57 protein-coding genes and 1 pseudogene (2 of these 58 cut by a window edge) are annotated in these 54696 nt (G+C 70.4%); 32 read left to right on the top strand and 26 right to left on the bottom strand.

All coding sequences use genetic code 11. The features are described from left to right. Window positions 1–201: the 5' portion of a hypothetical protein gene (locus ACIBVQ_RS28340; protein ID WP_352014970.1), read on the bottom strand. 723 nt of this gene lie to the left of the window's left edge; only the first 201 of its 924 coding nucleotides appear in the window; its start codon is at window positions 199–201; the stop codon falls past the left edge of the window. Next, the gene (locus ACIBVQ_RS28335) at window positions 198–1370 is read right to left on the bottom strand and encodes a hypothetical protein (protein WP_352014971.1); all 1173 of its coding nucleotides are present in this window, start codon (window positions 1368–1370) and stop codon (window positions 198–200) included. Before ACIBVQ_RS28335 ends, ACIBVQ_RS28340 begins: the two co-directional genes overlap by 4 nt. A gap of 887 nt (window positions 1371–2257) precedes the next feature. Between ACIBVQ_RS28335 and ACIBVQ_RS28330 the strand changes: the two genes are divergently transcribed. Next, entirely contained in the window at window positions 2258–2587 is a 330-nt protein-coding gene (locus ACIBVQ_RS28330; RefSeq protein ID WP_352014972.1) for a hypothetical protein, read from the top strand. 600 nt (window positions 2588–3187) lie between these two features. Here ACIBVQ_RS28330 and ACIBVQ_RS28325 read toward each other — a convergent pair. The 13 genes from ACIBVQ_RS28325 to ACIBVQ_RS28265 form a co-directional block, all read right to left on the bottom strand. Then, window positions 3188–3910 carry a 2OG-Fe(II) oxygenase gene (locus tag ACIBVQ_RS28325; RefSeq protein WP_352014973.1) on the bottom strand — a complete coding sequence of 241 codons (723 nt, stop codon included), beginning with the start codon at window positions 3908–3910 and terminating at the stop codon, window positions 3188–3190. Continuing rightward, window positions 3907–4506: a methylated-DNA--[protein]-cysteine S-methyltransferase gene (locus ACIBVQ_RS28320; protein ID WP_399181101.1), complete on the bottom strand. Its 600-nt coding sequence runs from the start codon at window positions 4504–4506 to the stop codon at window positions 3907–3909. Before ACIBVQ_RS28320 ends, ACIBVQ_RS28325 begins: the two co-directional genes overlap by 4 nt. Next, entirely contained in the window at window positions 4503–4994 is a 492-nt protein-coding gene (locus ACIBVQ_RS28315; RefSeq protein ID WP_352014975.1) for a sigma-70 family RNA polymerase sigma factor, read from the bottom strand. The genes ACIBVQ_RS28320 and ACIBVQ_RS28315 overlap by 4 nt, the downstream gene beginning before the upstream one ends. 10 nt (window positions 4995–5004) lie before the next feature. Beyond that, window positions 5005–5511, bottom strand: coding sequence for a methylated-DNA--[protein]-cysteine S-methyltransferase (locus ACIBVQ_RS28310; RefSeq protein WP_352014976.1), 507 nt, complete (start codon window positions 5509–5511; stop codon window positions 5005–5007). 62 nt (window positions 5512–5573) lie between these two features. Next, entirely contained in the window at window positions 5574–6779 is a 1206-nt protein-coding gene (locus tag ACIBVQ_RS28305; protein ID WP_399181098.1) for a cytochrome P450, read from the bottom strand. A gap of 347 nt (window positions 6780–7126) precedes the next feature. Further along, the gene (locus ACIBVQ_RS28300) at window positions 7127–7888 is read right to left on the bottom strand and encodes an ABC transporter permease (protein ID WP_399181096.1); all 762 of its coding nucleotides are present in this window, start codon (window positions 7886–7888) and stop codon (window positions 7127–7129) included. Between the two features lie 9 nt (window positions 7889–7897). Then, window positions 7898–8662 carry an ABC transporter ATP-binding protein gene (locus ACIBVQ_RS28295; protein WP_352014979.1) on the bottom strand — a complete coding sequence of 255 codons (765 nt, stop codon included), beginning with the start codon at window positions 8660–8662 and terminating at the stop codon, window positions 7898–7900. After that, entirely contained in the window at window positions 8662–9063 is a 402-nt protein-coding gene (locus tag ACIBVQ_RS28290; RefSeq protein WP_352014980.1) for a DUF1048 domain-containing protein, read from the bottom strand. Before ACIBVQ_RS28290 ends, ACIBVQ_RS28295 begins: the two co-directional genes overlap by 1 nt. A gap of 2 nt (window positions 9064–9065) precedes the next feature. Continuing rightward, window positions 9066–9395: a PadR family transcriptional regulator gene (locus tag ACIBVQ_RS28285; RefSeq protein WP_352014981.1), complete on the bottom strand. Its 330-nt coding sequence runs from the start codon at window positions 9393–9395 to the stop codon at window positions 9066–9068. A 96-nt stretch (window positions 9396–9491) separates the two neighbouring features. After that, window positions 9492–10670, bottom strand: a complete 1179-nt coding sequence (locus ACIBVQ_RS28280) for an FAD-dependent oxidoreductase (protein ID WP_399181093.1) — start codon at window positions 10668–10670, stop codon at window positions 9492–9494. Beyond that, window positions 10667–11245, bottom strand: coding sequence for a TetR/AcrR family transcriptional regulator (locus tag ACIBVQ_RS28275; RefSeq protein ID WP_399181091.1), 579 nt, complete (start codon window positions 11243–11245; stop codon window positions 10667–10669). The genes ACIBVQ_RS28280 and ACIBVQ_RS28275 overlap by 4 nt, the downstream gene beginning before the upstream one ends. Window positions 11246–11687: 442 nt before the next feature. After that, the gene (locus tag ACIBVQ_RS28270; RefSeq protein ID WP_399181089.1) at window positions 11688–12251 is read right to left on the bottom strand and encodes an RICIN domain-containing protein; all 564 of its coding nucleotides are present in this window, start codon (window positions 12249–12251) and stop codon (window positions 11688–11690) included. 138 nt (window positions 12252–12389) lie between these two features. Further along, the gene (locus tag ACIBVQ_RS28265; RefSeq protein WP_362915580.1) at window positions 12390–12848 is read right to left on the bottom strand and encodes a MarR family transcriptional regulator; all 459 of its coding nucleotides are present in this window, start codon (window positions 12846–12848) and stop codon (window positions 12390–12392) included. 67 nt (window positions 12849–12915) lie between these two features. On the opposite strand from ACIBVQ_RS28265, the gene ACIBVQ_RS28260 reads away from it, so the two are divergent. The 8 genes from ACIBVQ_RS28260 (at window position 12916) to ACIBVQ_RS28225 (ending at window position 21378) form a co-directional block, all read left to right on the top strand. Continuing rightward, window positions 12916–13443, top strand: a complete 528-nt coding sequence (locus ACIBVQ_RS28260) for an SgcJ/EcaC family oxidoreductase (protein ID WP_399181086.1) — start codon at window positions 12916–12918, stop codon at window positions 13441–13443. Between the two features lie 558 nt (window positions 13444–14001). Next, window positions 14002–15252 (top strand): 6-phospho-beta-glucosidase, encoded by a 1251-nt coding sequence (locus ACIBVQ_RS28255; RefSeq protein ID WP_386194827.1) that lies wholly within the window; start codon window positions 14002–14004, stop codon window positions 15250–15252. Continuing rightward, complete coding sequence (locus ACIBVQ_RS28250; RefSeq protein ID WP_399181084.1) at window positions 15246–16196, top strand: N-acetylglucosamine kinase; 951 nt, start codon at window positions 15246–15248, stop codon at window positions 16194–16196. The genes ACIBVQ_RS28255 and ACIBVQ_RS28250 overlap by 7 nt, the downstream gene beginning before the upstream one ends. Before the next feature lie 85 nt (window positions 16197–16281). Continuing rightward, window positions 16282–17691 (top strand): N-acetylglucosamine/diacetylchitobiose ABC transporter substrate-binding protein, encoded by a 1410-nt coding sequence (gene ngcE / locus ACIBVQ_RS28245; protein ID WP_362779654.1) that lies wholly within the window; start codon window positions 16282–16284, stop codon window positions 17689–17691. Between the two features lie 3 nt (window positions 17692–17694). Beyond that, a complete protein-coding gene (locus ACIBVQ_RS28240) occupies window positions 17695–18600 on the top strand; it encodes a sugar ABC transporter permease (RefSeq protein WP_362779651.1) in 906 nt (301 codons plus the stop codon). A 1-nt stretch (window position 18601) separates the two neighbouring features. Continuing rightward, window positions 18602–19432, top strand: coding sequence for a carbohydrate ABC transporter permease (locus ACIBVQ_RS28235; protein ID WP_352014991.1), 831 nt, complete (start codon window positions 18602–18604; stop codon window positions 19430–19432). Beyond that, entirely contained in the window at window positions 19432–20619 is a 1188-nt protein-coding gene (locus ACIBVQ_RS28230; RefSeq protein WP_362915589.1) for an ROK family transcriptional regulator, read from the top strand. The genes ACIBVQ_RS28235 and ACIBVQ_RS28230 overlap by 1 nt, the downstream gene beginning before the upstream one ends. A 3-nt stretch (window positions 20620–20622) precedes the next feature. Further along, window positions 20623–21378, top strand: coding sequence for a PIG-L family deacetylase (locus ACIBVQ_RS28225; protein WP_362915591.1), 756 nt, complete (start codon window positions 20623–20625; stop codon window positions 21376–21378). 4 nt (window positions 21379–21382) lie between these two features. Here ACIBVQ_RS28225 and ACIBVQ_RS28220 read toward each other — a convergent pair whose 3' ends face one another. Then, window positions 21383–22282, bottom strand: coding sequence for a LysR family transcriptional regulator (locus ACIBVQ_RS28220; protein ID WP_399181081.1), 900 nt, complete (start codon window positions 22280–22282; stop codon window positions 21383–21385). Between the two features lie 131 nt (window positions 22283–22413). Between ACIBVQ_RS28220 and ACIBVQ_RS28215 the strand changes: the two genes are divergently transcribed. Beyond that, window positions 22414–22896 carry a cupin domain-containing protein gene (locus ACIBVQ_RS28215; protein WP_362779642.1) on the top strand — a complete coding sequence of 161 codons (483 nt, stop codon included), beginning with the start codon at window positions 22414–22416 and terminating at the stop codon, window positions 22894–22896. A gap of 293 nt (window positions 22897–23189) precedes the next feature. Then, window positions 23190–24029 carry an SAM-dependent methyltransferase gene (locus tag ACIBVQ_RS28210; protein WP_362915595.1) on the top strand — a complete coding sequence of 280 codons (840 nt, stop codon included), beginning with the start codon at window positions 23190–23192 and terminating at the stop codon, window positions 24027–24029. Between the two features lie 159 nt (window positions 24030–24188). Here ACIBVQ_RS28210 and ACIBVQ_RS28205 read toward each other — a convergent pair whose 3' ends face one another. Next, window positions 24189–24578 (bottom strand): nuclear transport factor 2 family protein, encoded by a 390-nt coding sequence (locus tag ACIBVQ_RS28205; RefSeq protein ID WP_399181079.1) that lies wholly within the window; start codon window positions 24576–24578, stop codon window positions 24189–24191. 89 nt (window positions 24579–24667) lie between these two features. On the opposite strand from ACIBVQ_RS28205, the gene ACIBVQ_RS28200 reads away from it, so the two are divergent. Beyond that, window positions 24668–25435: a helix-turn-helix domain-containing protein gene (locus tag ACIBVQ_RS28200; RefSeq protein ID WP_399181077.1), complete on the top strand. Its 768-nt coding sequence runs from the start codon at window positions 24668–24670 to the stop codon at window positions 25433–25435. Between the two features lie 6 nt (window positions 25436–25441). Here ACIBVQ_RS28200 and ACIBVQ_RS28195 read toward each other — a convergent pair whose 3' ends face one another. Then, complete coding sequence (locus tag ACIBVQ_RS28195; protein WP_352014999.1) at window positions 25442–25831, bottom strand: RidA family protein; 390 nt, start codon at window positions 25829–25831, stop codon at window positions 25442–25444. 62 nt (window positions 25832–25893) lie between these two features. Between ACIBVQ_RS28195 and ACIBVQ_RS28190 the strand changes: the two genes are divergently transcribed. Next, a complete protein-coding gene (locus ACIBVQ_RS28190) occupies window positions 25894–26490 on the top strand; it encodes a CGNR zinc finger domain-containing protein (RefSeq protein ID WP_399181075.1) in 597 nt (198 codons plus the stop codon). Window positions 26491–26576: 86 nt separating this feature from the next. Here the strand turns inward: ACIBVQ_RS28190 and ACIBVQ_RS28185 are convergent, their stop codons facing one another. Together ACIBVQ_RS28185 and ACIBVQ_RS28180 are read right to left on the bottom strand one after the other, a co-directional pair. Beyond that, on the bottom strand, window positions 26577–26783 hold the full coding sequence (locus tag ACIBVQ_RS28185; RefSeq protein ID WP_352015001.1) for a cold-shock protein: 207 nt from the start codon (window positions 26781–26783) through the stop codon (window positions 26577–26579). A gap of 381 nt (window positions 26784–27164) precedes the next feature. Further along, complete coding sequence (locus ACIBVQ_RS28180) at window positions 27165–28460, bottom strand: amidohydrolase family protein (RefSeq protein WP_399181072.1); 1296 nt, start codon at window positions 28458–28460, stop codon at window positions 27165–27167. Between ACIBVQ_RS28180 and ACIBVQ_RS28175 the strand changes: the two are divergent. Further along, window positions 28363–29286 (top strand): annotated as a pseudogene (locus tag ACIBVQ_RS28175) (MFS transporter); the annotation flags it as partial. The gene ACIBVQ_RS28180 and the pseudogene ACIBVQ_RS28175 sit on opposite strands and share 98 nt — an antisense overlap. Window positions 29287–29333: 47 nt before the next feature. Here ACIBVQ_RS28175 and ACIBVQ_RS28170 read toward each other — a convergent pair. Beyond that, the gene (locus tag ACIBVQ_RS28170; RefSeq protein WP_399181260.1) at window positions 29334–29858 is read right to left on the bottom strand and encodes a helix-turn-helix domain-containing protein; all 525 of its coding nucleotides are present in this window, start codon (window positions 29856–29858) and stop codon (window positions 29334–29336) included. A gap of 168 nt (window positions 29859–30026) precedes the next feature. Here ACIBVQ_RS28170 and ACIBVQ_RS28165 point away from each other — a divergent pair, with 168 nt between their 5' ends. From ACIBVQ_RS28165 to ACIBVQ_RS28155, 3 genes are all read left to right on the top strand, one after another. Further along, complete coding sequence (locus ACIBVQ_RS28165) at window positions 30027–30980, top strand: LLM class F420-dependent oxidoreductase (protein ID WP_352015003.1); 954 nt, start codon at window positions 30027–30029, stop codon at window positions 30978–30980. Next, window positions 30977–31429 (top strand): DUF6789 family protein, encoded by a 453-nt coding sequence (locus tag ACIBVQ_RS28160; RefSeq protein WP_352015004.1) that lies wholly within the window; start codon window positions 30977–30979, stop codon window positions 31427–31429. The genes ACIBVQ_RS28165 and ACIBVQ_RS28160 overlap by 4 nt, the downstream gene beginning before the upstream one ends. Before the next feature lie 157 nt (window positions 31430–31586). After that, entirely contained in the window at window positions 31587–31745 is a 159-nt protein-coding gene (locus tag ACIBVQ_RS28155; protein WP_352015005.1) for a hypothetical protein, read from the top strand. A gap of 5 nt (window positions 31746–31750) precedes the next feature. Here ACIBVQ_RS28155 and ACIBVQ_RS28150 read toward each other — a convergent pair whose 3' ends face one another. Next, a complete protein-coding gene (locus ACIBVQ_RS28150) occupies window positions 31751–32425 on the bottom strand; it encodes a DUF6766 family protein (protein WP_362915605.1) in 675 nt (224 codons plus the stop codon). A 93-nt stretch (window positions 32426–32518) separates the two neighbouring features. Continuing rightward, window positions 32519–32908 (bottom strand): hypothetical protein, encoded by a 390-nt coding sequence (locus ACIBVQ_RS28145; protein WP_352015007.1) that lies wholly within the window; start codon window positions 32906–32908, stop codon window positions 32519–32521. 252 nt (window positions 32909–33160) lie between these two features. Here ACIBVQ_RS28145 and ACIBVQ_RS28140 point away from each other — a divergent pair, with 252 nt between their 5' ends. The 14 genes from ACIBVQ_RS28140 to ACIBVQ_RS28075 all read left to right on the top strand — a co-directional run bounded on the left by ACIBVQ_RS28140 (window position 33161) and on the right by ACIBVQ_RS28075 (window position 50694). Then, on the top strand, window positions 33161–34801 hold the full coding sequence (locus ACIBVQ_RS28140) for a carbamoyltransferase C-terminal domain-containing protein (RefSeq protein WP_352015008.1): 1641 nt from the start codon (window positions 33161–33163) through the stop codon (window positions 34799–34801). Continuing rightward, complete coding sequence (locus ACIBVQ_RS28135) at window positions 34798–35784, top strand: glycosyltransferase family 2 protein (RefSeq protein ID WP_399181069.1); 987 nt, start codon at window positions 34798–34800, stop codon at window positions 35782–35784. Before ACIBVQ_RS28140 ends, ACIBVQ_RS28135 begins: the two co-directional genes overlap by 4 nt. After that, window positions 35781–36917 carry a glycosyltransferase family 9 protein gene (locus ACIBVQ_RS28130; RefSeq protein ID WP_399181067.1) on the top strand — a complete coding sequence of 379 codons (1137 nt, stop codon included), beginning with the start codon at window positions 35781–35783 and terminating at the stop codon, window positions 36915–36917. Before ACIBVQ_RS28135 ends, ACIBVQ_RS28130 begins: the two co-directional genes overlap by 4 nt. Then, window positions 36914–38107: a glycosyltransferase gene (locus tag ACIBVQ_RS28125; protein WP_399181065.1), complete on the top strand. Its 1194-nt coding sequence runs from the start codon at window positions 36914–36916 to the stop codon at window positions 38105–38107. The genes ACIBVQ_RS28130 and ACIBVQ_RS28125 overlap by 4 nt, the downstream gene beginning before the upstream one ends. A 6-nt stretch (window positions 38108–38113) precedes the next feature. Next, window positions 38114–38665, top strand: a complete 552-nt coding sequence (locus ACIBVQ_RS28120) for an SIS domain-containing protein (protein ID WP_352015012.1) — start codon at window positions 38114–38116, stop codon at window positions 38663–38665. Continuing rightward, window positions 38662–40044, top strand: coding sequence for a D-glycero-beta-D-manno-heptose 1-phosphate adenylyltransferase (rfaE2, locus tag ACIBVQ_RS28115; protein ID WP_399181063.1), 1383 nt, complete (start codon window positions 38662–38664; stop codon window positions 40042–40044). The genes ACIBVQ_RS28120 and rfaE2 overlap by 4 nt, the downstream gene beginning before the upstream one ends. A gap of 18 nt (window positions 40045–40062) precedes the next feature. Then, window positions 40063–40743: an SDR family oxidoreductase gene (locus tag ACIBVQ_RS28110; RefSeq protein WP_352015014.1), complete on the top strand. Its 681-nt coding sequence runs from the start codon at window positions 40063–40065 to the stop codon at window positions 40741–40743. A 146-nt stretch (window positions 40744–40889) separates the two neighbouring features. Continuing rightward, a complete protein-coding gene (locus ACIBVQ_RS28105) occupies window positions 40890–41912 on the top strand; it encodes a glycosyltransferase family 9 protein (RefSeq protein WP_399181060.1) in 1023 nt (340 codons plus the stop codon). Continuing rightward, window positions 41909–42865 (top strand): UDP-glucuronic acid decarboxylase family protein, encoded by a 957-nt coding sequence (locus ACIBVQ_RS28100; protein ID WP_399181058.1) that lies wholly within the window; start codon window positions 41909–41911, stop codon window positions 42863–42865. The genes ACIBVQ_RS28105 and ACIBVQ_RS28100 overlap by 4 nt, the downstream gene beginning before the upstream one ends. A gap of 593 nt (window positions 42866–43458) precedes the next feature. Beyond that, on the top strand, window positions 43459–43677 hold the full coding sequence (locus tag ACIBVQ_RS28095; RefSeq protein ID WP_362915620.1) for a hypothetical protein: 219 nt from the start codon (window positions 43459–43461) through the stop codon (window positions 43675–43677). A gap of 474 nt (window positions 43678–44151) precedes the next feature. After that, complete coding sequence (locus ACIBVQ_RS28090) at window positions 44152–44916, top strand: SDR family oxidoreductase (RefSeq protein ID WP_399181056.1); 765 nt, start codon at window positions 44152–44154, stop codon at window positions 44914–44916. A 118-nt stretch (window positions 44917–45034) separates the two neighbouring features. After that, window positions 45035–48034, top strand: coding sequence for a BTAD domain-containing putative transcriptional regulator (locus ACIBVQ_RS28085; RefSeq protein ID WP_399181054.1), 3000 nt, complete (start codon window positions 45035–45037; stop codon window positions 48032–48034). A 181-nt stretch (window positions 48035–48215) separates the two neighbouring features. Further along, the gene (locus ACIBVQ_RS28080; RefSeq protein WP_386194864.1) at window positions 48216–49394 is read left to right on the top strand and encodes an FAD-dependent monooxygenase; all 1179 of its coding nucleotides are present in this window, start codon (window positions 48216–48218) and stop codon (window positions 49392–49394) included. A 196-nt stretch (window positions 49395–49590) separates the two neighbouring features. Further along, window positions 49591–50694 carry a hypothetical protein gene (locus ACIBVQ_RS28075; protein WP_399181052.1) on the top strand — a complete coding sequence of 368 codons (1104 nt, stop codon included), beginning with the start codon at window positions 49591–49593 and terminating at the stop codon, window positions 50692–50694. A 155-nt stretch (window positions 50695–50849) separates the two neighbouring features. On the opposite strand, the gene ACIBVQ_RS28070 is transcribed toward ACIBVQ_RS28075, so the two are convergent. Together ACIBVQ_RS28070 and ACIBVQ_RS28065 are read right to left on the bottom strand one after the other, a co-directional pair. Then, window positions 50850–52466, bottom strand: coding sequence for an RICIN domain-containing protein (locus ACIBVQ_RS28070; protein WP_352015023.1), 1617 nt, complete (start codon window positions 52464–52466; stop codon window positions 50850–50852). Window positions 52467–52884: 418 nt separating this feature from the next. After that, complete coding sequence (locus ACIBVQ_RS28065) at window positions 52885–53775, bottom strand: sigma-70 family RNA polymerase sigma factor (protein ID WP_352015024.1); 891 nt, start codon at window positions 53773–53775, stop codon at window positions 52885–52887. A gap of 77 nt (window positions 53776–53852) precedes the next feature. On the opposite strand from ACIBVQ_RS28065, the gene ACIBVQ_RS28060 reads away from it, so the two are divergent. Continuing rightward, complete coding sequence (locus ACIBVQ_RS28060) at window positions 53853–54533, top strand: NAD(P)H-dependent oxidoreductase (protein ID WP_362915634.1); 681 nt, start codon at window positions 53853–53855, stop codon at window positions 54531–54533. Between the two features lies 1 nt (window position 54534). On the opposite strand, the gene ACIBVQ_RS28055 is transcribed toward ACIBVQ_RS28060, so the two are convergent. Then, window positions 54535–54696 carry the 3' portion of a LysR family transcriptional regulator gene (locus ACIBVQ_RS28055; protein ID WP_399181050.1) on the bottom strand. 735 nt of this gene lie beyond the right edge of the window, so only the last 162 of its 897 coding nucleotides appear in the window; its start codon lies off the right edge, out of view; the stop codon is at window positions 54535–54537.

Raw genomic sequence — 54696 nt, 5'->3', positions numbered from 1 at the left:
CATGCTCTCGCTGTAGATGTACTCGTCCGCGGCGACGTGCTGGATCCGTCCGTCGAGGAAGAGGCCCCGGCCGTAGCTCTCGGTCTCAAGCACCTGGATGTGCTGGAAGGCGCTCCTGGTGGAGTGGACCTCCGCGACGATCCGGTGGCGGTGAGCCTCACCCGGGGCGATCTCCTCGAACGACCAGCGTCCGTCGGTCAACGGTCGCTCCCGGTCAGTTGCTCACGGGACCGGATGAGCGTGGGCTCGCCGCTCTTGTCGAGCAGCACCTCACACGGCTCGGTCTGGCCGAGGAACTGCGTGATCATCGAGTAGCAGTAGCTTCCCGCCTGGTCGAAGACCAGGACGTCCCCGGGCTCCAGCGCGGGCAGGTGGATGCCCTTGGCCAGGAAGTCGCGGGAGTACGTCGTCGATCCCACGACGTCGACCGGCTTCTCAAGCACGGCTCCGCTCTTGCCCAGGACGTCCACGTTGTGGAACTCGTTGTAGAACATCGACCGCGGAAGCAGGGTCGCGCTGGCGTCGCAGCAGACCAGGAAGCGGTCCGGCCTTTCCTTCACGTCGAGCACGGAGGTGCAGAAAACAGCGGTGTCCCCGAAGAGGGAGCGTCCGGGCTCAAGAATGAGCTTTATCGGACGGCCGCGCTCCTTCGAGTAGGCGTTGAAAACCTCGCTGATGCTCTTGTCGTACTCGGCGTAGTCGAAATCGATGGCGTCGTCGCCCCTGACCGGGAAGCCGCCGCCCAGATCCACGTATTCGAGGTCGGCGAAGTGGTTCGAGAGTTCGAGGGTGCGTTTGACCCCCTGCATCATGGTCGCCAGGGAGACAATGTTCGTACCAAGGTAGACGTGCGTTCCGACAATGGTGATGTCGTACTCCTTGGCCGTGGCCATGACCTTCTCGAATTCACTTTCGAGGACGCCGATACGGCTCTCGGCGCCGATAAAGACGTTGTCGAGGGAGTTCTCGTCGATGTTCAGCCGGATACCGCAGCGTCCGCCCGGGTTCACCTCGCCGAAAAGCCGCAGCTGGCCGATCGAGTCCAGGTTGACGGCCACCCCGTGCTCGACGATGAACGCCAGGTCCTCGCGCCGCACCCCCGTCGAGGTGTAGATGATCTCGCTGGGGCTGAAACCGCAGTTCAGAGCCAGCTTCATGTGCTTCAGGGAGTTGACGAAGATGCCCAGGCCCCGCTGCCTGACCAGTTCGAGGAGCCGGGGGTTGTTGTTGGCCATGGAGGCGAAGTGAACCGCCTTCTCCGGGTATGCCAGGCCGGTGAATCGGCTGACGTTCCTGTCGATCAGGTTCTCGTCGTACACATAGCACGGTGTGCCGAATTCGGAGACGACGGAGGTCAGGCGGTCACGCATGAGAATTCTCCCTCTTAGAACACGGATACCGGGATGACGAAGGGGAGTGCCGTTGCTTTCCGCCCGCAGCGGGGGCGGCGCGACCCGGCCGTGACTATTTGGCGGCTCGCGTAACTTGACCGTAACTATTACTAATCGAGCAAGAAGGGGGAGTCAAGGCCCCTCTTTCAGGTTCCGCATAACTCCGTATCGGCGCAGGTCACGCACCACCGGGCGGTGTTCCCCGGCACGACCAGGCATTCGGCGAAGTTCCCCTATCTCTCTCGTGAAGTTTTCACACCCAATGAGTGAAGTTCACACATTCCATATGGGGGCCGCACCCGCGAACACCCTCCCCGATCAACGGCCGGATAAATCCCTACTTGGAAACAAGAAAATGCTCGCCGCGTGCCCGTCGCCGGAATTCAAAAAGGACAGGGGATTTTATTTGTTTTCGGACACGACCCCTCCCGGCTCCCGGCTCCCGGCTCCCGGCTCCCGGCTCCCGGCTCCCGGCTCCCGGCTCCCGGCTCCCGGCTCCCGGCTCCCGGCTCCCGGGAGGCTACCCGTACCCACTCGTGGTGATCCGGTCGTCGAGGGCCGTCACGGGCGGAACCCTTGCGCGCGCCGGGCCCGGTCCGTTCGGCACCGCCCCCCGCACGCCCTGGAGAACCCCGGCCGCAAGGCCCGGCACTCGCGAGGACGCGTCCCGCGTCGACGACGGCCGGTAGGCCGGGCCGCCGTCGAAATGCCATGAGGCCTGCGGCTCAAGCCGTATCCGAGGCCCTGGAGTGGGACATAAACGGCCGCATCCCCAAGCCCGAAAGGTCGACGAGAGTGTACATCTCATCTTTTACATGGTTATGATCCCAGGGTTTGACAGAGTCTTTTACGAATGGAGAAGAATCATGTCAAGTCGCCTCATCGGTCTGGGGATCGCCGCGTTCATCGCCGCCTCGTCGCTGGCCACCCCCGCCTCCGCTTCCCCCGTTCACACAACCGCCATCAAAATGGTGAACGCCCCGCTCAACGCCGAGTGCACCCGGCAAACCGACGTGAGCACGTACGCCCAGGTGTCGTGCACCGGGACGAGCCTGTCCTATCGGGTCGAGGCCCAGTACTGCCGCCCCGGCTCATGCTCGTGGCACAACGGCGTCTGGGTGAGCGGTGGCGCCTGGTCGACGCTGTCAGGATTCTCCGGGGGAGCGTTCGACCCGATCCAGGTCAGGTTCGCCTGACAAATCCGTCCGGACGTGCAGCGAGGAGTGCGGCGACGAAGCCAGACGTCCAGGACCGCGACGGGTCCTGTGAACCTCGGCCGTAGCAGGTGAGACGGCGGCTTCGAACTGGTTCTGATCCCGTTGCCCGCACCCTCTGTGGAGTTTTGGCCCTGTAACGCCTCGGGGTCGAGGTCCGGGGCCCGGCGACCCGCCGAGCCCCGGAGCCCACCGGCCGGTCTCCCCGTTCACGGGCCAACGCCATGCCGGACCCGCGAGGAATAACCAGAATCCCGGCCGTCGGGACCTTCAATTGACCGTGTTTTTCCCACCGGTCAGAAGCGGTTTTCAGCAATCAGTCAAATCGAGTGCCCTTAATGTCAGTGGGTGTCAGACCCAATGATCCGGACACGAATCCAAGGGTAGGCCGGCGATTCGACACGCGTTCAGGCCGTGTTCTCCCGATGGTCACCCCGAATAAGGCCGTAGGGGCGTCCACCGGGACGGTTCCCTGAAAAACGCCTTCGGGAATTTCGTCGGGCGCGCCGTACATCGGCGTCGCGTCCCCGGTGGCCGGGAGGCTCTTCGCCCCGTGGACGTCCGGGCGCGGGCTCACGGCGCTCACGCGGCGTCGTGGAAGACGAGGGCCAGGGTGTGGCGCAGGCCGGAGCGGATGGCGGACACACCGTGACGGACCGGCGCCGCCGACCATCCCCGGCTCGACCGGACGGGACGGTCCCGGGTGGTGAAGAGGTAGCCGTGTCCGTGCGGCAGGAGTGTCGCCGTCCCCCGTGACTGCGCGCGGGGACGCTGTTCCATCAGCAGGAACTCGCCTCCCGTGTGGTCCACACCGGGCCGGTTGAGGTTGATCACGACCTGGAGGGGGAAGACGAGGTCGCCGTAGAGGTCGCGGTGCAGGGCGTTCCAGTCCTTCTCCTGGTATCGCAGCAGGATCGCCGTCGACTTGGTCTGCCCGGCCTCGTGACACATCGCGAGCCATTCGTCGAGCGTGTCGGGCCACGGCGCGGGGCGGCCGAGTTTGGCCCACCAGTCACGCGCGATGGGCAGCAGCCGCGGGTAGAGCGCCTGCTTCAGCCGCTCGATCGGTTCCGGGTACGGCGCCGCGAAGTACCGGTACCGCCCCTCGCCGAAGCGGTACCGGCCCATGTCGATCGTGCTGCGGAACAGTTCGTCCCGGTCGAACATCGCACAGAACCCGGCGGTCTCCTCCGGGGTGAGGAGTCGTGGCAGCAGGGCTCCGCCGTACTCGTCGATCTCGGCCGTGACGGCGGCCCAGTCGGCGGCGTCGACGCGCTCGCGCCACGGATCGACCCTCGTCGTCATGCCGCGGCCTCCAGGTTCAGCAGGGTGGCCTTGGCGTCGAGACCGCCGATGTAGCCGCCGAGGGAGCCGTCGGCGCGGAGCACCCGGTGGCAGGGAACGACGACGGGGAGGGGGTTGGTCGCGCAGGCGGTGCCGACGGCGCGGACGGCCTTGGGACTGCCGACGAGTTCGGCGACCTGCCGGTAGCTGAGGGTCCGCCCGTAGCCGATCTCCGGCAGGTGTTCCTGCACGAGCTGCCGGAACCCCCGCGACAACGACAGGTCCAGGGGCAGGTCGAACGTCCTCCTGCGGCGGCCGAAGTACTCCTCGATCTCCCGCGCGGCGGCCTCAAGCCGCCGGGGGGCGTGCAGGACGCGGGGGCTGAGCCTGCTCGCCAGCGTCTCCAGCACCCGGTCGTGGTCCTCGTTCTGGTAGGCCACCCGGACGAGACCCTTCGGGGTCGCCGCGAGCAGCAGCCTCCCGACCGGGGAGTCGACGACGGTGTAGGCGACGTCCACGAGTCCTTCGGCCTCCGCCTCACGCGCGAGCCGGGCGTGCAGCCGTGCCATCGTCTCGGGGTCGACGGGCGCCGACAGCACGCCGAGGATGTCGTTCATGAGGATGCTCCTTTCGCGTGAGCGCCCGGGTAGCTCTTCCTGAGGGTGTTCAGCCCGTCGGCCGCGGCTCTGCGCGCCGCCTCGGCGGTGCCGCCGAGAATCGCCGCGATCTCCGCGTGCGACATCCCGGCGAGGTACCGGTAGGTGATGGCCTGACGCTGCTTGTCCGGCAGCTTCACCACCGCGTCCCACAGGTCCATGTCGTCACCGCCGGGGACACCGAGACCGCTCGGCGTCTCGGGAAGGTCTTCGACGGCGACCGCGTTCCGCCTCGTGGCCCGGTGGACGTCGATCGCCTTGCGGCGCGCGATGGTGACGAGCCAGGCCTCCACGTTCGCCGTCTCCGGCAGGTCGGGATAGGCGCGCAGGGCCGACAGGAACGTCTCCGACCACGCGTCGTCGGCGTCGTGCACGCCCAGGAGGGCGCGGCAGACGCGCAGCACGGTCACCCCGTGCCGCGCGACCACCTTCTCGAACGGCTGCTTCATCTCGATCCCATCAGAACAGGCGTCCCGCTGTGACCTGGGCGGGCTCCTCCAGTTCCAGCAGGGCCCGCTTGCGTCCCAGTCCCCCGGCGTACCCGGTGAGGTTCCCGTTCGCGCCGAGCACGCGGTGGCAGGGCACGAGAACGCACAGCGGGTTCGCGCCGACCGCCTGGCCGACGCGGTACGCCAGGCCACGGTCGCCGAGTCGCTCCGCGACACGGCCGTAGGTCGTCGTCTCGCCGTACGGGATCTCGTTCAGGATGCTCCACACCGCCTGTTGGAAGGCGTCCCCGGCCGCCCGCAGCGGCAGGGCGAACGCCTGCCTGCGGCCGGCGAGGTAGTCCCTCACCTGCGTGGCGGCCTCGGTGAGCAGGGCGTCGCCGACGGCCACGGCGCCGAACGTCTCCTGCGCCGGACGGCGGGTGTGGTGCTGGAAGTACAGGCCGGTGACCGCGTCACCCTCGGCGACGATCGTGACCGGTCCCAGGGTGGTGTCCACCACGGTGTGTCGCGTGTTCATACCGGCTCCTTTCGCTCTCACCCTGCAGACGTACGGGACGCCCCGAACGTGAGACGGCGGTTTTACGACCAGGTGACCGGGAGGCTCTTCACCCCGTAGACGTCCGCGATCTCCGGGCGCAGGGCGACCTCCTCCGCCGGTACGGCCAGGCGCAGTGTGGGGAAGCGGTTGAGCAGGGCGGGGAAGGCGACACGCATCTCGACGCGGGCGAGCTGCTGTCCCAGGCACTGGTGGATGCCGTGGCTGAAGGCCAGGTGCCCGCCGTCCTGTCGCCGGAGGTCCAGCCTGTGGGGGTCGGGGAAACGCTCGGGGTCGCGGTTGGCGGTGTTGAGGCCCAGGATGACCATGGTGCCCGCCGTGATGATGTGGCCGCCCACCTCGACGTCCTCAAGGGCGACCCGGTAGAAATGCTTGACGACGCTGAGGTAGCGCAGCAGCTCCTCGACGGCCTGGTCGACGAGCGTGGGGTCGGCGCGCAGCGCGGCCAGCTGCTCCGGATTCTGCAACAGCGCGAAGGTGCCGAGCGCCAGCATGTTCGCGGTGGTGTCGAAGCCGGCCGACAGCAGGATCAGGGCCATCCCCTTCAGCTCCTCGTCGGTCAGGTCGCTGTCGAGGAGGTCGCTGAGCACGTCGTCGGTGGGGTTGGCGCGCTTGGCGGCCACCAGCTCCGCGAGGTACCGCTGGACCGCGAGGTAGGAGGCGATCAGTACCTCGTCACTGACCTCTCCGCCGAGGAAGTTGTCGATGTGCTCCTGGAAGAAGTCCCGGTCCTCGTACGGCACGCCGAGGAGTTCGCAGATCACCATGGCGGGGACGGGCTTGGCGAACGCGGTCACCAGGTCGGCCGTCGTCCCGGCCCGTTCCATGGCGTCCAGGTGGTCGGCGGTGATCTGCTCGACGCGCTCGGTGAGCTGGCGCATCCGCCGTACGGTGAACTTGCCCACCAGCGGCTTGCGGTAGCGGCCGTGCCGCGGTTCGTCCATGAGGAGGAACTCGCCGGGAGGCGCCGGGGGAACCTCGACGTCGCCGTAGTCGATCATCGGGTGGTGGACCATGAGCTCCTTGCGGGAGCTGAAGCGCGGGTCGGCCAGGATGGAACGGGTCAGGTCGTAGCCGGTGACCAGCCAGCCCTGGTGCCCGTCGGCGAAGGTCAGACGGCTGATGGGGCTCTGCTCGCGGGCCTCGATCAGCTCCTTGGGCGGGTCGAAGGGGCAGCCGGACTGACGCGCGATCGGCATCGTCATGGCGGTGTGGGGGGACTCGGACATGGTCTTTCCTTCCAGGGTGCGGTGCTGCTCAGGGGTGGCGTGCGGTTCCAGGGGCGCGGTGCGGTGCGGGAAAGGGCGTGCTCTGCCCGGCCGGTGGCGGCCTGGTGCGCGAACAACATCGAGGGAGACATCGGCATCCGGCGGAGTCATCGACGCCTTCTGCGGGGAGGCCGTTCGTCACTCACACGGGCAGGGATCCTGCTCTGGGGGACCTGTTCACAGCCTGGTGTTCGTCTCGCGTGAATCTTCTGAAGTTCTCCGGCCGGCGACGCGAGACGCGCCGGGGAAGTGCTGTTTCCCGCTCAGGGGAACCGCGTCGCGACCCTCCTTCCTGTCGTTGACACGGCCTAGGCGATCTTGCGGCGGTAGGTGTTCATCGCGAAGAGGTAGGCCACGGCGAGGATGCCGACGCACCAGCCCAGGGCGATCCAGATGTCCGTGCCGACCGGCTGCTCGGTGAACAGGGCGCGGATGGCGTTGACGATGGAGGTCACCGGCTGGTGCTCGGCGAAGGCGCGCACGGGGCCGGGCATGGTTGCGGTGGGGACGAAGGCCGAGCTGAGGAAGGGCAGGAAGATCAGCGGGTAGGAGAAGGCGCTGGCGCCCTCGACGGTCTTGGCCGACAGACCGGGGATGACGGCGATCCAGGTCAGGGCCAGGGTGAACAGGACCAGGATGCCGGCGACGGCGAGCCAGGCCGTCACGGGGGCGCTGGAGCGGAACCCCATGGCCAGTGCGACGAGCATGACGACGGCCAGGGAGATGAGGTTGGCGACCAGGGAGGTCAGCACGTGCGCCCACAGGACGGCCGAGCGGGCGGTGGGCATGGACTGGAAGCGTTCGAAGATGCCGCTCTTGAGGTCCGTGAAGAGCCGGAACGCGGTGTAGGCGATGCCCGAGGCGATGGTGATGAGCAGGATGCCGGGCAGCAGGTAGTTGACGTAGGAGTCGGTGCCGGTGTTGATCGCGCCGCCGAACACGTAGACGAACATGAGCATCATGGCGACCGGCATGATCGCGGTGGTGATGACGGTGTCCACGCTTCGGGTGACGTGGCGCAGGGATCGTCCCAGCAGAACGGCGGTGTCGCCGAGGAAGTGCCTGGTCATGGGGGGTTCCTAGGTGTTCGTGCCAACGAGGGTGAGGAAGATCTCCTCCAGGGACGGCTGCTTCTCCACGTATTCGACCTTGGCGGGCGGCAGCAGCCGCTTGAGGTCGGCGAGGGTGCCGTCGACGATGATGCGGCCCTGGTGGAGGATCGCGATCCGGTCGGCGAGGTGTTCGGCCTCGTCGAGGTACTGGGTGGTGAGCAGGACCGTGGTGCCCTGGGCGGTGAGGTCCCTGACGGTCTGCCAGACCTCCAGGCGGGCCTGGGGGTCCAGGCCGGTGGTGGGTTCGTCGAGGAAGATGATCGGCGGGTCGCCGATGAGGCTCATCGCGATGTCGAGGCGACGGCGCATGCCGCCGGAGTAGGTGGCCGCCCTGCGTCCCCCGGCGTCGGTCAGGGAGAAGCGGCGCAGCAGGTCGTCGGCGACCTGGGCGGGGTTGGCGAGGTGGCGCAGGCGGGCGACCAGCATGAGGTTCTCCCGGCCGGTGAGGATCTCGTCGACCGCGGCGAACTGCCCGGTCAGGCTGATCGACTCACGGACGTTCGCCGCCTGGGTGGTGACGTCGAAGCCGTTGACTCGGACGACTCCGGCGTCGGGCTTGAGCAGGGTGGACATGATCCTCACGGCGGTGGTCTTGCCCGCGCCGTTGGAGCCGAGCAGCGCGAAGACGCTGCCCCGCGCCACCTCGAAGTCCACGCCGCGCAGGACGTGCAGGTCCTTGTAGGACTTCCGCAGGTCCCGCACCTGGATGGCGGGGGTTTGTTGTGTCGTCATCAGACGGTCCTGTCCTTCTCCCCCGCGGCGCGGGCGACGGCGTCGGTGAAGCGGTTGCGCTCGCGGGCCCGGTACTGCCCGGCCGGGTAGTTCTGGATGAAGGCCTCGACGAACTCCACGGGGTCGTCGCCGAAGACGTCGCGGATCGGGGTTCCGTCCGACACGCTCTGTTCGAACAGGTCGGCCAGGTCCTCGTACATCTCCATCGCGCCCGCGCCGTCGACCGGGCCGAAGTGCATCAGGTAGCGCTCCAGCGCCTCGACCGCGATGCGGTAGTTCTCGGGAAGCTGCTTGATCCGTGCCTTGTACTGCCGGTAGCGCTTCTTCTCCTCCAGCGACCCGGTGACGACCTCCAGGTACTTCAGGTAGCGGCTCTTCGACTCGTCCGGTTCTCTGGTCATGTCTAGTTGCTCCCTTCGCGGAGTTGTTCAAGCCTTTCGGCGAGGAATGCCCAGGTTCTCCAGAACTCGTCGAGGTACTCCCGCCCCTGGGCGTTCAGGGAGTACACCTTGCGCGGCGGCCCCTTCTCCGAGGGGACCTTCGCCACATCGACCAGGCCGCGCTGTTCGATCCTGACCAGCAGTGCGTAGATGGTGCCCTCGGCGATGTCGGAGAAGCCCTGTTCACGCAGCCATGCTGTGATCTCGTAGCCGTAGGCGGCCCGGGTGGAGAGGATCGCCAGGACGATGCCCTCCAGTGTTCCCTTGAGCATCTCCGTGGCCTGTTTGCCCATGGAGTGCCCCCTTTCAGCTACTCGATACTGCTAAGTACCAGTAGAAAGTAACACTGACTACCGGTACTTAGCAACACCAAATAGCTCAGACCGTGGTCACCCCCGCAGACCGCCTCCGGCGCGGGTGACGATGAGCCCATGTCCACCGGCGGTGAGCGAGTTGAGAAACAGCCGGTCAGCGCCCGGCAGGGAGGCCAGACGGAGCATCCAGTCACGTGCGGCGATGCGCAGCCCGCTGGAGGGCGCCATCCACTGGATGAACCGGCGACCGAACGCCTGCACCTCCTCGATGGCCGGCCGTACCCGCCTCTGGTAGGCGGCCAGCGCGTCCGGGACACGGGCCGCTCCGGCCGTCGCCAGTTCGTCGGCGAGCACCCACGCCCCGGCCATCGCCATGGACGCGCCGTGCCCGGCGAACAGGGACACCGCCTGGCAGGCGTCCCCGAGCAGGGCGACCCGTCCGGTGCTCCAGTGCTCCATGTCGATCTGGGTCACCTGGTCGCAGTAGATCTCGGCGGGGTCCGGGCAGCGGGAGAGCGCCTCCGGCAGGATCCAGCCGAGGTCGCCGTAGGTGTGCCGCAGCCAGGCGGCCGGGTCTTCGGGCAGGGTGGGGTCGGGCTCGCGGCACAGGAACAGCAGCGCGAGCCGGTCTCCGCGTAGCGCGTAGGCACCGGCCATCCGCCCCGGCACGGTCAGCATCTGGTAGCGCGTGCCGATCTTCCTGCTGAGCGCCTCGTCGTCGATGACGTAGGCGGCGACCCGGTGACCGAGGTAACGCACGAATCCGCTCTCGGCGCCGAAGGCCAGCTTCCTGACCTGGGAATGTGCTCCGTCCGCGCCCACGAGGAGGTCGACCTCGCGCCGCGTGCCGTCGGTCAGCTCCACGGTGACGCCTTCGCCGTCCTGCTCGATGCCCGCGACGCTGGTGCCGTACGTCACCGGGGCGCGCACGCCGTCGTGGACGGCACGGACCAGGTCGGTGCGCAGCAGGCTCACCACCCGGTTGAAGGACTCGGGCATGACCAGGCGGCTGGTCCGCCGCCCGACACGGTCGACGTAGCCGAGTTCGTTGACCGGGTAGCGGGCCTCAAGCAGGCGGGGGGCCAGGCCCATCCGCTCGGCCACCTCGTATCCCGGCCCGTAGAAGTCGATCATGTATCCGCCGTCCCGGAGGGCGGGGGCGCGTTCGACCACCTCGACCTGCCACCCCATGCGCTCCAGGTGCCAGGCCAGGGTGAGCCCGGCGATTCCCGCGCCGCAGATGAGCGTCCTCATCGCCCCTCACTCCCCGCGTGCCCGTCCGCCCGCAGCATGGCCCGCAGGGGACCGGCGAGCGCGGCGACGTCCATGGCGGGATCGAGGCTGTGGTGCAGCACCAGGCCGTCCAGGGTCGCCGCGAGCAGGACGGCGGCGGCCTCGGCGTCGCCGGTGTGGCCGCGGGCGCGCAGCCACGAGACCACGCACGCGCGGAAGTCGTCGATCATGTCGCGGAGCCGGGCGCGGAGCTCGGGGAGCCTGCCGGAGGCCAGGTGCGTCTCCACGATCAACAGGGAGGCGGGGTCCGTGCCTGTGTAGCCGGACAGTTCGCCCAGCAGCCAGTCGAGGCCGCTCTCGACGTCCGGCTGTTCGGTCAGCCGGTGCGCGACCTCGCCGAACAACGCGCCGGCGAACGCGGTCGAGGCCTCGACCAGCAGGTCCGTCACCGACGCGAAGTGGTAGTGCACCACACCCGGAGCCACCCCGGCGCGTTCGGCGACCATCCGTGTGGTGACGCCGCCCCAACCGACCTCGCCGATCAACGCCACCGCGGCGTCGAACAACCGCTGCCTGGTCGCTCGACCTCGTTCCACCGACTTCTCCACCGTCTCCCACTCCTTTGGACATAAGACTTGGACAATCGACTTGGACAGTTGCCCAAAATATACATCCCAAGCCGCCGGCGCGGCGGAGAGGAGCGAGGCCGATCAGGTGCCGTGAACTGATCCTGCGGGCCAGGACGGACGCCGAACGCAGCCTCGCCGACCACGAGGAACCGGCCCGCACCGTCGCCGTCGAGGACGCGGGCTCACCGGACCTGCCATACGCCATGACCACCATCTCGGCCGGAAGACACAACACCCGAGCCCTCATCGCCTGGACCGACGAGGCCCTCACCCTGCTCGACGGAGCCTCCTGACGGCCCCTCCCCGGAGCAACGAAAACGGCCCGCCTCCTCGCTCACGCGTGTGATGCGCTGCGGAAAATCAGGAAGCGGGCCGTTTCACCCTCCTCAGGAGGGGAGTCCTGCGGGTCTTACTCGTTCACGGGCACGAACTGCCAGCGCTGGGTGTCGGACCCGTTCGCGCCGCGCAGCGCCACATCGCCGCGTGGAACCACCGGGGGCTCGACGTTCCACAGCAGGTCCTCGTTGGGCGCCTTGACGACGAAGGTGCCGCCGCCCGCCGACTCCACGGACCAGGTGGTCGGCTGACGGTTGGTGATGACCGGCTCCCCCTCCTCCGACCGTGACACCGAGGCATAGACGGCGGCACCGCGGGTGAGGCTCAGGCCGACGTTCTTGATCGTGAACCCGCCCTGGACCCGGGTGACCTCCCACAGCTCGAACGGTCCCGGATTCTCCCGGGTGCTGGAGACGAAGACCGCGTTCCCCTCGTTGTATGCCCGCAGCGAGCTGTGGGAGGCCGTGTTGACGATCCGGTAGACGTTCGCGGCGGCGGCCAGGGGCTGGGTGCCGTCCGCGGCGGCGTTGGCGGTTGCGCCCAGGCTGCTCATCGCCCAGGAGCCGAGCAGCAGCATCGCGGCCACCGCCATCCTTGCGAGGCCACGCCCGCCACGGGTCCGGTAGGTCCTTCCCATGCCACTCCCTCTCTGTAGTCGATCAACTTCGGAGGGTGACATCGTTCCAACAACGACGGGCCGGTCACAACGGGCCCGTCGGAGCAGAGGACTGATCCCCCACGGGCAGGCATGACTCACCGGAAGGTGAGGCCCGACTCAGGAGAGGGCCCTGACCCGGGCGGCCTGATCCTCCTGGACCCTTCGGGCGGTACGCAGGAAATCGAGGATGACGGCCAGCTGGTCCGGCTCGTACTCCCCCAGCGCCTGGGCACCCGCCCGGCCGACCGGGACGAAGATCTCAGCCTCGGCCGAGCGGGCGGCGTCGGTCGCGGAGACCAGGACCCGGCGACGGTTCTCCGGATCCGTGGAGCGGGCCACCATTCCGGCGCGCTCCAGCCGGTCGATGACCGTGGTGGTGGCCGCCGGACTGAGCTTCAGCGCGAGGCTGAGCGCGCCCGCGGGCACCGGGCCCTCGGCGAGCACCACGTCGAGGCAGCGCAGGTCGGTGCGGTTGAGGCGCAGCCGGGCGGCGGCCGCCTCGTCGAAGGCGTCGAAGCTCTGCTGCAGCCGCCGCAGCTCCGTCGCGATCTCTCCGATGACAGCTTGTTTCGACATTCGAAGCTTTCTGTTATCGTACATTTCGTTCGTCGAAACGACGATATCACGTCACGGAGGGACCCCCATGCGCTCGACCATCCTCACCGGCACCGCTTCCAGCCCGCGAACCGACGACACCGCCGAGATCGAGAGGCTCTTCGCCGACTTCCTCGCGGCCTGGACGGCGGGCGACGCCCAGGCGTTCGGCGCGCTGTTCACCGACGACTCCGACTACGTCTCCTACGACGGGACCGTCGCCCGTGGCCGCCGGGCCCACCAGCACAACCATGACAAGCTCTTCCGCGGTGTCCTGGCCGACTCCGCGCTGGTCGGCGACCTGGAGTCGATCCGCTACCTCACCCCGGACGTGGCGGTCGTGCACGGTACGGCCTCCGTCCTGATGCCGTGGCGGTCCGCCCTCCCCACGCGGCGGCTGTCGCGGCAGACCGTCGTCGTGGTGCGGACGGAAACCGGCTGGAGAATCGGCGCCATTCACAACGGCCGCGTCCGCCCCATCGCCGTTCCCGAGCCCGACGCGTTTCCTTCGAGGATGTCCCGGCTGATGTCGCGTGTCGCGCGCCGATTCGGCGTCGGCCAGAACCGATCCCGCTAAAGGACATTGTTTCCGCTGCGTTTCCGCTGCTCAGAGCAGGTGCCCGAGGGTCGGCGGCGAACGCGCGCCGAGTGCGGGAAACGCGGGGAAACCCCTGGGGAAAGCCCGGAGAAGATCCCGGAAAAAGCTCAGAAGGCTCGGCGAAGACGCCCTCGGCGGAATTCTCCCGGTCGTCGATCACGCCCTCGTCCCGCGAAGGGAAAAGGACGGACCGGCTTTCTCCCATGACGCGAGGCCCGGGACGTGGACCACCGGCCTCCCAGCGCGACGGCTCCAGGACGTGGACCACCGGCCTCCCAGCGCGACGGCTCCAGGACGTGGACCACCGGCCTCCCGGTGTGACGGCCCGGGACGTGGATCACCGGCCTCCCGCCACAGCGCCCCAGGACGCGGATCACCGGCCCCGGCACGGCGTCCTGGGATGTGGATCACCGCCGACGCTCCCGGCGCGCCGCAAGCCGATGTCATGTATTGACTGGATGCTCCCCTTCTTCCTAGATTTGTCCAAAAGTTAGGAAAGTTTCCTAACCTACAAACCGGAAGATCGGAAGGACGCCAGTGAAACTCGCCGTTGTCGGAGGCGGTTCGACCTACACGCCGGAGCTGATCGACGGGTTCGCCCGCCTGCGTGACGAGCTCCCGTTGACCGAGATCGCGCTCGTCGATCCCGACGCCTCCCGCCTTGAGCTGGTCGCGGGGGTCTCCCGCCGCATGCTGGCCCGGGCCGGGCACCCCGCCGAGGTCGTCGCCACCTCCGACCTCCAGCGGGGTGTCGAGGGCGCGCAGGCCGTACTCTTCCAGCTCAGGGTGGGCGGCCAGGCGGCACGCGACGTCGATGAGACGTTCCCGCTGGCGTGCGGCTGTGTCGGACAGGAGACCACCGGCGCCGGAGGCCTGGCCAAGGCCCTGCGCACGGTGCCGGTCGTGCGCGACCTGGCGGCCACGGTCAGGGAGCACGCCCCGGAGGCCTGGATCGTCGACTTCACCAACCCCGTCGGCATCGTGACCAGGGCGCTGCTGGACGACGGGCACCGTGCGATCGGGCTGTGCAACGTGGCGATCGGCTTCCAGCGCCGCTTCGCCGCCCACCTCGGCCTGGCCCCCGAGCGGGTCCGGCTCGGCCATGTCGGGCTCAACCACCTGACCTGGGAGCGCGCGGTGTACGTGGACGGCGAGAACGTGCTGCCCAAGCTGATCGCCGAGCACGGGCAGGCCATCGCCGACGACCTGCGCCTGCCGCTGGAGCTCATCGAGCGTCTCCAGGTCGTGCCCTCCTACTACCTGCGTTACTTCTACGCCCACGACCTGGTGGTCGAGGAGCAGCGGACCCGGCCCTCCCGGGCCTCGGAGGTCGCGGCGCTTGAGGAGCAGCTGCTCAGGCTCTACGCCGACCCCTCCGTCGACACCAAGCCCGAGCAGCTGGCCAAGCGCGGCGGGGCCTTCTACTCCGAGGCGGCCGTGGCGCTCATCGCCTCGCTGCTCGGCGACCGCGGCGACGTGCAGGTGGTCAACACCCGCAACAACGGCACGCTGCCCTTCCTGTCCGACGACGCGGTCGTCGAGGTGCCCGCGAAGGTCACCGCGGCGGGAGCCGTACCGTTGCCGGTCGAGCCGGTCGAGCCGCTCTACGCGGGCCTGATCGCGGGCGTGTCCGCCTACGAGGAGCTGGCCCTGCAGGCGGCGCTGTACGGCGGGGCGGACCGGGTGCGCAACGCGCTTCTCGCGCACCCGCTGGTCGGGCAGGAGGCGATCGCCGCCGAGCTGACCGAGCTGCTGCTGGAGAAGAACAGCGGGTACCTGTCGTGGTGAACGTGCTGGCCGTCGACGGCGGCAACAGCAAGACCGACGTGGTGCTGCTGAACGAGCTCGGCGAGATCCTCGCCCGTGGCCGGGGTGGCCCCTTCGCGCCGCAGAGCGAGGGGGTCGGGCCCGCGACCGACGTCATCGAGAGGGTGGTACGGCAGGCGATCGGGTTCACCGGCCGGGCCGACCACCTGGTCACCTTCCTGGCCGGGGTGGACCTGCCCGAGGAGGAGCGGGCGATCGAGGCCGAGATCTCGGGGCGCGCGCTGGCCAGGGACGTCGTGGTGCGCAACGACACCTTCGCCCTCCTGCGGTCGGGGGCGTCCGGCCCGTGGGGGGTCGCGGTGGTCTGCGGCGCGGGGATCAACGCGGTCGGCGTCGCGCCGTCGGGGCGGGTCGCCCGGTTCCTGTCCCTGGGGGCGATCAGCGGCGACTGGGGCGGCGGTCTCGGCCTGTCGTCGGAGACGCTCTGGCACGCGGCCCGCGCCGAGGACGGCAGGGGAGCCCCGACCGGGCTCGCCGAGCTGGTCAGGTCGCACTTCGGCGCGGACACGGTCGAGCGGGTGGTGATCGACCTGCACCTCGGCGCCCTGGAGCGGGAACGGCTGCTTGAGCTGACGCCGGGGCTGTTCAGGGTGGCCGCGGACGGCGACGAGATCGCCCGTGGGCTGGTCTCGCGGCTGGCCGACGAGGTCGCCACGATGGCCCAGGTCTGCCTCACCCGGCTCGACCTGCTCGGTACGCCGACCGAGGTGGTCCTGGGCGGGGGCGTGCTGCGGGCCCGCGATCCGCTGCTCACCACGCTGCTCGACGAACGGTTCGCGGCCCGCATGCCGCTGGCGGAGCGGGTCGTCGCCGAACTGCCGCCCGTCGTGGGCGCGGCGTTGAGCGCCCTGGATCACATCGGCGCAGGTGAGGACGCGAAAGCCCGGCTGCTCGGGCAGTTCTGAACTCTTGACGGGTTGAGGAGAGGCGACCTATAGTCGGCCGCTAACCGTCTGGAAGGTATCCGGACGGTTAGCGCCAGGAGGAAGCATGTCCCTCAGCCGCCGCGAAGTCCTGCGCGGGCTCGGTCTCGCCGCGCTCGCCACCCCTCTCGCCGCCTGCGCGACCGCCGGTCGCGAAGCCGCCCCCAGCCCCACCGCCTCCGCCGCCGCGACCTCAACGAACAACCCGCTCGGCGTGGACGCCACCCGGCGGCTGGAAGTCGTCATCTTCAGCGGCGGCAACGGCGACAAGTACGCCGTGGACCTGCACGAGGCCGCCTACCGCAAGGCGTACCCGAAGGCCGAGCTCAAGCACGTCGCCACGCAGAAGGTCGGCACCCAGCTGCGCCCCCGCTTCATCGCCGGTGACGTGCCCGACGTGGTCAACAACTCGGGCCCCGAGGCGCTCGACCTGCAGTCGCTGGTCCAGGAGGGACACCTGGCCGACCTTACCCCGCTCTTCGAGGCCCCCTCCCTGGCCTTCCCCGACAAGAAGGTCAAGGACACCCTCGTCGGCGGCGCCTACGAGAACTCGCTGATCGACGGCGTGCCGAGGGTCCTGCAGTACACCGTGGCCCACCGCGCCCTGTGGTACAACGCCAAGCTCTTCGAGTCCAAGGGCTGGACCGTTCCCAAGACCTGGGCGGAGTTCAACACCCTCGGCGAGGAGGCGAAGAAGGCCGGGATCACCCTGTTCGCCTACCCCGGCCAGGTCGGCCCGTTCTACCAGCTGTGGAACCTCGTCTACAGCGCCGCCAAGGTCGGCGGCAACAAGGTCATCATCGACATCGACAACCTGGCCGACGGCGCCTGGACCGCCGAGCCGGTCCGGCAGGCCGTCGCCGCCTGGGCGCAGATCCAGAAGGACTACGGCGACAAGGCCTACTTCGGTCTCGACCACACCCAGACCCAGATCAAGCACCTGCAGGACAAGGTCCTGTTCTACCCGTGCGGCTCCTGGCTGGAGAACGAGATGGCCAAGGACAAGCCGGACACCTTCGAGTACGCCATCGCCCCGGTGCCGAGCATCACCGCCGCGGACGCCCTGCCGTACGAGGCGATCATGATCGGGGTCTCCGAAGCCTTCTTCGTCGCGGCCAAGGGCAAGAACCCGCAGGGCGGCCTGGACTACCTGCGCATGATGCTCTCCAGGGAGGGCGCGCGCGGCTACACCGAGATGACCAAGAACCTCACCATCGTCAACGGCCTGGTGGACGGTCTGCAGCTCACCTCGGCGGTCAACAGCGCCGCCAAGGCCCAGGAGGCCGCCGGGAAGAACACCATCACCGACGCCCGCTTCGAGACCTGGTACAAGGAGCTGTTCGACCACGGCCAGACCCAGACCAACTCGGTCATGGCCGGTCGCATCACCGCCGACCAGTTCTGCGAGAACATGCAGAAGAAGGCGGACGAGCTCAAGGCCGACTCCTCCATCGCCAAGCAGAACCGGACCGTCTGACCGATGAGGCGGCACGGCTTCGTCGCGGGATTCCTGCTCCTTCCCGTCGTTCTCTACGGCATCTTCGTCATCAGCCCGTACGTGCAGGCGTTCCAGATCGCGCTGACCGACTGGCGGGGAGTCTCGGCCAAGCTCAACTTCGTCGGGCTGGACAACTTCCGGCGGATGTTCGGCAACGAGACCTTCTGGCAGGCGATCCGCAACCACGCGGTCCTGCTCGTCGCCATGCCGCTGGTCACGGTTCTCCTCGCGCTGCTGTTCGCCTACCTGCTGAACGTGGCGGGTGGCTCACGCGGCGGCACGATGACCGGGGTCAAGGGCTCCGGTTTCTACCGGGTCGTCTTCTTCCTGCCGCAGGTGCTCGCGGTGGCGGTGGTCGGCGTGCTGTTCAAGGCCGTCTACCGCCCCGACGCCAGTGGCGTGGTCAACGGCGCCCTCGTCAAGCTGGGCATGGAACCGATCGGGTGGCTGACCGACCAGAGACTCGCGCTCTGGTCGATCATCGCCGTCATGGTCTGGCAGGCGGTCGGTTTCTACGTCGTCCTCTTCTCCGCGGGGATGGCCGCCATCCCGAAGGACGTCTTCGAAGCGGCCTCCCTGGACGGCGCCAGCCGTACCCGGCTGTTCTTCTCCATCACCCTGCCGCTGCTCTGGGACACCGTCCAGGTCGGCTGGATCTATCTCGGGATCGCGGCCTTCGACGGCTTCGCCCTGGTCAACGTGCTCTCCATCGAGCAGGGCGGGCCGGACGGCGCGACCACGGTGCTGGCCACGGAGATCTACAAGAACGCCTTCGGCTACTCGCGGTTCGGCTACGCCTCGGCGCTCGGTGTGGCGCTGTTCTTCCTGACCCTCACCTTCGCCGCACTGACGATGCGGGTCACCAGGCGCGAGAGGATCGTCTACTGACATGGGCCGCAAACTCTTCGGAGGTCTTTCGCAGGCCATCCTCGCGGTGTGGGCCCTGCTCATCATCGCTCCGCTGATCTGGACGCTGCTGGCCTCCTTCAAGAGCAACGGCGAGATCTTCGGCGACGCCCTCCAGCTGCCGGGCGAGCTGCGCTGGGACAACTGGGCGCGGGCCTGGGAGCGGGCCAACGTCGGCCGGTACCTGCTCAACACGGTGATCGTCGTCTTCTTCGGCGTCGCGGGCACCATGTTGCTCAGCTCCATGGCCGCCTACGTGCTGGCGAGGTTCAAGTTCCCCGGCAACCGGCTGATCTACTTCCTGTTCGTTTCGGGCATGGCCTTCCCGGTCTTCCTCGCCCTGGTGCCGCTGTTCTTCGTGGTCGACGGGCTCGGGCTGCTCAACACGCACGTCGGGCTGGTCCTGGTCTACATCGCCTACTCGCTGCCCTTCACGATCTTCTTCCTCACCTCCTTCTTCCGGGGGCTGCCCGACGCGGTCGCCGAGGCGGCGATGATCGACGGCGCCTCCTACACCCGGACCTTCTTCCAGGTCATGCTGCCGATGGCCAAGCCGGGGATGGTCAGCCTGACCATCTTCAACGTGCTCGGCCAGTGGAACCAGTACCTCCTACCCCTGGTGCTGCTTCCCGGAGACAAGAGCAACTGGGTCATCACCCAGGGCATCGCCGACATCTCCACCATCGCCGGATATGAGGCGGACTGGCCGGCCCTGTTCGCGGCGCTCAGCATGACCGTTCTGCCGGTGGTCGTGGCCTATATCGTCTTCCAGCGGCACATCCAGTCCGGGCTGACGTCAGGAGCAGTGAAGTAGTGTCCACCGGGAACCCCACCGTCTTCAGAACCCTCAACGAACGGGCGGCCCTGGAGCTGCTGCTGCGGCACGGCTCCCTCACCCGCGCCGAGCTGGAGTTCCACACCGGGCTCTCCAAGGCCTCCGCCGCCGAGGTGCTGCGCCGCCTGGAGAACGGGCGCCTGGCGCGCAAGGCCGGCACCAAGCCCGGCAACGCGGGCCCCGCCGCCCAGCTCTGGGAGTTGAACGGCTCGGCCTCCTGGGTCGCGGGCCTGGACCTGACGGCACGCGCCGTCGAGGTGTCGGTCTCCGACCTCACGGGTGAGGTCCGGGGCGGCCACCAGGCCGAGGCCCCCGGCGAGGGCACCGACGCGGTGGCGTTCCTGACCGAGGCCGTGCAGGCCGCGGCCCACGACGCCGGGGTCACCCTCGACGACCTCGACCAGATCGTGCTGGGTGTCCCCGGTGTCGTCGAGGCCGGCGGCCACCGGCTGAGCCAGGCGGTGCAGCTGTCCGGCTGGTCGCACCTCGACGACCTCGGTGACCTGCGCGAACAGCTGGGCACCGAACGCTTCCGGCTGGAGAACGACGTCAACCTGGTCGCGATCCGCGAGCTTGAGGAGCACAAGGGCAGTAGCTTCGTCCTGTTCTGGGTGGGAAGCGGAGTCGGAGCCGGAGTCGTGCTCAACGACGTCCTGTGGCGCGGCGTCACCGGGCGCGGCGGTGAGGTCGGCTCGGTGACCGTGCCCGACCCGGTCAGCCGAGGGCGGCTCTACGGCCCCGACGGCGGCCCGCTCGGCGCGCTGCTCGGTACGGCCCCGCTCGCCGAACTGGCCGCAGCGCACGGGCTTGAGGTCGAACCCACCCTGCGCGCGGTCACCGAGCTGCTCCGCGCCGAACCCCCCGCCGAATTCCTCGACGACGTCGCCAGGCGGGTCGCGCTCGGCGTGACCGCGGCCGTCGGCGTACTCGACCCCGGCTACGTCGTCCTCGGCGGCCCTGTCTGCACGGCGGCCGGGGAGCCGCTGCGCTCCCGCGTCGCCGACCTCCTGGTCCCCACCGGTCTGGCGCCCGTCACCGTCGCCGTCAGCCGCGTCAGCGGCAACGCCGTACTGGAAGGCGCCGTCCGTCACGCCCTCGACCTGGCTCGTGAGCAGGTCTTCCACGCCGGTACGGCAGGCCGTACCGGACCCGTCAACGAAAGCTGAGAAATGTTGCGCACCCTGGTGATCGCCGCCCACCCCGACGAACCCGAGCTCTACGCCGGTGGCATCTCCGCACTGCTGTCCAAGGCCGGGCACGCGGTGAAGTTCCTGACGCTCACCAACGGCGACGCCGGACACCACGAGCTCGAACGGGCTCCGCTGGCCCGCCGCAGGGCGGAGGAGGGCTGGCGTGCGGCCGACGCCCTCGGCGTGGTCAACTACGAGATCTTCGACGTGCATGACGGCCTTCTTGAGCCGACCGTTGAGCTGCGCCTTCAGGTGATGCGGGAGATCCGTGCCTGGCGGCCCGACCTGGTGATCGCCCTGCACGCCGACGGCTCCGGCCACCCGGACAACCGGGCCGCCGGGAAGCTGGTCGAGCAGGCCGTCGAACTTGTCACCGTGCGCAACGTCGAGTGCGGCAAGCCCCCGCTTGAGCGGCAGCCGGTCTGCCTGCTGATGACCGACTACGCCTCCGACCCGGTGCACCGGGACGACGTGGTGGTGGACGTGACGCCGGTCGCGCAGGCCAAGGTGGACGCCTGCCTCGCGCACGCCTCCCAGTTCCTGGAGTTCGGCCCGTTCCAGCGCGGTCTTCTGGACCGGGTTCCTCCGGCCGACGACGTGGACGCCTGCCGCGCCTTCGTCGGCGAGTACTGGCCGGGCCACCTGTCGACGGAGACCTTCCAGTTCGCCCCGTACGGCAGGCGGGCCGACACGGCCGAACTGCGGCGGTTGCTGCCGTTCGTCCAGAACCTCTGACCCTTCAACCGGCGTCGTCCGGCCTCTCGTCGTGTGCGACGCGGGTCAGGCTGTGCAACAGGTGGCGCAGGGCGGGAGTCGGTGAGCCAGGGGGGACGGCCAGCGAGGTGGTCAGCCGTGGTCCGGCCAGCGGGCGGATGGCGACCCTGGGGAACTCCGGCAGCCCCGCCACCTCGTAGAAGACGGTCCAGGACGGGGCTCCGGCTCCGATGTGGGCGAGGGTCTCCTGGAGGGTGGTGAACGGCGGTCCCGGCGGCGGTGCCACCCCGGCGTCCCGGCAGGCTCCGGTGACCAGGTCGTGGAAGGGCGGATTGTCCTCACGCGCGGCGAGCCGGAGCGGAAGTCTCGCCAGGTCCTGGAGCCTCGGCTCGGCCGAGCGCGCCAGCCGATGCGCGGCGGGCAAGACCACGTACAGCGGATCCGTCCAGACGGGAAGCAGTTCGAGGCCGGGCGCCTCGGTGAGCGCCCTGACCAGGGTGGCGTCGAGCTCGCCGGTGCGGACCGCGGACAGGCGGGCGAGCAGGGGGAGCCGGCGCAGCCGGACCTGTAGCCGCGGCGCGACGGCGGCCAGCTCGTTCAGGGTGCGGAAGACCCGGTCGCCGGGGCCCTGCACGATCCCGAGGCGCAGGACGCCGTCGATGCCCGCGCCGATGTCTGCGGCCACCTGACGTGTGCGGCGCACGGCGGCGAGTACGGCGCGCGCCTCGGGCAGCAGGCGTTCACCGGCACCGGACAGGTGCACATGCCGGGTCGAGCGGTCGAACAGCGGCACACCGAGTTCGCGTTCGAGGCGGCGGATCTGCTGGCTGACCGCCGACTGCACGATGCTGAGCCGTTCGGCCGCCCTGCCGAACCCGCCCTCCTCGGCGACCGCAACGAAGTACTCCAGCTGCCGCAGCTCCATCCGTGCCCTCTGATTCATCTCGATCGGTGATCACTGCACGTCATAACCGCTTCTGGTTCACGGCTTCTTCCTGGACTCCAATGGGTTCCGATCCCGGTCCCTGTTTTCGGGAGAACTCATCAGGAGTCCACATGACCGTCACCGGTTCACCCGCCTTCGTCATGCCCGCCGACGCCGCGGAGGTCGTCGACCTCCCCGCGGGTGGCGCGTTCACGCTGCTCGCCGACGCGAGCCACACCGCGGGCGCGCTCGGCGCCAACCGGCTGAGGCTGGGGAGGGGACGCGACGGCGCCCGCCTCCATTTCCACTCCCGCTCCACCGAGCTGTTCCACGTCCTGGCCGGGGACATGGAGTTCCTCCTGGGGGATGAGCGGGTGACGGTCTCCGCGGGCGGGCTGGTCGTCGTGCCGCCGTGGCTGCCCCACGCGTTCGGCGCGGCGCCCGGCTCCGAGGCCGACGTGCTGTCCGTTCTGACGCCGGGGGTCGAACGCTTCGGATACTTCCGGCGGCTGGGACGCGTCCAGCACGGGCTGGAGCCCTTCGACGGCCTGTTGTCCGAGCAGGAACGCTACGACGTCCACTTCGTCGACGAAACCGGCAGGGACGTCCGATGAGCACCCTCGTGGCCGGGCCGCGGTTCGGGACGCTGTCGACGGCTCTCCGGCTCGGAGGTCGGCACCCCGGCCCCCGCCGTCGCCGCGCTGGCGGTGGTGTTCGTGCTCGCGGCCGGAGGGCAGGCGGCGCGTTGGTGGCCGTCGCGGTCTTTCCACTGGTCGCCGCGGCTCTGGCCTTCGTCATTCGATCTTCACCCGAATTCCCCTTCCCAGGGGGAGGGAAAGGTGGGATACGAAGGGGTGAACCGTGATTCGTGGACGAAAGACGATCTTGAGTGCGCGATCATGACACTATGGCAGGAGCGAGTGGAAGGCAGTGGTCACAGATGTCGGACGCCCCCCAGGACCGGATCGCCTCGGTCGATCTGCAGACCAACCGGCCGCACTCGGCCCGGGTCTACGACTACATCATGGGAGGCAAGGACAACTTCGCCCCTGACCGGGAGACCGCGGCCAAGGTGCTGGCCGACTGGCCCGGGCTGCGCACCTCGATGCTGGCCAACCGGGCCTGCATGCACCGGATGGCCCGTCACCTCACCGGCCTGGGCGTACGGCAGTTCGTCGACATCGGCACCGGCATCCCCTCCTCGCCGAACCTGCACCAGGTTGTCCAGGAGACCGCGCCGGACGCGCGTGTCGTCTACGTCGACAACGACCTCATCGTGCTGTTGCACGCGCGTGCCCTGCTGACCGGCACGCCCGAGGGGCGCATCGCCTACATCCAGGCCGACATGCGCACCCCCGAGGCGCTTCTCGGTGACGCCACGCTCCACGAGGTGATCGACTTCTCCCAGCCGGTCGCGCTCACCCTGATCGCGATGCTCCAGTTCGTCGAGGACGCCCAGGGGGTGGTGGAGTCGCTCCTCGAACCGCTCGCCCCGGGCAGCCACCTCGCCATCACCATCCCGACCGGCGAGCTGGCCCCCGAGTCCGAACGGCTCGCCCGCGAGTACACCGAGCGCGGCATCCCCATGTATCTGCGCGGCCGTGCCGAGGTCGAACGGCTGTTCTCCGGCCTGGAACTGCTCGACCCTGGGATCGTCCCGATGCCGCGCTGGCACCCCGCCCCCGGCGAGCAGCCCCTCCCGGACACCGCGACCAACATGTACGCCGCGGTGGGCCGCAAGCCCTGACCGGGCATCGGCTGACGGTGCCGACTCGTACGGCGACGGCTCGCCGTACGAACTCGCGACTCCGTCCTCCGGTCCACCCGACGCTTCCCGGGCCCCTGCGTACGGCCCGGCGCTCCCCATACCGCCTGCTGTACGGCCCGGCAGCCCGCGTAGGCCGGGTCAGCGGCCGGTCGGCGCCCACCAGGTCAGGTTGGCCGCGGCCTGGGACACCGGTTCGATGATCTCCCACGCCTCGGCGATCAGCCCGTCGTCGAGGCGCCAGATGTCGACGACGGCGATCTCCGGCCCGGTTCCGGGAAGCCGGCGCAGCGAGTGCATCACGACGTGGTCGCCGGATTCCAGCAGGTGCCGTACCTCGACCCGCATCCCGGCTGTCGGGCCGAGCGCGGCGCCGACTGCGGCGAGCCACTCCGTCTTGTTCTTCGAGGTCGCGTCCGGCCGGTGGTGGACGAAGCCGTCGCTCAGCAGCGGCGCGAGCGCGTCGACGTCTCCGGTCGCGACCAGGGCCGTCAGCGCCCGTTCCACGACACCTTTGTTACCTGTGGTCATGGGTCGCCAGTGTTCCCACCCCCGCCGGGGTTGTCGATGAAATGCCATTTCATGGCGTACGGCCCACAGGAGGGCTAGTGTCGGCGGCCATGCGCACGGTCGGGGAACTGTTGCGGCGGTGGCGGCACCGCCGCGGGCTCAGCCAGCTCGATCTGTCGATCGCCGCCGACGTCTCGGCCCGGCACGTCAGTCTGGTGGAGACCGGGAGGTCCCGACCGAGCGCCGACATGGTCATTCGGCTCGCCGAGCAACTCGACGTGCCGTTGCGTGAGCGCAACCGGCTACTGCTCGCCGCCGGTTTCGCCCCCCGTTACCCGGAACGGCCGCTCGACGGGGACGCGCTGCCCGCGGCCCGGGAGGCGGTCGAAAGGGTGTTGCGCGCGCACGAGCCGTACCCCGCGCTGGTCGTCGACCGCCGGTGGGACATCGTGCTGACCAACCACGCCGTCGCCCCGTTTCTCGCGCGCGTCGCCCCCGAGCTGCTCCGCCCGCCGGTCAACATGGTGCGGCTGGGGCTTGATCCGCGTGGACTCGCCCCGTTCATCGTGAACCTGGCGGAGGTGCGCTCGCTGCTGCGTGTCCGGATCTCCCGTCAGCTCGCGGTCGCCCCCGACCCCGGATTGGCCGCGCTCCACGAGGAACTGCTGGCCCCCGGGGGTGCGGAGGTGGTCCATCGGGCCGAGTCCGAGGTCGCGGCTCCGATGATCTTCCGTTTCGACGGCCGGGAGCTGCGGCTGTTCTCGACCGTCACCACGTTCGGCACCCCGCTGGACATCACGCTGGAGGAGGTCTCGATCGAGTCGTACTACCCGGCGGACGCGGAGACCGCCGCCTACTTCACCGGGCTCGACCTCTGACCCGGGTCACACGACGGCGACGGCGTCGATCTCCACGAGGCATCCGGGGTTGAGACCGGCGACGATGTGGAGCGTGATGGCGGGCGGCGGGGCGGCGAAGTTCCAGACCTGACGGAAGGCCGCCACGCCCTCGTCGAAGGAGTGGCCGTCGACCACGGCGATGGTCCAGTGCACGATGTTCGCCAGGGTCGCCCCCTCGCTCTCCAGGATGGTCGAGAGGTTGTGGAAGATCTGCGCGGCCTGCTCCCCGACCGTGGGGCCGACGACCTTGCCGTCGGGGCCGACGCCGTTCTGGCCGCCGATGTAGATGGTCTTCGTCGGCTGCTCGACCACGACGGCCTGGCTGAAGGCCGGGCTGCGGTGGAGACCCTCGGGGTTGATGTGCCGGACGCCCATGTGTTTCCTCCTGCATGACACCGGTAATACTGGTTTCGACTGACACCAGTTATAGTGGTTACATGCGCACGAACGCAACCGGACGGGTGCTCCACGACCCCAAGGGCGGCTCCTTCCGCTTCGACGCGGGCGCCGTCTGCCTGGATTTCGCCTACACCGGAGGCGAAGGCCGCTACGCGGTGTTCGAGACCCTCCATGAGCCGACCGACCTGGTCGAATGGCTGGCCCAGCCGCCGTTGGACGCGGTCGTCACGGCCCCCGTGACAGCCGACGACCTGGTCGCGGCCAAAACCCTCCGCCAGGCGATCTGGGAGGCGGCACGGGCCAGGGCGGCGCGCCGCCCGCTGTCCGCCGAGGCGGTCGCGGCCGTCAACCGGGCCGCCGCCTCACCGCCACTCGTCCCCGAACTCACCGGGAACGGCACGGCCATCGGGTGGGCGGCACCGGTTCTGGCGTCCCAGGCGCTGTCCACGATGGCCCGGGAGATGATCAAGCTGCTGTCCGGGCCGCTGGCCGAGCGCTTCCGCGAGTGCGCCAGCGAGACCTGCCCGCTGGTCTTCGTCGACTCCTCCCGGCCCGGTGCCCGGCGCTGGTGCTCGATGGAGCGCTGTGGCAACCGCCACAAGGTCCGGGCCCTGCGTGCCCGCCGTACGACATGACCTCGGTGGGAGACGCGACTCCGTTGGTGGAAAAGGAAAAAGGGCCCGCGCCGTGAAGGCGCGGGCCCTGATCCCGGTGTTCGTCGTCAGGAGGCGACGATGTTCTCGGCCTGCGGGCCCTTCTGGCCCTGCGTGACGTCGAAGGTCACCTTCTGGCCCTCGCGCAGCTCGCGGTAGCCGCCCTGGCCGACGATGTTGGAGTAGTGGGCGAAGACGTCGGCGCCGCCGCCGTCCTGCTCGATGAAGCCGAAGCCCTTTTCCGCGTTGAACCACTTCACGGTGCCGGAAGCCATATTGATCTCCTCTTGGTAGGTGTAGAGCCGAAATCCGTACTGACACGAATTTCGCGTCGCCGTGATAAGCCCACACCGGAGAAGACCGGTAAACAAAAAATGCACCCGACGCTACAAACCGTCAGGTGCACACAAGTTCATCATGGGTACCAAAACTGCAACTGCCATCAACGTATCACAGCCGTGGGGATGGTCCACGTCCCCCGGGCGAACATGGCCCAAGGAGGGCCGACCCGGCCTCCGGCCGTTGGGAACCGTCAGCGGTCGACGTCGGCCAGGCCTCCAGCGGCGCGGCCTCCGCCGATTCGCCGAAGGCACGCCGTACGGTCTCCGCGGTGAAGCCTCCACCGGCCTGAGCGGTGGAGGCTTCACCGGAAGGTGCTATCCGCCGTGGCCGGTGGTGGTGAGACGGTTCTTGTAGATACGGCCGTCCTTGACGATGGCGGCCAGGTTCTTGCCGGGGTCGGAGAGAAGGCTCAGGTCATGGGTCGGGTCGCCCTCGACGACCAGGACGTCGGCCCAGGCACCGGGTTCGATCACGCCGAAGCGCGCCTGCCGGTAGGGGTCGCGTTCGCCCGACAGACGGAACAGCTCGGCGTTGCCTGAGGTGGCCATCTTCAGGGCCTCGACCGGCGTGAACCCGAAGTGCGTGGTCAGACGGGTGAACATCTCGCTCTGCCGGTCGCTCTCGGCGGGGTTCAGCAGCAGGTCGGTACCGAAGGCGATCTTCGTGCCGCACTCGCGCGCCCACTCGTACGTCCGGGCCACGCCTTCGCACACCTCCTTGTTCTTCTCCGTCGAGACGGGGTCGGTGTAGACGTGGTCGCTTTCGAGGAAGGGCTGGGTGCTGAGCCAGACGCCGTACTTGGCCATCCGGGCGAGGGTGTCCTGGTCGGCGGCCAGGTGGCCGTGCTCGATGGCCTTGATCCCGGCCTTGATGGCACGGCGGATGCCGGTGTCGTTGTAGACGTGCGCGGACACGTACGTGCCCCAGTCGGCGGCCGCCTCGACCGCCGCGCGCAGTTCGTCTCCGGTGTACTGGACGACGTCCAGCGGGTCGTAGGTGGAGGTCACCCCGCCGCCGGCCATCACCTTGATCTGGCTGGCGCCGCGCTTGAACTGCTCGCGGACCGCCGCGAGCACCCGGTCCCTGCCGTCGGCGACCCGCATGAACCCGATCTCCTCCGCGCGGGAACCCGGCCCGCCGAAGATCGTCGCGTCGTTGTGTATGTCGGAGAAGTCGCCGTGGCCGCACGTCTGGGAGATGGCCGCCTGGCTCGGGTAGATGCGGGGTCCGGGCAGGACGCCCGCGTCCAGGGCGAGGCGCAGCGAGGCGACGTCTCCCGCCATGTCCCGCACCGCGGTGAAGCCCCGCATGAGCATCCGTCCGGCCTCGGCCACCGCGTTGTAGTACCCCACGCCGGTGCTGCCCGTCATCAGGTCCGCGTGCGTGCTCCCGGCCGCGAACACATGCACGTGCGCGTCGGTGAGACCGGGCATGAGCGTACGTCCGTCCCCGTCGATCACCACCGCGTCCAGGCCGGGCGCGTCCCGTTCCCGAGCGATCCTGCCGTCCCGGATGTACACCGACCGAGGCTCGCTGAGCCCGTCGGACACCCCGTCGAACACCCGCACGTCCTTGATCAGGATCGGCACCCGGCCGTACTCACCACTCACGAAAACCCCTCCCCGAACCCGGACGACACTCGCGCCCACCAGGAGATATATCGGCCCGACCTGGCATGAGGCCCCCGACCACGGTCAGCGGCGCCCCAACATTGACCCTCGCCGCCCTCCGGGCTCCGCGCGGCCGTACGGTTGCCCGCACCTGGCAGGTGTACCTTCGGCGGGGTGCTGGTTGGTCGTCGCCGCCGCCCGCAGTCTGGTCGCCATGACGACGACACCTCCCGACGCGAGGCTGGGGCTTCGCGGCCGGCTCATTCTCATCACCCTGTGCGGGGCGACGTTCATGACCGGGCTGGACTACTCGGTCATCACGGTCGCGCTTCCGGAGATCGGCCGGGAGCTGCACTTCTCCGGCGCCGCGGCCCTGCAGTGGGTGGTCACCGCGTGCCTGCTGCCGACGGCCGCGTTGATGCCGCTGTTCGGACGGGCCTCCGACATGGTCGGCAGGCGCAGGCTGTTCATCGCCGGAGTGGCGGCCTTCACCGCGTTCTCACTGCTCGCCGGGCTCGCGCCGGGTGCTGGGCTGCTCGTGGCGGCACGGGCCGGACAGGGCGTCGCGGCGGTCATGATCGGCCCGACCGCCCTGGCGCTGATGACCGCCGCCTTCCCGGAGGGGCCACGGCGTACCAGGGCCCTGGGGGTCAACGGCGCCCTGCTCTCGCTGGGGTTCGTCATCGGGACGATCGGCGGCGGCCTCATCACCAGCGGCCTGAACTGGCGGTGGACCATGCTCATCCTGTTCGGCATCGGCGTCCTGGTGATGCTCGGCGCGGTCGCCGTGGTCCGCGAGACGACGGCCCCGGCTCGGGCCAGGCTTGACGTCCCCGGCGCGATCCTGGCGAGCGGAGGGCTGTTCGCCCTGGTCTACGGCGTCTCCACCGGCGATGTCCTGGCGCTGTCGGCCGCGGTGGTCCTTCTCGGCGTCTTCCTGGTCGTCGAGTCGCGGGCCTTCTGCTCCCAGTCGACGTGGAGCCCACGGGAGAACTCGGTCTCCAGGAAGTCGATGAGGACGAAGTTCGGCCTCTCCTCCCCCTCGAACGGCCGGTGCGGCGCGAGCAGGGCGTGCGCCAGGCGGTTCCACGCCAGGATGTCGCCCCGCCTGCCCACCGCGATGGCGGGCATCTCGGTGAGGGAGTCCACCATGAGCCGCACCCCGGGGCGCAGCCGTTCCGGCCTGGCCCGCTCCCGGCCCCGGGAGGCCCTGGCCAGCCGGTGCAGGTGGGCGATCTCCTCGCCGTTCAGCCCGAGGACGCGGGCCACGGAGTCCAGGACCTCCTCGGAGACGTTCGGGCTCTGGCCCTGTTCGAGCCGCGTGCAGTAGCCGACGCTGACCCCGGCGAGGGAGGCGAGCTCCTCCCTGCGCAGCCCCTCGACCCGCCGGTTCCTCACTCCGGCGCTCAGCCCACGTCCTGCGGCCTGAGCCTGGCCCGACGTGAACGGAGGAACTCACCAAGAGCGGAACTCGGGTACATGCCTCCAGAGCCTATTCACCGGCTGATCTGTTTCACCCTGACGGGCGGGGTAGGGGAAGGACCACCCCGTCGAAGGGAGCCGACGATGACCAGGTTCGGCTATTTCCTGAGCTGTGAGGAACACGATCCGAAGGAGCTGGTACGGCAGGCCAAGCTGGCCGAACAGGCCGGGTTCCAGGCCCTGTGGATCTCCGACCACTATCACCCGTGGCTCGACGAGCAAGGTCAGAGCCCGTTCGTGTGGAGCGTGATCGGCGCCCTCTCCCAGGCCGTCTCGCTGCCCATCACCACCGCCGTCACCTGTCCCCTGGTGCGGATCCACCCGGCGGTCGTCGCCCAGGCCGCCGCCACCAGCGCCGTGCTCACCGAGGGCCGGTTCCGGCTCGGGGTGGGGACCGGCGAGGCGCTCAACGAGCACATCCTCGGCGACCGGTGGCCGCCGGCGGCCGTACGGATGGAGATGCTCGCCGAGGCCGTCGAGCTCATGCGGTGGCTGTGGAGCGGCGAGCTGGTCACCCATCGCGGCCAGTACTACGAGGTGGACACCGCCAGGCTCTACACCCTGCCCGACGAGCCCCCCGAGATCTACGTGTCCGGTCTCGGCGAGCACTCCGCCGAGCTGGCCGGGCGGATCGGTGACGGCTTCATCACCACCGGTCCCAGCGCCGAACTGGTGGAGACGTTCCACAAGTCGGGTGGCGCGGGCAAGACGACGCAGGGCGGGCTGAAGGTCTGTTACGCCTCCGACGAGGCGCAGGCCCGCTCGCACGTGCACCGGCTGTGGCCGACGCAGGGCATCAAGGGGGAGGCGTCGCAGCTGCTGCCGCTGCCCCGGCACTTCGCACAGCTCGCCGAGATGGTCGGGGAGGACGACGCGGTCGCCTCCTCCCCCTGCGGTCCCGACCCGCGGCGGCACCTGGCCGCCATCCGCCAGTACGTCGACGCCGGGTTCGACGAGGTCTACGTCAACCAGATCGGCCCCGACCAGGACGCCTTCTTCGACTTCTACGCCGCCCAGGTCCTGCCGGAGCTGACATGAACGGGCGGGGGCTGCTCGAAGGCGGGGTCGGCGGCGCGCTGGCCACCGCCGCGATGAGCGCGGTGATGCTGGCGGGGAGCCGGGCGGGGCTGATGGCGGACCAGCCGCCCAAGCACATCGCCCGCGCCGTCCTGCCCGGCCACCCGCACCGCAGGAAACCGGGTGAGGGCGTACTGGGCGCCCTGGCCCACTTCGGCTTCGGAATGACGGCGGGGGCGCTGTTCCGCCTGGTCAGCAGGGGGCACCGGACTCCGGTGCCGGTCGGGATCGGGTACGGCCTGGCGATCTGGCTGGCCAGTTACCAGGGGTGGGTACCGGGGGTGACGGCCCTGCCGCCGATCTCCGCGGACCGGCCGGGGCGTCCGGCGGTCATGGCCGTCGGGCACGTGGTCTACGGCATCACCCTCGCGGCGGTGCTGAACAGGTTCCGTGACCGACACGATCGGTAGAACTTTTCCCATTATTTCATAGCGGCATATGCGAAATATGTATATGTCGGGGTATCGATGGCTGGGTCGCGCCATCGACAATTCCGGAGATCGATCACCGGACAACATTTCGATCGCCCGGCAATGGAAGGCCGCAAAGCGGAACGGAGAAATCACGATGACCGAGACGGACCCCGAGGACACCTCGCCACAGCCTCCGGCCCAGGTGCCGGACGACCGGGAGAACGCCGCGGGAGCGGACGCCCCCGTCGGCATCGACCCCGAAGGCCCCGAGCCGAACGTCCCCGACGACCGGAAGGACACGCCCAAGCCCTGAGACGCTCAGTTCTCCGTTGAGGTCTCCTCGTGCGGGGTGCCGACGGGCTTGGACTCCGGTGAGCCACGCTGACGCAGGTAGATCGAGAGCACCACCATCGACAGTACGGCCAGCAGCTCCGACTGCCAGTTCTGCAACGTACGGTTCCAGAAGTCCGGGGAGGCGACGTACCCTCCCAGGCTCACCGGGTCCTGCAGCTGTGACAACTGCCGACGGTTGTAGCTCGCGGTGCCCGCGACCGCCTGGGCCAGCCAGGACAGCACGAAGATCGCCCCCATCAGCAGGCCGAGGGAGTTCCCGTACAGCGTCTGGCGCAGCCCGGTCGCCCCGGCCCATTCGGGGCTGCCGGGCACGGCGTGCCGCCCGACCTTCTGCTCGGCGTCGCTTCCCGTACCCTCCTCACCCGGTTTCTTCGACTCGGGCGAGCCCCGCTGCACCAGCCAGACGGTGATGACGATGAACAGCAGGAACTGGAGGTACTCCGACTGCCAGTTCTCCGCCACGTCGACGGCGAAGTCGGAGGAGGTGACGTACTGCCACCAGGAGACGGCCGACCCGCCGTTGGCGAGTTGGTCGGCGTTGGCGTCCGCCACCCCCGCGACGGACTGCCCGACGACCGCCAGCAGGAAGGCCACCAGGAAGAACAGGCTCAACGCGTTGTCCCGCACGAAACGTCTCACGGCGCCCCCTAACGCTGCAGCAGGCCGATGGCGAAGAAGTAGACCAGCCCGGCCGTGATGACGGTCATCGTGACGACGAACATGGCGCGCATCTCAGGTCTTCACCTCACAGCTGTACGGCAGGTCACCCCGTGACCTGCACCCGGCCGCCCGCACCAGCCAGCCCAGGGGGAAGCGGTGCAGGAAGACGGTGTCGTGCGTGAGCCGTACCTGGGCCTCGTCTCCCCAGACGGCGGTCTCGCGCACCTGCCCGCCGGGCAGGTCGAGGCCGAGGACTGCCTTGGCGCAGACCTCACCGCCGGTGCGCAGCCCCTCGACCGCCTCGGGGGCCAGCAGGGTGCAGGCGCGCTGCCCGTCGTGGTCGCGGACGGCGGTGTAGAAACGCTCGACGGTCCGCTCCGCGGCGCTCTTTCCCTCTGTGGCGCATCCCGACAGGCCCAGCGTGAGGGCCAGCGCGATCACCGGTACGGCTCGGACGTTCACCCGACCCCCCTACCCGGGCTTTCCCGTACCTCACCCGTCGCCCCCGGCTGCGATCACCGTCCGACGCGGGTGATCATTCCCGATGCTTTCCCGAAGAACGCCTTGTCGTTCGCCATTTCCGACAGTAAACCTCGATTAACTATAGAAATCCACATATATCTAATATTCGATCATTTTCATGATTTTTCTTGATTTGTCGGTTTTGAGGAGGACTTCGTCGGTAGTTATCCGGTGCGCAGGAGAGGTGGACCTATGAGATTTCTCGGGATCAATGCGATCTTTCATGATCCGGCGGCGGCGTTGATCGTCGACGGTGAGGTGGTCGCCGCGGCGGAGGAGGAACGGTTCAGCCGGCGCAAACACGGTAAACGGCCGGTGCCGTTCTCGGCGTGGGAGCTGCCCGAGAAGGCGGCGGCCTGGTGCCTGGAACGAGCGGGGCTGCGCCCGGAGGACCTGGACGCGGTCGCCTACTCCTACGACCCGAACCTGGTACGACCGGGTCAGGCCGGACTGGACGAGCGGTGGGAGGAACTGCGCACCACGTACGCGCGGCGGGCCCCGGCGTTCCTGGCGGGAGTGCTGCCGGGACTGGACGCGGCACAGGTGCGGTACGTACCCCACCACGTGGCGCACGCGGCCTCCGCCGGGCTGGCCGCGCCGTACGAGGACGCGGCGGTGCTGGTGTGCGACGGGCGGGGAGAGGCCCTCTCGCACCTGGCCGGGGTGTACGAGGACGGGCGGCTGCGGGTGCTCGCCGCCCAGGAACTGCCGCACTCGCTGGGGCTGATGTACGAGGCGGTCACCGAGCACCTGGGGTTCATGCGCTCCAGCGACGAGTACAAGGTGATGGCGCTCGCCTCCTACGGCGCGCCCCGTTTCCTGGACGAGCTGCGGGAGCTGATCTACACCACCGGGGACGGCGGGTTCCGCGTCGAGCCGATCGACTGGGCGGCGTACGCCAAGGCGTTGCGGCCGGGACACGACTGGGGCGAGGAGCACGCGGACCTGGCGGCCAGTGTGCAGACCCGGCTTGAGGAGGTGCTGCTCGAACTGGCCTGCTGGCTGCACGAACGGACCGGGCGGCGCGTGCTGACGATGGCCGGTGGGGTGGCGCTGAACTGCGTGGCCAACACCTACCTGGCCGAACGGGGCCCGTTCGAACGGGTGTGGGTGCAGCCCGCCGCCGGGGACGCGGGAACCGCCCTGGGCGGGGCGTTGCACCTGGCGCGGGAGTTCGGCGAACCGGCCGCGCCGATGCCGGGGGCGGACCTGGGCCGCGAGTGGTCGGACGCGGAGCTGGCGGCCTGGCTGCGGGCGGCGCACGTGCCGTACGAGGAGCCGGCGGACGTGGCGGCGACGGTCGCGGCCGAGCTGGCCGCCGACCGGATCGTGGCGTGGTTCCAGGGCCGCAGCGAGTACGGCCCACGGGCGCTGGGACGGCGCTCGCTGCTGGCGCACCCGGGCAGGGCGGGCAACACCGAACGGTTGAACGAGGTCAAGGGCCGTGAGCAGTTCCGGCCCGTGGCGCCGATGGTGCTGGCCGAACGAGCCGGGGAGATCTTCACCCGGGGGCCGCTGCCGAGTCCGTACATGCTGTTCGTGCACGACGTGGACCCGGTGTGGCGGGAGCGGATCCCGGCGGTCGTGCACGTGGACGGCACGGCCCGGGTGCAGACCGTGGAACGGGAGACCGAGCCGCTGCTCGCGCGGATGCTTGAGGAGTTCGCGAACCGGACCGGGGTGCCGGTGGTGGTGAACACGAGCCTGAACACCGCGGGCAGGCCGATGGTCGACGATCCCCGCGACGCCCTTGAGTGCTTCGGCTCGGCGCCGGTGGACGTGCTGGTGCTGGGGCCGTACCTCGTGCGCCGGGAGGCGGTGTTCGCCACATGAGCGCTTCGGAGACTCCCGGCGAATTCACGGTGGTGATTCCCACGATCGGCCGTCCCAGCCTGGCCACGACACTGGCCGCGCTCGGCGCGGACGTGACGGTCGTCGTGGTCGACGACCGCCCCCCTACGGCCGTCGGCGAGCTGCCGGGGGCCGGGTCGGACCGGGTGCGGGTGGTGCGCTCGGGCGGCCGGGGCCCCGCGGCGGCGCGCAACGCCGGGTGGCGGGCGGCCGGGACGCCGTGGGTGGTGTTCCTTGACGACGACGTGGTCCCGGCGCCCGGCTGGGCACGGGCGGTGACGGCCGACCTGACCGGTCTGCCCGAGGAGGCGGCCGGCAGCCAGGGCCGGGTCGAGGTGCCGCTGCCGCAGGGCAGGGCGCCGACCGACGACGAACGCAACACCGCCGGCCTGGCGGGGGCCGCGTGGATCACCGCCGACATGGCCTACCGGCGGGCGGCGCTGGAGAAGGTCAACGGCTTCGACGAACGCTTCCCACGGGCCTACCGCGAGGACGCCGACCTGGCGTTGCGGCTGCGTACGGCGGGCTGGCTGCTGGTGCGGGGCGAACGGCTGGTGCGGCACCCGGTCCGTGACGACGGGCCGTGGGCCAGCCTGCGCCGTCAGCGGGGCAACGCCGACGACGCGTTGATGCGCCGGGTGCACGGCCCCGGCTGGCGGGCGGCCGTCGGCGAGGGCGGGGGACGGCTCGGCAGGCACGCGCTGACCACCGGCCTCGGACTGGTGGGCCTGCTGGCGGGCGCGCTCGCCCTGGGGAGCGACGGCCGCGCCGCCCGCGCCCTGCGGGGCGGCGCGGCACTGGCCGGGGCCGGGTGGCTGGCGTTGACCGCCGAGTTCGCCTGGGCGCGGATCGCCCCGGGGCCGCGCACCGGCGAGGAGATCAGGCGGATGACGGTCACGAGCGTGCTCATCCCGCCGGCCGCGTGCGCCCATCGGCTGCGCGGCGAATGGCGGGTGCGCCGATGACCGCCTCGTCCTCCGCCGCGAAGGCGCTCTCGGCTCCGTGGTCGCGGACCGGGACGGTCCTGGTGGCGCGGACGGACAACGCGGGGGACGTGCTGCTGGCCGGTCCCGCGATCCGGGCGGTGGCCAACCACGCCGTCAGGGTGGTCGTGCTGGCCGGACCGAACGGGCAGGCCGCGGCCGAACTGCTGCCCGGGGTCGACCAGGTGATCCGGTGGCGCACCCCGTGGATCGACCCGGCCCCGCCGCCCCTGACCGGCGAGCACGCCGCCCGGCTGATCGAGGCCGTCCGGCGGGTGGCGCCGCGGCAGGCGTTGATCCTCACCTCCTTCCACCAGTCGGCGCTGCCGCTGGCGGCGCTGCTGCGACTGGCCGGGGTGCCCAGGATCGCCGCGATCAGCAACGACTACCCCGGCTCCCTGCTGGACGTGCGGCACACGGTCGACGAGGAGGTGGACGTCCCCGAGGCCGAACGGATGCTCGCCCTGGCCCGTGCCGCCGGGTTCGAGCTGCCTCCCGGCGACGACGGGCGGCTGGCCGTACGGCATCCGCTGCCCCCGGTCGGGCACCTGACCGGGCCCGCCGGGTACGTGGTCGTGCACCCGGGGGCCTCGGTACCGGCCCGCGCCTGGCCTGCAGGCCACTGCGAGCGGGCGGTGCGGCACCTGGCCGCGGCCGGGTACCGGGTCGTGGTCACCGGAACCCCCGGCGAGACGGCGCTCACCGCGCGGGTCGCCGGATCGCACGCCGTGGACCTGGGCGGCAGGACCTCGCTGGCGGAGCTCGCCGGGGTGCTGGCCGGGGCGGAGGCGGTGGTGGTCGCCAACACCGGGCCCGCGCACCTGGCCGCCGCGGTCGCGACCCCGGTGGTCAGCCTGTTCTCCCCGACCGTCCCCGCCGCCCGGTGGGCGCCCTACGGGGTGGCGGTGACCCTGCTCGGGGACCAGCACGCGCCCTGCCGGGGCAGCCGGGCCCAGGTCTGCCCGGTCGCCGGGCACCCGTGCCTGTCCTCGGTGACCCCGGCCCAGGTCGTCGACGCGGTACGCCGGTTGGCGGCGCCGCAGGACTGGGTGGAGGAGGGCGAGGACGAAGAGGACACGGTACGCCGTCTGACGGTGAAGGAGGAGGCGTCATGAGGATCGCCCTGGTCTCCGAGCACGCCAGCCCACTGGCGACGATCGGCGGCGTGGACGCCGGTGGGCAGAACGTCCACGTCGCGGCCCTGGCCACCGCCCTGGCCGGTCGCGGCCACGAGGTCGTCGTCTACACCCGCCGGGACGCCCCCGGCCTGCCGGAAACGGTGGTCATGGCGCCCGGGGTGAGTGTCGAACACGTGAGCGCAGGACCGGCCAGGCCGATCCCCAAGGACGACCTGCCACCGCACATGCCCGCCTTCGCGGCCCACCTGACGCGCCGCTGGACCGCCGAACCGCCGGACGTGGCGCACGCGCACTTCTGGATGAGCGGCATGGCCACGCTGACGGCCGCCGGTGAGGCCGGGGTTCCCGTGGTGCAGACCTTCCACGCGCTGGGCACCGTCAAGCGACGCTGGCAGGGCGCCGCCGACACCAGCCCGCCCGAGCGGATCGCGACGGAGACCGACATCGGACGGCGGGCCGCGGCGATCGTGGCCACCTGTTCCGACGAGGTCACCGAACTGCGGGCGATGGGGATCCCGGACAGGAAGGTCACGGTCGTACCGTGCGGGGTCGATCTGGAACGCTTCCGCCCCGACGGTCCCGCCGCCCCGGCCGGTGGGCGTCCCCGTGTGCTGAGCATCGGCCGGATGGTCGCCCGCAAGGGCGTCGACACGGTCATCCGCGCGCTGCGCCGGGTGCCCGACGCCGAACTGGTGATCGTCGGCGGCTCCCCCGACGACGAGGAGGTCGGGCGGCTGCGGCTCCTGGTCGCCGGGTACGGGCTGGCCGGGCGGGTCCGCCTGGTCGGCAGCGTGAGCCGGGGAGAGGTGCCCGCGCTGCTGCGCTCGGCCGACGTGCTGGTGACCGTGCCGTGGTACGAGCCGTTCGGCATCGTGCCGGTCGAGGCGATGGCGTGCGGAGTTCCGGTGATCGCCTCGGCGGTCGGCGGACACCTGGACACGGTGGCCGGGTGCGGGCTGCTGGTGCCGCCGCGCAGGCCGTACGCCCTGGCCCGTGCCCTGAACGACCTGCTGGCCCGCCAGGGCCTGCGCGAACGGCTCGCCGCCGCCGGGGTACGGCGGGCCAGGGAGCGGTACGGATGGCCGCGGATCGCGGCCCAGACCGAGTCGGTCTACCAGGCTCTGATCAGCGGCCGGCTCGACCGGCTCGCCGTCGCGGAAGGTTGAGCGGACATGCATCCTCATCTGTTCCGGCTGAGCACGACCCTGGTCTCCGTCGACCGGGAGACCTCCAGAATCCAGGCGTGGGGCAGCAAGCTCGCCGCGGTGCTCAACGGCGGAGGCCGGTTGCTGACCTGCGGGAACGGCGGTTCCGCCGCGGAGGCGCAGCATCTGAGCGCCGAACTGGTCGGCCGCTACCGCGCCGACCGGCGGCCGTACGCGGCGATCCCGCTGCACGCCGACACCTCAAGCCTCACCGCGATCGCCAACGACTTCGGCACCCAGGAGGCCTACGCCCGCCAGGTGCGCGCGCACGGCAGGCCGGGGGACGTGCTGATGTGCCTGTCGACCAGCGGCGCCAGCGGCAACGTGCTGGCCGCGGCGCAGGCCGGGCGGGAGTGCGGGCTGACCACGTGGGCGCTGACGGGCCCGGCCCCCAACCCGCTGGCCGAGCTGTGCGACGAGACGCTGGCGGTCCCTGTCCAGGACGTGGCCACCGTGCAGGAGGTGCACCTCGCGGTGATCCACATGCTCTGCGACGTGATCGAGGAGGACCACTCGTGACGGGCCCGATCGTGATCGTCGGCGACTGCCTGCTCGACGTGGACATCGAGGGCAGCGCGGAACGGCTCTGCCCTGAGGCTCCGGCGCCCGTCGTCGACGTGCGTGTGGAGCACCGGCGTCCGGGCGGGGCCGGGCTCGCCGCGCTGCTCGCCGCCCGCGACGGCGCCGAGGTGACCCTGGTCACCGCCCTCGCGGACGACACCTCGGGCCGTCACCTGACGGGCCTGCTCCCCGAGGGCGTTCGGGTGGTACGGCTGCCGCTGCGGGGCGCAACCGTCCGCAAGACCCGGGTCAGGGCGGGGGGCCAGACCCTGGTCAGGATCGACTCGGGCGACGGCCTGGCCAGGATCGGAACGGACCGGGTGCTCCGGCGGCGCCTGTCGGCGGTGCTGCGCGGCGCGCGGGCGGTCCTGGTCTCCGACTACGGGCGCGGTGTCGCCGAGGTGTGCCGTCCCCTGCTGGAGGACCTCCTTCTTGAGGGTCTCCACGCCCCGATCGTGTGGGATCCGCATCCGCGCGGCGCCGTTCCGCTGCCGGGCTGCGCCCTCACCACGCCGAACGAGGCCGAGGCCACCAGGCTGTGCGGGCGGCCGTACGCGACACCGGAGGACGTCGCCCTGCGGCTGGCCGGTGAACTCGGGGTGGGGGCGGTGGCCGTCACCCTGGGAGACCGGGGAGCCGTGCTGGCGCGCCGGGACGGCAGGCACGTCCGTATCGCCCCGCCCGACGTGGCCTGCGGGCGTGACCCGTGCGGCGCGGGCGACAGGTTCGCCGTCTCCGCGACCCTCGCCCTGGCGGGTGGCGTGCCCGTCGAGGAAGCGGTCACCGCGGCGGTCGGCGAGGCCACCCGGTTCGTGAAGGCCGGAGGGGCGGCGGCGGTCCGGTCCGTCTCCCCCGCCGGTGTCCCCCCGCCCCGCGTGTCGGCGAACGGCGCGGACGCGGCCGCCCTCGTCCGGGCCTCCGGTGGCAGGCTCGTGGCGACCGGGGGGTGCTTCGACCTGTTGCACGCCGGTCACGTCAGCCTGCTCCGCCGTGCCAGGGCCCTCGGGGACGCGCTGGTCGTGTGCGTCAACTCCGACGCGTCGGTACGGCGTCTGAAGGGCCCCGGCCGTCCCGTCATCGCCCAGCAGGACCGTGTCGAGGTGCTGCGGGCGCTGGAGTGCGTCGACGCGGTCGTCGTCTTCGACGAGGACACGCCCTCCGCCGTCGTCGAACGGCTCCGGCCCGAGGTGTGGGTCAAGGGCGGCGACTACACCGAGGCCGACCTTCCCGAGGCCGACACCGTACGGCGCTGTGGCGGCGACGTCGTGATCCTGCCGACCGTGCCCGGCTACTCGACCACCGGGCTGATCACCGCCCTGCGCACCACTCGTTCCTGACGTTGAGGAGAGGTTCACATGCTTGGAAATATCCTGATAACCGGTGGAGCGTCCGGGCTTGGTCGGGCGGTGGCCGTCGCGGTCGCCAAGGAGGGCGGCAGTCCTCTGGTCGTGGACGTCAACCCGCCGGAGAACGGCTTCGACCACGTGATCGCCGACCTGACCGACCGCGCCCAGACCGAACGGGCCGTGGCCGAACTGGCCGACCACGCCGGAGGTCTGGACGGGGTCGTCACCGCCGCCGGGATCGACGCCTGCGGGCGGCTGGAGGACGTGCCCGCCGACGCCTGGGAACGGGTCGTCCAGGTCAACCTGATCGGCACCGCCACGGTCGTCCGGGCCGCGCTGCCGTACCTGACCGCCTCCCGGGGACGGGTGGTGACCTGCGCCTCCACGCTGGGACTGCGGGCGCTCAGCGACGCGACCGCCTACTGCGCCTCCAAGTTCGGGGTGGTCGGGTTCACCCGCGCCCTGGCCGCGGAACTGGCCGGGCGGGTCGGGGTGACGCTGCTGGTGCCCGGCGGGATGCGCACCCCGTTCTTCGACGGCCGCACCGAGCAGTACAAACCGGGCCCCGACACCCTGCTCAACCCGCCGGAGGACGTGGCCGCCACCGTGCTGTTCGCGCTGTCCCAGCCGCCGGGATGCGAGGTCAGGGAACTGGTCGTGTGCCCCTCGACCGAGGCCTCCTGGCCGTGACCGCCCCCGGCCCCCGGAGCCGGCTCCCGGCAGGCACACCGCCGTCCGGTCCCTCCGGCGCCGCTCTCGGGGAGAACACACCGCCGTCCGTCCCGGGATCTTCGGGCACCGGGGTTCCCGGGCCGCGGCACGCGGGGGAGCCGACGGTGCTGGTGCTGCGGGGCCTGGGCCTTGGCGACCTGCTGACCGCCGTACCGGCGTTGCGCGGCCTGCGCCGTGCCTGGCCCCGGCACCGGATCGTGCTGGCCGCGCCCGCCGTACTGGCCGGGCTGGCCCGGCTGACCGGCGCCGTCGACGAGGTCCTGAACGTCCACGGTCCCGGGCCCGTCCTCTTCCTCGGGGCCGAGGTGGCGGTCAACCTGCACGGCGCGGGACCGCAGAGCACCACGGCGCTGCTGCGCACCGCCCCCGGCCGGTTGCTCACCCACTCCCATCCCACCCTGCCGGAGGTGTCCGGCCCCGCCTGGCGGGACGACCGGCACGAGGTGGAGCGCTGGTGCGCCCTGCTTGAGTGGTACGGCATCGCCGCCGACCCCGCCGACCTGGCGCTGTCCGTTCCGTCCGTCGAGACGACCGGGGAGGCCGAACCGGCCGGGCTCACCGGAGGCGTCGAAGTCGCCGGGTCGGCGGGCACGGCCGTGAACGCCGGATGGGCCGGGGAGGCCGAAAGGCCGGGGCATGTGATCGTCCATCCCGGGGCGGCCTTTCCCGCCCGCCGCTGGCCCCCCGACCGGTTCGCCCAGGTCGCCGCCGCCCTCGCCGGTGACGGCCACCGCGTCCTCATCACCGGGGACGCGGCCGAACGCGACCTCGCCCACACCGTGGCCGCCCTCGCCGGGCTGCCTCGCGAAGCCGTGCTCGCGGGCCGTACCGGACTGGAGCGGCTGGCGGCGCTGGTCGGGACGGCACGGCTGGTGGTGTGCGGGGACACCGGGGTCGCGCACCTGGCCACCGCGCTGTCCACCCCCTCTGTCGTGCTCTTCGGCCCCACCCCGCCCGCCCGCTGGGGTCCCCCGCCCGGGAGAGGGCACCACGTGGTGCTCTGGCGCGGCCGCACCGGCGACCCCTTCGCGACCCGGCCCGACCCCGGTCTGCTGACCATCAGCCCCGCCGACGTCCTGGCCGCCATCGCCACACTGCCGGCCGCAGAGGAAAGGAGCCCATCATGAGAGTCCTGGTCACCGGAGGAGCCGGATTCCTCGGCTCCCATCTGTGCGAACGCCTCCTGGCCCGTGGCGACGAGGTGATCTGCATGGACAACTTCCTGACCGGATCGCCCGACAACGTCGAACACCTCATGGGTCAGCCCGCCTTCCGGCTCATCGAGACCGATCTGACCGGCTTCGTCCATGTTCCCGGTGCCGTGGACCTCGTCCTTCACCTGGCCTCGGCCGCCTCCCCCGTCGACTACCTGCGCCACCCCATCGACACCCTCAAGGTCGGCAGCCTGGGCACCCTGCACGCCCTGGGCCTGGCCAAGGAGAAGCACGCCCGTTTCGTGCTGACCTCAACCAGCGAGGTCTACGGCGACCCCCTGCAACACCCGCAGATCGAGACCTACTGGGGCAACGTCAACCCCGTCGGCCCGCGCAGTGTCTACGACGAGGCCAAACGTTTCGCCGAGTCCCTGGCCACCGCCTACCGCAACGCCGCGGGCACCGACACCGCGATCGTGCGGATCTTCAACACCTACGGTCCCCGGATGCGCCCGTACGACGGCCGCGCCATCCCCACCTTCATCCGCCAGGCCCTGCACGGCGAGCCGATCACCGTGACCGGCGACGGCTCCCAGACCCGCTCCATCTGCTACGTCGACGACACCGTCGCCGGCATCCTGGCCCTGGCCGACAGTGACTTCGCGGGCCCGGTCAACATCGGCAACCCCGCCGAGGTGACCATGCTCGAACTGGCCCACACCATCCGTGACCTGGCCGGATCGTCCTCACCGATCGTCTTCGTCCCCCGCCCGACCGACGACCCGGCCGTGCGCCGCCCGGACACCGGCCTGGCCGCCTCCCGGCTGGGCTGGCAGGCCACCGTCCCGGCGGCCGAGGGACTACGCCGGACCATCGACTGGTTCACCGCCCAACTCCACCGTCCCGAGGAACTCACCCGTAGTTAGGCTCCGGGCCTTCGAGGGAGCGTCCTCGTCATCGATCCGCCGTCAGAGCGCGGGAGCCCGCGCAGGCCGGGTCTTACCCAGGGAGTTCGGGATCCACGAACCGGAGATCGGGGCTCGCGAAGCCCGTCTCCCGAGCAGGTTTACCGATCACTGGACGGAAATTTGATCATGTGAACGTCTGTGTCGCCCGGGGGCACGGGTATCTGCACTCCGAACACACGAGGAGTGCCATGACCTTCCACGTTCGATCCGTCCCCACATGTTCCGTGCTGGCGGTGGGCGTCCTGTTGCTCGGCGGAGCCGGGGCCGTCTCGGTCCAGACCTCCGCCTCCGCCCAGACGGCTTTGACGACGGCCGGGGCCACCGATTCGTCTCCGTCGAGCTGCTGCGACCACCATCACTGCGGGAAGTGCCCGCCCGGCCGCCCTGGCCCACCCGGCCCACCCGGCCCACCCGGCCCGGAAGGACCGGAAGGACCGCCCGGCCCTGCGGGCCCGGAAGGACCGCCCGGCCCTGCGGGCCCGGAAGGACCGGCGGGGCCACAGGGACCGGCGGGCGAGCCCGGCCGGGACGGTGTCTCCGGCTGGGAGGTCGTGCAGGAGGAGTTCACGAATCCGCCGTCCTCATCCACACCCCAGAGCGCCATGTGCAGCCCGGGCAAGCGGGTGCTGAGCGGCGGGTACACCATGCCCAACACGCTCTCGCCCAGCGCCTCCCGCCCGGTGGGAGCCAACGGCTGGGAGGTGGTTCCGCCCGGCAACTACGGCTTCCCGTTCGACTTCACCGTCTACGCGATCTGCGCGGACGTCTAAGCCCGCAGGGGAGCGGCGTCAGGGCCCAGGCCTTCCGAAACTGCGGGCAGGGGAAGGTAGCGGGCTGGCCGGACAGAACTTGCGTTCTGTCCGGCCAAATCTCACGCTGAGCCACATCGCCCCTGGTGGCACCGACCCGGGCGCCGGGCCTGCCACCGGGGTTGAACTCGTGGTGGCGTAGGTCCCGACCTGCCGTGTCCGCCGAGTAGACCGACATCGTGAGGTACGCACAAGGCGGAGGACCGTCCGCCGAACGACCGACAACAACCCTTGGTGCGCGAATAAAGAAAACAAACAGAACGATTTCGTGCCGCTGGACATCGCCCGTAACGGGTCGGTGAGGCGTCCGCCGGCCGCGTGACCTCCCCTCCCGTGCCTCAGAAGGAGAGCGGTGAGCCGACGGTGAGAACGCGGTGAGGGGTGGATGTCATGGTTCCGGCGTACTGAAGACCGGGCACGGACCGAGGAGTTCTGATGGGTGTTCTCGCCGGCAAGACGGCACTGGTGACGGGCGGTTCGCGGGGCATCGGCAGGGCGGTCGCGGTACGGCTGGCGGCCGAGGGGGCCCTTGTCGCCGTCCACTACGGCGGTGACGACGCGGCGGCCCGCGAGACGGTGGCGTGGATCGAGAAGGAGGGCGGCCGGGCGTTCGCCGTACGGGCCAGGTTCGGTGAGCCGGGCGCGATCGACCTGCTGTTCGACGGGCTGACCGAGGGGCTGGCCGGGCGTGGCCTGGACATCCTGGTCAACAACGCGGGCATCGCGTCGATCAACCCGATCTCCCAGGTCACCCCCGAGGAGTTCGAACGGCTGCTCGCGGTCAACGTGAGCACGCCGTTCTTCGTGATCCAGCGCGCGCTGCCGCTGCTGAACGACGGGGGCCGCGTCGTCAACATGGGTTCGACGGCCACCAGGATCGCGGTCCCCATGCAGATCGGCTACACCGTCAGCAAGGCGGCGATCGAGGCGATGGCGCCGTCCCTGGCCAACGAGCTTGGCGGGCGCGGGATCACGGTGAACACGGTCGCGCCCGGTGTGGTGCGGACCGACATGACCGCGGGTCACACGTCCATCCCCGAGGTGGTCGCCGCCTTCGAGGCGATCACCGCGCTGGGACGGCTCGGCGAGCCCGAGGACGTCGCCGACGTCGTCGCCTTCCTGGCGAGCCCCCAGGGCCGCTGGGTGACCGGGCAGACCGTCGACGTCTCCGGAGGGACCTACCTCGGTCCCATCGGGTGACCGTCCTTCGGCGCCGGTCGCGGTCCGGGTCGTCTCCCACGAGGCACCGTGATGACCGGCCTGTTCTCCAGCCGTGGTCCCGCGTGATCGGAGACCGGTAACGGGGATAATCACTTATATGCGGTTTGGGCTCCTTGGGCAGACCTGTGCGTGGCGCGATGACGGGAGTGAGATTCCGCTCGGAGGTCCCGCCCGTCGCGGGTTGCTCGCGCTGTTGCTGGTGAACCCCGGTGAGGTGGTCTCCGCCGATCGGCTGGCCGACGAGGTCAACCCCGACGAGGCGCTGTCCGCGCACGCCCTGCAGTCGCAGATGTCCCGGTTGCGTACGGCTCTCGGCACGGCGGCGACGATCGAACGGGCCGGGGCGGGCTACCGGATCGTGGTGCCCCGCGACGACGTGGACGCCTTCCGGTTCGAACGGCTGGCACGTGAGGGGCGGGCCGCGCTGCGGGAGGACGCCGAACGCGCGGTGGCACTCCTTCGGGAGGCGCTGGCGCTGTGGCGGGGGCCCGCGCTGGCCGACCTCACCGGCAGTCCGGCCGCCGTCCGTCTTGAGGAGCTACGGCTCACGGCGCTTGAGGACCGGATGGAGGGCGAGCTGCGGCTCGGCGGGCACCGCGCGCTCGTGCCCGAGCTGCGGGAACTGGTCGGCCGTCACCCGCTGCGGGAACGGCTGGCGGGGCTGCTGATGCGCGCGCTGTTCGCCGAGGGCGGGCAGGCCGCGGCGCTGGCGGCGTTCGAGGAGACCAGGAGGCACCTGGCCGACGAGCTGGGCGCCGACCCCTCGGCCGAACTTCTCGCGCTGCACCGGGAACTGCTGGCCGCCGACCCGTCTCCCCCGCCCGTCGCGCCGCCCGCCCAGCTGACGTCCTTCGTCGGCCGGGCCGGGGAGGTGGCCGAGGTCGCCGAGTTGCTGCGGACGGCCCGGCTGGTCACCCTGGTCGGTCCCGGCGGCGTCGGCAAGACACGGCTCTCGGTCGAGGTCGCCGGGGCGCCGGGGGTCGCCGGACCCGCCGCGGGCGCCAGGTCCTCGGGGAGGGCCGCCGACGACGTGTGCTTCGTCGAGCTCGCCGCGCTGCGGGACGGCGCCGAGCTGCCGCAGGCGTTGCTGGGCGCGCTCGGCCTGCGGGAGAACGGCCTGCGTCTGGAGGTCGGTGAGCGGCGGCCGGCCGACCGCCTGATCGCGGCGCTCGCCGACCGGGTGCTCCTGCTCGTCCTGGACAACTGCGAGCACCTCGTGGAGGAGGTGGCTCCGCTGGCGGCCCGGCTGCTGGCCGCCTGCCCCCGGCTGCGGGTGCTGGCGACGAGCAGGGAACCGCTCGGGATCACCGGGGAGCACCTGTGGCAGGTACGGCCCCTCGACGACGAGGCGGCCGTGCGGCTGTTCACCGACCGGGCCCGTGCCGTACGTCGTGGCTTCGCCGTCGCCCCGGCCGTCGGCACCGCCGACGGTGGTACCGAACGGGTCGTGCGGCGGATCTGCGCGGCCCTCGACAATCTGCCGTTGGCCATCGAGCTCACGGCGGCCAGGCTGCGCACCCTGGAACTCGACGACCTCGCGGGGCGGCTCGACGACCGGCTCGCCGTCGCGGCGCGCGGCAGCCGTACCGCCCAGGAGCGGCACAGGACCCTGCGGTCGGTGGTGGCGTGGAGCTGGGACCTGCTGCCGGGGGCCGAGCAGCGGGCCGCGCGGCGTTTCACCGTCTTCACCGGGGGCGCGAGCGCCGAGGCCGCGTCACGGGTGTGCGGCATCGACGGCGAGACGCTCGAATCCCTGGTCGACAAGTCTCTTCTTGAGGTCGTCGGCGGGCGTTACCGGATGTTGGAGACCATCCGCGCCTACGGTGCGGAACAGCTCGACGCGGCCGGGGAGGCTGAGCCCGTACGGGGTGCCCACGCGCGTGCCGTCCTTGACCTGTTCAGGACCGCCGCCCCGCACCTGCTGCGAACACGGCAGCTGGAGTGGCTCGGAGTCCTGGCGCGTGAGCACGGCGACCTGCCCGCGGCGGTGCGCTGGGCCGTCGAGTCCTCGGACACGGCCGTGGGCCTTGAGCTGCTCGCCACGGCCTCGACCTACCTGTGGATTCGCGGCGTCTCCCCCTCGATCGCGCCGTACGCCGTCGCGCTGCTCGACGTGATGGGTGAACGACCGCCCGCCGGGCTCGGCGAGGAGTACGCGGTGTGCGTGCTGCTGGCCGCCTCCGGTCCCGGGGGGCGGGAGGTGTGGCGGCGGCACCGCGCGGCGGCGGGGCGGGCGCTGGCCGCCGCCTGGCCGGGTGACCGGCCGGGGCGGTATCCGGCCGCCCTGTTGCTGTGGATGATGCACAACACGGGCGGGGAGGGCGCGCTGGAGACGTTCGCGCTGGTCACCGCCCAACGTGACTGCCCTCACGGGTGGGCGCGGGCGGTCGCCCGGTACGTGCTGGGGTTCGGGGCTCTGGGGGAGTTCTTCGGCGAGGGCGACTCCCTCGGGGAGAGCGGCCTGCCTGGTATGGCGGAGGCCGCGCGTGTCTGGGAGGGGGCCGTCGAGGAGTTCCGCGCGTTCGGCGACCGGTGGGGTACCGCGCTGGCCCTGGACGCGCTCGCCGGTCTGGCGGTCGCGCGTGGCGACCGTACCCGGGCGGTCACGTTGATCGACGAGGCACTCGACCTCACCGACCAGCTCGGAGCCCTGGAGGACGCCGCCGACCTGCTGGTCAACCGGGGTGACCAGCTCGTCGAGACCGACCTGGCCGCGGCCCGCGCCGACTACGACAGGGCCGCCGCCCTGGCCCGGAGGGCGGGCAGCTCGAACTACGTCGGGGCCGCCCTGCGCGGGCTTGGGGACATCGCCCTGCGGGACGGCGACCTCGCCGAGGCGGAGAGCCACTACGCCGAGGCGCTTGAGCTGATCGACCCGCTCTGGATCAGGAGCGTGGGCAACCGGGTACGGCTGCTCGCCGGACTCGGCAGCCTCGCCGAGACGCGTGGCGACCGGGCCACGGCCAGGGCGCGTTTCCGGCAGGCCGCCGAGTCCGCGACGGCCGTGACCGGGGCCCCCGGGGCGGACGCGCTGCGCCTGATCGGCCTGCCCGAGAGCCTTGTCGAGGCGGTGAGCTCCGGGGCCAGGGCGGTGTGACCTCTGTGGTCATGTGGGCCTCGGAACCAGGCCGGCAGGCTCAGGACGGCTCCCGGAGCGAAGACGGACACCGCATGACCCGGGGCCAAGGCGGCTCCCGGAAACGTCGTGTGAGCCTCGGGACGGAGGCGGTGAGTTCGCGGTGAGCCCGCGGTGAGCGTGTCGCGTGAAGCTGTGCGGCATGAGAAACGTCCTTGTCTCCGGCGCCTCGGTCGCCGGTCCCGCGCTCGCCTACTGGCTCTCCCACCACGGTTTCAAGGTCACGATCGTCGAGCGTGCCCCGGCGCTGCGGGAGGGGGGTTACGCCGTTGACTTCCGCGGGAAGGCGCACCTGTCGATCCTGCGCCGGATGGGGGTGCTCACCGACCTCGAAGCCGTCCAGACCGACATCACCTCCACGTGGTACGTCGACGGCGCGGGCAGGCCGCAGACCAGGATGCCCGACGACCTGTTCTCCGGGGACGTCGAGATCCTCCGCGGTGACCTGGCCCGCGTCCTCTACGAGGCGACCAGGGACCGGGCCGAGTACGTCTTCGGGGACTCCATCACCTCGCTGACCGAGGACGGCCACGGGGTCGACGTGACCTTCGAGCGTGGCGCGCCGCGCAGGTTCGACCTGGTCATCGGCGCCGACGGGCTGCACTCGAACACCCGCCGCCTGGCCTTCGGGCCGGAGGAGGACTACGTCAAGCACCTGGGCGTCTACTGCGCGATCTTCACCACCGGCAACCACCTGGGCCTCGACCGCACCGGGCACGCCTACCTGACCTCGGGCAAGCTGGTGGCGATGTACAGCTCCAACGGCAACGCCGAGGCCAGGGCCGTCTTCTACTTCGCCTCACCGTTGCTGGAGGGCGTCCGCAGGAACGTGGAGCGGCAGCAGGCCGTGCTGGCCGAGCGTTTCGCGGGCAACGGCTGGGAGAGTGACCGGCTGCTGCGGGAGATGCGTCACGCTCCCGACTTCTACTTCGACTCGGTCGGCCAGGTCCACATGGACCGCTGGACCAAGAGCCGGGTCGCCCTGGTCGGTGACGCCGCCTACTGTCCCTCCTCGCTCTCGGGCATGGGCTCCGGGCTCGCCCTCGTCGGCGCGTACGTCCTGGCCGGGGAACTGGCCGCCGCGCGTGGCGACCACAGGACGGCCTTCGCCCGCTACGAGGAGACGATGCGGGAGTACGCCAAGGGCTGCCAGAAGATGGGAGAGGGCGTGGCCGGGTACATGGTCCCGGAGAGCCGCCTTCTGACCGCGTTCCTCCACCGGTACTACAAGGTCATGCCGTACCTGCCCGGCAAGAAGATGATGGTCGCGAAGACGCGCAGGGTCGCCGAGAACGTCGTCCTCCGTGACTATGGGAACTAGGCGGTCTTCACCTGCGCGGCGCCGTCTTGACCGGTCCGAAGATCCGAACTCCGTACCGACGAACTGGCTTGACCTCGTTGACAAGGGATGATCTTGGACATACGTTCCAGGAATGTCCAGTCGGTTACTGGCTCCGCTGCTCGTCCTACTGCTCTGTTCGTGCTCGGCGCCCACGCCGGAAGGATCCGCTCCGGCCGTGACGGAACCCGCACCGGCAGGACCCGCCTACGAGGGCCCCGCCCTGCCGGGCCTCGCGACGGAGCAGGCGTGGACGATACCCCTCGGCTCCATCCGTGACGCCGTCGCCGTCGGCAAGTCCTTCGCCGTACTCGGGCGGGCCGCCGACGCCCTCGCCCTCCAGGTGATCGACGCCGCCACGGGCAAAGAGCTCAAGAGCATCCCGATCGAAGACGAGGACGCGACCCTGCGCGTGGACACCGATCACGGCAAACCGGTGGCAGTGGTACGGCACAAGCGGCAACTGGCCGCGTCGGGGCTGACCGCCGAGTCCATCCAGATGTCCGACCTGGTGGTTGACGAGACAGGGGCGGAGGTTTGGCGCTCGCCGGAGGGCGGCACCTTCTTCGTCGGTGGCTACGTCGCCGAAGGCGAGGCGGACGGAGCCGGTCTTGTCAACGTGTCCAAGCTGTCCACCCTCGCGGGCGAGCAGGCTGTCGCCCTGCCGATCGGTGCCGAGGAGGAGAACTCCCTGCTCGGCGTCATCGAGGACAAGGCGGTGTACTGGCCGAGGGGGATGCTCCTGGACGAGGAGGCGGCGGTCGTCCACGGCTTCGACCTGTCCAAGGGCGGGAGCCTGCTCTGGCGGCTACCGCGAGACGTGCAGGGCAGAACCGTCGTCGGCGACTCCCTGTTCACCTGGCAGTCGGACGGGATGTCCTCCACGCACTCGCTGTACGACCTGATGACGGGTGAGCGGTTGGGCGGGTTCGAGGTTTCGAACTCGGTGGGTGTGCGATGCGCGACGTCCGCCTTCGACGCCGACAGCGATACCGTGCTGTGCGACGGGCCACTGACGCTGATCGACTCCAGGACCGGTGAGCTCCGCGTCCCCGCTGTGGAAAACCAGCGTGAGGTGTCGGTCGAGTCGGCCTTCGGCGGAATCGCCTACCTCAAGGTCAAGCAGGAGCAGGGAGCCGAGCCTCTCTACCTGGCCCTGGACGACAGGACCGGCAAGGTGCTCGGCGGCGACCTGCCCGCGGCGCCGTTGGGGGTCAGCACCGATGGCTACGCGCTGATCTGGCACAACCTCCATGCTTTCGGGTTCAGGCGGGCCGTCTGACAGGTCCGAAGTCCGTACGGACCTTGGCCCTCGAACGAGTTATCCCCAGTTTCCACAGGTTCGTACACAGGTTCGATGGGATGTGCATGGCCGAGCCGTACGACCGGGGGGCTGGTCGTACGGCTCGGTGATCGGGGAGAAGCGGTCGGGGAGGGTCAGCCGACCTGGTTGCTGGTCCAGCGCTGGGTCGAGTCGGAGGAGTTGCAGGTGGCCAGGACCAGGGCGGTCCCACCGGTGGTGCCACCGCCGCTCGCCGCGACGCACTGGTTGGTGCCGACGCTCGCCTTGATCTGGTAGGTGATCCCGGAGATCGAGGGGAACGTCCACTTCTGCGCGGTCGCACCGGTGCAGGGGACCTGGACGATGGCCGTCCCCGCGGTGCCGCTGCCGGCCAGCGGGCTCAGGCACTTGGCGCTGTGCGCGCTGGTGATCGTGTAGGAGCTGCCGCCCGCCGCGTCCAGCTTCCACTGCTGGTTCTTCAGGCTGTTCTGCGGCCACTCCACGATGGCGGCGTTGTCCGCGGTGCTGAAGGAGTACAGGTCCATGGCCTGGTTCGGGCCGGTGGAGTCGACGACGTCGTTGGTGAAGACGGTGGTGATCCCGTTGTCGACGGCGCCCGCGGGGTTGCTGCCGGAACCGGTCAGGACGATCAGCCCGTCGGACGGCTCGGAGGTGCGGGAGACGCCGCCGTAGGTGATCTTCTCCCGGATCGTGTAGGTCGCGCTGGTGTTGGCCAGCAGACCCGTCACCCGGACCGAACGCTGCCAGATCGGGACGGTGGCGACCACGGTGCCGTTGCGCAGCACCTGGGCCTCACGGGTGACGCCGGAACCGTAGACCGGGGTGCTCGGCACGTAGGTGAAGACGATCTCGGTGCCCTCCACGTCCACGGCCGAGAACAACTGTGGTGCCAGCGGCGGGACCGTGGTGATGGCCGGGACCGTGGAGCCGTGCTCCAGGTAGGAGCTGTCCTTGGCGGCGTTCCAGTGGGTGGACAGGTAGGTGCCCACGGGGACGACGCCGAAGTAGTCATCCTTGCCGCAGTCCAGCAGCCGGACGTCCAGCGGGTCGGAGCAGACCACGGTCGAGCCGCCCTGGCAGAGGGTCTCGTTGGAGTCGGTGCAGTGACCCCCGGAGGTGTGGTTGGGGGAGCCCAGCAGGGTTCCGCCCAGGGCGTGCGCGAGTTCGTGGGTCATCTCGTGCCCGGTGGAGCAGCCCGGCGACAGGCTGATCCAGGTGGCGTAGGAGTTGTGGCGGTTGCCGGTTCCCATGGTGTTGTCGTCGTTGATCCGGCCGTCGCTGACCGTGCCGCCGCAACCGGTGCTGTTCTCGAAGTAGGCGATGTAGATGTGGTCGGTGTCGGTGTACCCGAGGGTCTTCAGGGCCCCGGTCCAGTCGCCGTCGGACGAGCCGGTGGGAACCTCGACGGAGTCGATGTCCACGTCACAGCCGGTCGAGCCGGTGGTCTCGAAGCGGACCCAGCGCTCGGCGCCGTCCCGGCGGGCGCTGTCGTTCACGTTCTCCTGCGTGACCCACGCGGCCTGCCGGATCAGCGGCTCCTTCTCGGTGAACCGGTTGGAACCCGACTCGTAGGCGTAGATCAGTTTGACGCGGTGACCACTGGTTCCGTCGCCGACGCAGTGCACCTGCGAGATGACGGGGACGCTCGCCGCGGCGGGCGTCGCGGGGACCAGGCCTACCATGACGAGGGCGGGCACCACGACGGCGACCGCCCGTGCCCATAAACCTCGCCTCTCACGCTTCGATGACATCGGACCTCAATCTCTCCGCGGCTTCCGGTGGTTCCTCGCGCACGCCGAAGACACCCGTGTGTCCATGGCGAATGAATCGACGCCTGGCCGGACGCACCGGTCGCGTTTTGTGGTGGATTTCGCCCTGTTGGCGCGATCGCCACGATAACCCGCGTCCAATCGTTGGGGAACCGTCAAACGGTAACGGAAAAGAAACTTTACAACTGAGGAAAATGTGACGGACGGTAAACGCGACCCGATTCACAGGCTCCCTGGACTGTCAAGCGAACAAGCTGCCAAAAGTCGCCTGATCCCGGACATCCAACGGCGCGATAGAGCGCTTTTCACCCCTGAACACGCTGCGCATCGGGAAAGTGAGTCACCGCGACCACACAACGCGCGAAACGAACCGTTCTCACGGGGCAAACCTTTCCTTCTTCTATTTTTCATGTTTCTGCGAACGAAATGGAGAGAGGGACAGGGCACGGAGACGAGTGGGATCGGCGATCACCTCGTATTCGGTGATCATTCCTTCCTCGATCGTGAACGTGAGAACGAGCAGGAGACGGCCGTACGGGGCGACCACCGCGCCCACGGTCCCGTCCACGAGGGCCGGTTCGGCGTACCTGGCCCGTCCGCCGAGGACGAGGACCTCCCCCGCGACGGCCCGCGCGCCCCGGGAGACGGCCGGGACGCCCGGCGGCAGGGTGGCGGGATCGGCGCGGCGCACCACCCCGGGGGCGAGCACCGCAAGGAGCGCCTCCATGTCCCCCTCACGGGAGGCGGCCAGGAACGCCTCGACGACCCGCCGGTCGGCGGAAGAGGCCGAACCGGAGGCCCTGGGCGGCGCGACCTTGTGGCGGGCCCGGCTGGCGAGCTTCTTCGTGGTGACCGTGGTGCGTCCGACGACCGGCGCGATCCGGTCGAACGGCACGGCGAACAGGTCGTGGAGCACGAACGCGACGCGTTCCGCGGGGGCCAGGGTGTCCAGCACCACCAGCAGCGCCCGGCCGACCGACTCGGCCAGCAGAGCCTCCCGCTCGGGGTCGCTCCCCCCGTCGTCCGGCTGTCCGAGAACCGGCTGTCCGAGCGGGTCCTCCCTGCGGGCCGCGCGGGAGCGCAGCATGTCGAGACAGACGCGGGAGACGACCGTCGTCAGCCATCCGGCGAGGTTGCCGATCTCCCCGGCGTCGACACGGACGAGCCGTAGCCACGCCTCCTGGACGGCGTCGTCCGCCTCCGCGGACGAACCGAGCATCCGGTAGGCGACGGCCCTCAGGTGGCCCCGGTGCGCCTCGAACCGCTCCGCGAGTTCGTCGTTGCCGTCCATCCCGGTCACCTTCGCTCACTCCCCCTCGTCAGTTCCATGACGAACACGACACGAACAAGGTGACACGGGGAGAACCGATGACCGTCAACACGCGACCGTCCCTGCTGCGGATCGACTCAAGTGCCGACGACTCCGGCGAGTCCGTCAGCAGGCGGCTGACCACGCTGTTCGCCGACCTGTGGTGCGAACGGCACGGCACCGCCGGGTACCGCCACCGGGACCTGGCCGTCGAGCCGGTGCCGCCGATCTCCTCGGCCTACTGCGTCCTGGGCAGGCGGGTCGAGGTCAAGGGGTCCGTCCCGCCCTCCGAGGTCGGCGCCCTGGTGGAGAACGCGCAGGAGGAACGGGAGTGGGCGCTGACGCTGCCGCTGATCACCGAGGTGCTGGCGGCCGACACGGTGCTGTTCGGCGTGCCGATGTACAACTTCGCCGTCCCCGCCGCGCTGAAGGCGTGGATCGACCGGGTCTCCTTCCCCGGCGCCTTCCCCGAGGGGAGCCTGGCCGGGACGAGGGTGGTCGTGGTCCTCGCGCGGGGCGGCGCCTACGGGCCGGGCACGCCCAGGGAGGCCTTCGACTTCCAGGAGCCCTACCTGCGGGCCTATTTCGGCGACCTCGGGGTGGCCGGGGAGCACCTGCACCTCGTCCGCGCCGAGATGACGCTGGCGGACAGGCTCCCGGAACTGGCCCGCTTCCAGCCGTTCGCGGAGAAGTCCCTGGCCGAGGCCACGGCCGCACTGACCGCCCTGCTCACCGGTTGAGTCACCGGTTGATGAGCGGGTCCCGCCTTCCGGCCACGTACTTCTGGGCCGCCTGGACGAAGGCGCGGACGCGGTTGGTCTCCGCCCCGGTACGCCACAGCAGCCGCCACTCGAAGACGGCTCCGTCGGTGAGCGGAACGTAGGCGACGTCCGGCCGCGCGTC

Origin of the sequence: Streptosporangium sp. NPDC049376 (genome assembly GCF_044466505.1) — a bacterium.
Lineage (GTDB): Bacteria > Actinomycetota > Actinomycetes > Streptosporangiales > Streptosporangiaceae > Streptosporangium.
Note: the sequence above shows the minus strand (reverse complement) of the source record. Positions and strands in the feature narration are given on the sequence as shown.

Coding starts and splice junctions, on each gene's coding strand:
- ACIBVQ_RS28335 (WP_352014971.1), bottom strand. CDS start 1,370: ATGCGTGACCGCCTGACCTCCGTCGTCTCCGAATTCGGCACACCGTGC.
- ACIBVQ_RS28330 (WP_352014972.1), top strand. CDS start 2,258: ATGTCAAGTCGCCTCATCGGTCTGGGGATCGCCGCGTTCATCGCCGCC.
- ACIBVQ_RS28325 (WP_352014973.1), bottom strand. CDS start 3,910: ATGACGACGAGGGTCGATCCGTGGCGCGAGCGCGTCGACGCCGCCGAC.
- ACIBVQ_RS28320 (WP_399181101.1), bottom strand. CDS start 4,506: ATGAACGACATCCTCGGCGTGCTGTCGGCGCCCGTCGACCCCGAGACG.
- ACIBVQ_RS28315 (WP_352014975.1), bottom strand. CDS start 4,994: ATGAAGCAGCCGTTCGAGAAGGTGGTCGCGCGGCACGGGGTGACCGTG.
- ACIBVQ_RS28310 (WP_352014976.1), bottom strand. CDS start 5,511: ATGAACACGCGACACACCGTGGTGGACACCACCCTGGGACCGGTCACG.
- ACIBVQ_RS28305 (WP_399181098.1), bottom strand. CDS start 6,779: ATGTCCGAGTCCCCCCACACCGCCATGACGATGCCGATCGCGCGTCAG.
- ACIBVQ_RS28300 (WP_399181096.1), bottom strand. CDS start 7,888: ATGACCAGGCACTTCCTCGGCGACACCGCCGTTCTGCTGGGACGATCC.
- ACIBVQ_RS28295 (WP_352014979.1), bottom strand. CDS start 8,662: ATGACGACACAACAAACCCCCGCCATCCAGGTGCGGGACCTGCGGAAG.
- ACIBVQ_RS28290 (WP_352014980.1), bottom strand. CDS start 9,063: ATGACCAGAGAACCGGACGAGTCGAAGAGCCGCTACCTGAAGTACCTG.
- ACIBVQ_RS28285 (WP_352014981.1), bottom strand. CDS start 9,395: ATGGGCAAACAGGCCACGGAGATGCTCAAGGGAACACTGGAGGGCATC.
- ACIBVQ_RS28280 (WP_399181093.1), bottom strand. CDS start 10,670: ATGAGGACGCTCATCTGCGGCGCGGGAATCGCCGGGCTCACCCTGGCC.
- ACIBVQ_RS28270 (WP_399181089.1), bottom strand. CDS start 12,251: ATGGGAAGGACCTACCGGACCCGTGGCGGGCGTGGCCTCGCAAGGATG.
- ACIBVQ_RS28265 (WP_362915580.1), bottom strand. CDS start 12,848: ATGTCGAAACAAGCTGTCATCGGAGAGATCGCGACGGAGCTGCGGCGG.
- ACIBVQ_RS28260 (WP_399181086.1), top strand. CDS start 12,916: ATGCGCTCGACCATCCTCACCGGCACCGCTTCCAGCCCGCGAACCGAC.
- ngcE (WP_362779654.1), top strand. CDS start 16,282: ATGTCCCTCAGCCGCCGCGAAGTCCTGCGCGGGCTCGGTCTCGCCGCG.
- ACIBVQ_RS28240 (WP_362779651.1), top strand. CDS start 17,695: ATGAGGCGGCACGGCTTCGTCGCGGGATTCCTGCTCCTTCCCGTCGTT.
- ACIBVQ_RS28235 (WP_352014991.1), top strand. CDS start 18,602: ATGGGCCGCAAACTCTTCGGAGGTCTTTCGCAGGCCATCCTCGCGGTG.
- ACIBVQ_RS28225 (WP_362915591.1), top strand. CDS start 20,623: ATGTTGCGCACCCTGGTGATCGCCGCCCACCCCGACGAACCCGAGCTC.
- ACIBVQ_RS28220 (WP_399181081.1), bottom strand. CDS start 22,282: ATGGAGCTGCGGCAGCTGGAGTACTTCGTTGCGGTCGCCGAGGAGGGC.
- ACIBVQ_RS28215 (WP_362779642.1), top strand. CDS start 22,414: ATGACCGTCACCGGTTCACCCGCCTTCGTCATGCCCGCCGACGCCGCG.
- ACIBVQ_RS28210 (WP_362915595.1), top strand. CDS start 23,190: ATGGCAGGAGCGAGTGGAAGGCAGTGGTCACAGATGTCGGACGCCCCC.
- ACIBVQ_RS28205 (WP_399181079.1), bottom strand. CDS start 24,578: ATGACCACAGGTAACAAAGGTGTCGTGGAACGGGCGCTGACGGCCCTG.
- ACIBVQ_RS28200 (WP_399181077.1), top strand. CDS start 24,668: ATGCGCACGGTCGGGGAACTGTTGCGGCGGTGGCGGCACCGCCGCGGG.
- ACIBVQ_RS28195 (WP_352014999.1), bottom strand. CDS start 25,831: ATGGGCGTCCGGCACATCAACCCCGAGGGTCTCCACCGCAGCCCGGCC.
- ACIBVQ_RS28190 (WP_399181075.1), top strand. CDS start 25,894: ATGCGCACGAACGCAACCGGACGGGTGCTCCACGACCCCAAGGGCGGC.
- ACIBVQ_RS28185 (WP_352015001.1), bottom strand. CDS start 26,783: ATGGCTTCCGGCACCGTGAAGTGGTTCAACGCGGAAAAGGGCTTCGGC.
- ACIBVQ_RS28165 (WP_352015003.1), top strand. CDS start 30,027: ATGACCAGGTTCGGCTATTTCCTGAGCTGTGAGGAACACGATCCGAAG.
- ACIBVQ_RS28160 (WP_352015004.1), top strand. CDS start 30,977: ATGAACGGGCGGGGGCTGCTCGAAGGCGGGGTCGGCGGCGCGCTGGCC.
- ACIBVQ_RS28155 (WP_352015005.1), top strand. CDS start 31,587: ATGACCGAGACGGACCCCGAGGACACCTCGCCACAGCCTCCGGCCCAG.
- ACIBVQ_RS28140 (WP_352015008.1), top strand. CDS start 33,161: ATGAGATTTCTCGGGATCAATGCGATCTTTCATGATCCGGCGGCGGCG.
- ACIBVQ_RS28135 (WP_399181069.1), top strand. CDS start 34,798: ATGAGCGCTTCGGAGACTCCCGGCGAATTCACGGTGGTGATTCCCACG.
- ACIBVQ_RS28130 (WP_399181067.1), top strand. CDS start 35,781: ATGACCGCCTCGTCCTCCGCCGCGAAGGCGCTCTCGGCTCCGTGGTCG.
- ACIBVQ_RS28125 (WP_399181065.1), top strand. CDS start 36,914: ATGAGGATCGCCCTGGTCTCCGAGCACGCCAGCCCACTGGCGACGATC.
- ACIBVQ_RS28120 (WP_352015012.1), top strand. CDS start 38,114: ATGCATCCTCATCTGTTCCGGCTGAGCACGACCCTGGTCTCCGTCGAC.
- ACIBVQ_RS28110 (WP_352015014.1), top strand. CDS start 40,063: ATGCTTGGAAATATCCTGATAACCGGTGGAGCGTCCGGGCTTGGTCGG.
- ACIBVQ_RS28100 (WP_399181058.1), top strand. CDS start 41,909: ATGAGAGTCCTGGTCACCGGAGGAGCCGGATTCCTCGGCTCCCATCTG.
- ACIBVQ_RS28090 (WP_399181056.1), top strand. CDS start 44,152: ATGGGTGTTCTCGCCGGCAAGACGGCACTGGTGACGGGCGGTTCGCGG.
- ACIBVQ_RS28085 (WP_399181054.1), top strand. CDS start 45,035: ATGCGGTTTGGGCTCCTTGGGCAGACCTGTGCGTGGCGCGATGACGGG.
- ACIBVQ_RS28080 (WP_386194864.1), top strand. CDS start 48,216: ATGAGAAACGTCCTTGTCTCCGGCGCCTCGGTCGCCGGTCCCGCGCTC.
- ACIBVQ_RS28070 (WP_352015023.1), bottom strand. CDS start 52,466: ATGTCATCGAAGCGTGAGAGGCGAGGTTTATGGGCACGGGCGGTCGCC.
- ACIBVQ_RS28065 (WP_352015024.1), bottom strand. CDS start 53,775: ATGGACGGCAACGACGAACTCGCGGAGCGGTTCGAGGCGCACCGGGGC.
- ACIBVQ_RS28060 (WP_362915634.1), top strand. CDS start 53,853: ATGACCGTCAACACGCGACCGTCCCTGCTGCGGATCGACTCAAGTGCC.